Source organism: Cryobacterium sp. 10C3, assembly GCF_034314285.1.
Lineage (GTDB): Bacteria > Actinomycetota > Actinomycetes > Actinomycetales > Microbacteriaceae > Cryobacterium > Cryobacterium glucosi.
In genome coordinates, this window is the sequence record NZ_JAVIWF010000002.1 from 1320846 (window position 1) to 1378516 (window position 57671).

A 57671-nucleotide genomic window follows, 5' to 3' on the forward strand; every position below is an offset into this window, starting at 1 on the left:
GCAGCCCTGACCGCTGCGGCGGCGATGGTCCTCCTGCGCGTGCTCACGGTCTCCCAGGCGCACCGCTCGATCTCCTGGACGACCCTCATCCTCGTCGGCGGGATGATTCCGCTGTCGACCGCCATCCAGGTCTCCGGCGCTGCCGACGTCATCGCGAACGGGCTCGTCGCCGCAGTGGGCACCTCGAGCCCCTATCTGCTGCTCTTCGGTATCGCCGTCGTCACGAGCGTGCTCGGGCAGCTGATCAGCAACATGGCCACAGCACTCATCCTTGGTCCGATCGCCATCGCGATCGCAACCGAAACGGGGATCTCACCGCTCCCCTGCTGATGGGCGTCACGGTCGCAGCGGCAGCATCGTTCCTCACCCCGGTCGCGACCCCGGCGAACACCATGGTGATGGGGCCTGGAGCGTACCGCTTCGGCGACTACTGGAAGCTCGGGCTGCCCCTCCTGCTGCTCTTCGTCGCCGTTGCCACCTTCCTGGTTCCAGTCTTCTGGCCTTTCCACCCCTGACCTGACCCGACCACAACACCACGAACACCACCCCGGCTAAACCACTCGAGAGGAACACCATGGCATTCGGACGACGTTCACGCGGACTCGCGGCAAGTGCGGCACGCACTGCCGTCATCGTCGGAACAGCAACCGCGACGAGCAATGCCGTTCACGGCTCCGCCGCACGCAAGCAGGCGGCCGCTGCTGCAGCCGCCCCGGCCGTCGCTGCGCCCATCGCTGCGACGGCGCCTGTCGCCGTCCCGCCAGCGGCACCCCAGGAGGACATCATCAGCAAGATCGAGCGCCTCGCTGCGCTGCACACTGCCGGCGCCCTCACCGATGCGGAATTCGCCCTGCTCAAGGCCCAGGCGATCGCGTAGACCGCGCATGTCCCTCGGCACATACAAACTCATCCCGGAATCGTTCACCCGGACGCCATCCCAGACTCCGGCCTCCGCTGTCGGAATCCTCGTCGTCTCCGAGGTGCCGGTCGGTCTTGACGCCGTCGGATTCCTCATCGGCCCGGATGGCCCCCTTCCCCTGACGCTGGGTGCCGAACGGGCCACCCTCGTCTCTGCCGGCTTCACCGGCAGCATCGGGCAGACCCTGCTTCTCCCCCAACCGAACGGTCCGATCTTCATCGTCGTCGGTGCCGGACCCGCGGATGCCCAGGATGCGGATCTCCTGCGCGACGTCGCGGCCACCTTCGCGCGGGCGGCCCAGCGCTATCCCCGGATCGCACTCGCGATCGGCGACACCTTCCCCCTCGACGCTGCGACCGTCGGCCAGGCGGTCGTCGAAGGGGTCCTGCTCGCCCGCTACCGATACGTCGAGCTGCAGCCTTCCTCCGACCATTGCGCGCTCGTCACCCTCGACATCGTCCTCGACACCCCGAGTACCGGCTCCGGGGTCGCGGATCAGGCTCGCGTGGGGGTCCGTGTCGGCGAGATCACCGCACGCGCCACAAATCTCGCCCGGGACCTGGCCAACACTCCGCCGAGTCACCTCACCGCCACCGATCTCGGCACCATCGCGATCGGCCTCGGCCTCGAACACGGGCTGGCCGTCGATGTCTTCGACAAGCAGCAGATCATCGAGCTGGGCTGTGGCGGTCTCCTCGGCGTGAATGCCGGAAGCGTCGAAGAGCCACGGATCATCAAGGTGACGTACTCTCCCCCGCCAACGGTCGGTGCGGCGCCAACGGACGGTGAGGCGCCTCCCGCCCACCTCGCGCTGGTCGGCAAGGGCATCATGTACGACTCCGGCGGGATCTCGCTGAAGCCCTCCCACCCGATGCACCTGCTGATGAAGATGGACATGGCCGGCGCCGCCGCCGTCCTGGCCATGATGACGGCACTCCGCGCCCTGGACTGCGCGTCCGCGGTGACCGCCTTCCTGATGTGCACGGACAACATGCCGGGCGGCTCCGCCATGAAGCTCGGCGACGTCCTCACCATCCGAGGCGGAACCACCGTCGAGATCAAGAACACCGACGCGGAAGGCCGCCTCGTCATGTCCGATGCCCTGGTCCTGGCCGGCGAGGAGAATCCGGACGCGATCATCGACGTCGCTACGCTCACCGGGGCCGCGCTGATGGCCCTGGGCACGCACACGGCCGCCGTCTTCGGAAACAACCAGGCCCTCGTCGACCGCGCCATCGCCGCGTCTCGCGCTACGGCGGAGTCGATCTGGCAACTGCCGCTCGAACACCGCTACCGACCCCAGTTGAAGTCCGACGTCGCCGACCTGTCGAACATGGGCGGCAAGTACGCCGGGGCGACGGCCGCCGCCCTGTTCCTCGCCGAGTTCGTCAAGGACGTGCCCTGGGCTCACCTCGACATCGCGGGTACCATGCAGTCGGAAACAGACGAGCTGTGGAATACCAAGGGGGCGACGGGGTTCGGCACCCGGCTGCTGATCGACCTCGCACTGAACTTCACGGCGGACAGCATCGCGCCGACCCGGAACACCCGCTGAGGCACCCGGATGCAGGATCTCGAAACCGTCGCTCTCGTCCTGATCATGGTGCACGTGATCGTCGGCTTCACGGCCACCGTGCTCGTGTCGGCGAACCGGTCGCCCGCGAGCGCGATCGCCTGGGTACTCACGATCGTCTTCATCCCCTACCTCGGAGCCGTCGCGTTCCTGCTCGTGGGGTTCGGACGGCTCCCCGCCCCTCGGCGGGACAAGCAACGCGAGGTCAACGAACTCATCCTGTCCCGGACGGAAGGGTTCCACCAGGTCAGCCACCGCGAACAGTGGCCGCAGTGGCTGCCGTCCGCGGTCCAGCTCAATGTCAACCTCGGTGCGCTGCCCATGGTCGGCGGCAACCGAGCCGCCTTGCTTCCGGACTACGAAGGATCCCTTGCTGCCATGACGGCGGCCGTCGACACCGCGACGGAGTACGTGCACGTCCAGTTCTACATCCTCGTGCTCGACAGCGTCACGGAGCCGTTCTTCGACGCGCTGCGCCGGGCGATCGCGCGGGGTGTCACCGTCCGGGTGCTCTCAGACCATCTCTCCGGGTTCCTCCTGCCCCGGCGGGCCGAGACACTCGCCGCCCTGTCGGACATGGGCGCCGAATGGCACGCCATGCTCCCGCTCCGGCCGTTGCGCGGGCACTGGCAACGACCCGACCTGCGCAACCACCGCAAACTCGTCGTCGTCGACGGTCGGATCGGGTTCACCGGTTCGCAGAACCTGATCGACCCGACCTACCTGAAGAAGAAGAATCTCGCGAGAGGCCTGCGCTGGCACGAGCTCATGGTGCGGCTCGACGGGCCGGTCGTCCGGGAGCTCGACGCCGTCTTCGTCACCGACTGGTACAGCGAGACAGATGCCCTGCTCCCGCTCGACACGACCCCGCTGCTGCTCGAGCCCCGGGTGGAGCGCCTGGACGCGCAAGTCGTCCCGAGCGGGCCGAGTTTCGAGAACGACAACAACCTGAAGCTCTACGCCCTGCTGATCCACAAGGCCGAACGCCGGGTGAGTATCACGAGCCCGTATTTCGTGCCGGAGGAGTCCACGCTCCTCGCGATCATCACCGCGGCGTCGCGCGGACTCGACGTCGAGCTGTTCGTCTCCGCTGTCGGAGACCAGGCCCTCGTCTACCACGCCCAGCGGTCGTACTACGAGGCATTGCTGCGCGCAGGCGTCTCCATCTACCTGTACCGAGCCCCGACGGTGCTGCATGCCAAGCACTTCACGATCGATGATGACATCGCCGTGATCGGATCGAGCAACATGGACATCCGCTCATTCCGTCTCAACATGGAGATTTCGGTGCTCGTCCACGGACGGGACTTCACAACCGGCATGCGGCTCGTCGAAGACGGCTACCGGGCCAACAGCGTCAGGCTCGAACTAGCCGACTGGCTCGCACGGCCGGTCACCCAGAAAATCGGTGACAGCCTGGCGCGACTCACCTCCTCACTGCAGTGAGCAATCCGCTACGCGGTAAGCGAAATGTAACCGAATCGACTCCTTATCGAGGCTCGGCCGTGTTTGTATAGGACCAAGTTCAATTGGTATCGCTTGGTATCAGTCTGGAGGAGGAAAAAATGTCCCAGATCGCAGCACATGGTGCCATCGAAAACCAGAGCGCCACGCACCAGCTCACGGCCGCCGACAGGTGTGACGCGTGTGGCGCGCAGGCGTACATTCGCGTCAGCGTCAACAACAGCGAACTGATGTTCTGCGCCCACCACGGTCGCAAGCACCAGGAAAAACTCTCCGCCATCGCGGACAGCTGGCACGACGAGTCCAGCAGGCTCCTCGAAGACCAGCGTTCGTAACGCGACAGGCAGTACGACCGGAAACGGCGTCGACGCGACTGAGGTCGCGGCGGCGCCGTTTTCTTGTCCGCTGTGCCTCTAGGAGTCCGCGTCGAGGCTGAGGGTGGAGACCACGACGGCCGTCGCGGCCTCCGCGATCGCATCGGCGGCAGCTGCGCGCTCCGAACGCACATAGACGCCGCCTGCCCGCGTGACCGCTGCGGAGAGGATATGGTCCGCCAGACCCGGATTGCGGGCGAGGACCGGACCGTGCAGGTGCGTGCCGAGGAAGCTCCCCATTCGGAGACCCTCCGTCTTCGCCCCGTTGCCCACGCCGCTGAGCACCCGGCCGAGAACGGATGCCTCCGCTCCGACGTAGCTGCGGGCGTGGTTCTCGAAGCCCACGAGCCGGCCGAACGCTGATTCGACGACAAGGTCGCCCGTCGCACGCTCCGCGAGCGGGACAGCACGCCCCGCGACGAGACCGAGACCTTCGACGACGCTGCCGTCCGCGAGTTCGACTCCCCAGCTCAGGAGTTCCCAGCCGGTTCCGACCGCGAGCACGGGAACGCCCGCCGTTGTCCACGCGCGCAGAGCATTGACCAGGGGGCCAGGAGATCGCGCGTCGCCAGGAGGTCGGAGTCGTTTCCGGAACCGATCACGATCGCGTCGACCTTGCTCGGGAGTTCCTCGAGCGACCTGACCGGCACGATGGTCGCGTCGAAGCCGGCCCAGCGGGCGCGCTGTGCGAGCACGCGTGCGTTGGCGGCGTCCCCGTTGGTGTCGAGGAGTTCGGGAAGCACGGACAGTATCGTGAGTGCGCGCATGGCTCAACCCTCCCGGTTCGAGGCGAGGCCGAGGTGTGCGCGGGTGCGCCGCATCGAATCCGCCGAGAAGATGATGGTCTTGATGCCGTGCTCCGGATCCGGCAGGGCCAGGAAGTCGTCGAGTGCCCGGCCGAGGTCTGGCTCGATCCGGTCGACGACAACCCCGTCGTATGCGAGCTGCAGTGCAATGTCGTGGGCCTTCGATCCAGACACGATCAGCACCCGGCCGAGGCCGGAGGTGTCGACCGGCCAGAAGTATGACGGATCGCGGACATCGGACCCGATAGCGACCAGGACCTGGTCGAGGCCGGGTTCGAGGCTGTCGACGTTGAGCTGGAAGCTCGCCGGGTTCTGCACGAGCACGAACTCGACGCGGCGGCCGCGGACGGTGACGATCTCGCCCCTGCCGAAGACGGGCGGGATCGCGGATACGGCGGCGCAGGCCGTTGCCGCGTCGAAGCGGTCCCCGAGAGCGGCCCGGGCGGCCGCGATCGCGGTGAGTGCGTCCACGGCGTAGTGCACGCCGCGCGCAGGCAAGCCGAGGTCGAAGGACCGGCCGTCGAGCAGGACCGAAGCCGAGCGACCGGAGACGCGCGTGAGCAGGATGCCGCCGACCGGCGGCATCCGCTCGGACGCGGTCACGCTGTAGCCGAGACCGCGCGGGTTCTCCGCGAGGATCTCCGCCGTCACACCGTAGCGGGCCACGGCGGCCGGGCCGTCGAGGTGGTCGACGAGGCCGAGGAGGGACGCGTCGTCTGCGTTGATGACGACGGTCCCGCTCGCACGGTTCGCGATCCTGGCCAGCATGGCCACGACCATGTCGGAGTCGTGGAAACGGTCGATCTGGTCGACCATGACGTTCGTCAGTGCCACGACCCGGGGGTTGAGCGTCGCCGAGATGAGGGCGCCGTGCCCCTCATCCATTTCGAGCACGGCCATGTCACCGTGGATCCGACCGGTGAGGCTGACCTCCTCGAGCAGGGCGGAGGTGAGTCCCTGGCTGATGTTGGCGGTCGACTGGTTCGTGAACACCGTGACGCCGTGCGCACGGAGGGCCGCGACGAGCATCTTGGTGGTCGTGGACTTGCCGCTCGAGCCGGACACGATCACGAGACCGTCTGGAAAGCCGTTCAGAACGCTCGCGAGGAACCCCGGAGCGATCTTGTTGACGACGAGGCCGGGAACCGCGGATCCCCCGCCCGGCTTTCGCCAGCGCGCGAGTACCCGCACAGTTCGGCCGACCAGGATTGCCGGTGCATAGCGCACGGGATTCTATTCGAGGTAGTCGCGTAGTGACTGCGACCGCGACGGGTGACGCAGCTTGGCCATCGTCTTGGATTCGATCTGGCGGATGCGCTCGCGGGTCACTCCGAAGGTGTCACCGATCTGGTCGAGCGTCTTGGGCATGCCGTCGCCGAGGCCGAAGCGCATCCGGATCACGCCGGCTTCGCGCTCGGAGAGCGAGTCGAGCAGGCTCTCGAGCTGCTTCTGCAGCATGGTGAATCCGACGGCGTCCGCGGGGACGACGGCCTCGGTGTCCTCGATGAGGTCACCGAATTCGCTGTCGCCGTCTTCGCCGAGCGGGGTGTGCAGGGAGATCGGTTCGCGGCACGTACTTCTGCACCTCGACGACCTTTTCCGGGGTCATGTCGAGTTCGCGGCTCAGTTCTTCCGGCGTGGGTTCGCGACCGAGGTCCTGGAGCATCTGGCGCTGCACGCGGGCGAGCTTGTTGATGACCTCGACCATGTGCACGGGAATGCGGATGGTACGGGCCTGGTCGGCCATGGCGCGTGTGATCGCCTGGCGGATCCACCACGTGGCGTATGTGGAGAACTTGAAGCCCTTGGTGTAGTCGAACTTCTCGACGGCGCGGATCAGTCCAAGGTTGCCTTCCTGGATCAGGTCGAGGAACTGCATTCCACGGCCCGTGTAGCGCTTGGCGAGCGAGACGACGAGGCGCAGGTTCGCACCCAGAAGGTGGCTCTTGGCGCGCGCGCCGTCCTTGGCGACCCAGAGGAGTTCGCGCCCGAGCGCACTCTTCTTTTCCGCGTCGGTCATCTGGGACATCTTGTCCTCTGCGAACAGCCCGGCCTCGATGCGCATGGCGAGCTCGACCTCTTCGGCCGCGTTCAACAGGGCGACCTTGCCGATCTGCTTCAGGTAGTCCTTGACGGGGTCTGCCGTTGCGCCGGTGATGGCGCTCGAGTAGACGGGGACCTCGTCCTCGTCGTCGACGAGGGACAGGACGAGCGCGCCGCTCGGGAGGGGCTCCGTCGGCGTCTTCTTGCCGTGGTCGTCGTCGTTGTGGTCGTCTTCGACCTCATCGTGACCGTTCAGGTCGTCGTGGTCGTCCGCGCCGGCCTTGGACTTCGCGCCGGCCCGCTTGCGCGGCGTGCGGTGCTCGTCATCGTCGTCGTCATCGTCGTCGTTGCCTGAACCGGCAGCAGCGACGGCGGCGGCATCGGATGCAGCTGCCGCTGCGGCTGCCTTCGCGACGGCGGCCTTGGTGGGGGCGCGCTTGATGGCGGGGGCCTTCGCCGCTGCCTTGCGGGCCGGGGCCTTGGCGGGGGCCTTCTTCGCGGCATCCGTCTCGGCAACGGTGGTCTCTTCGGTTGGCTCGGTCTTTGTGCGGGTTGCCATTCGAACACCTCTCATGCCGTCGGGTGTGCACCGGCGGCGCTGCCCGCAGGTGCGGTGAACCGGGGGAAACGGTCCGTGCGCCAAGCCGGGCAGATATGGATTTTGGGCAGTACTAGGACCCATGTCAAGTCCCGGGCTGCGCACCATCAACTGGTAACGGTGCACCCAGGACCAGAACGGGCCCTATTGACAATTATTGCATGCTTTGTGTATATAACGAGCCAGTTCACGGCCTCTCGAACACGCTCAGCGCGAACGCGGACGCCGCCAGGCCCGCGCCACGGCGATCCAGAGGGGCGCCACCTCGACGCCCTCGTCGCGGGACAACAGGAATCGGGTGCGGCGCCGGGCGCGGAGCAGGAACACGACGCCGATCCCGACGACCAGGAACTGCACGAGGAAGGCGACCCGGAAGGATTCCAGGGAGTACAGGTTGCTCGGCGCTCCCCCGGCGACTCGCCAGCCATTCTGAAGGTCGAGCAGGACCCCGATCAGGTACACCATCACGAAACTCGCCGTGAAGCCGCCGACGTTCACGACGCCGTTGGCCGAGCCGTGGCTGCGTTTCGGATTGAAGCTGCGAGCGAAGTCGAACCCGATCAGGGAGCCAGGGCCGCCGATTCCGAGGGTGACGAGGAGTAGGATGATGAGCCAGAACGGTGGCGTTCCCGGCCAGGCGAGGACGACGGTCCAGGCCGCCGCCATCAGGATGACAACGGCGAGCACGATGTTGCTGCGGCGCTGGGGGTAGCGTGCGGTGAGGATGCCCAGGATGGGGCCGAAAACCATGCCGGCCGCGACGAGCACCATCAGCATCGAGGCGGCAAGAGCGGGGTCGTAGCCGAGGCCGTAGACCATGAAGGGGAAACCCCAGAGCATGCTGAAAACGGTTCCTGGCGACTGCGTCACGTAGTGCGACCAGAATCCGAGCTGCGTTCCCGGCCTGCGGAAGCTCTTCTTGAGCAGCACGAGCGCCTCCCGCAGGCTCGTCGGCCGAGCCTCGTCCGTCGATCCCACCGGCCGGTCCTCGATCACGACGATCACGACGACGAGCGCGACGACGGCGACGGATGCCGCGGACAGGAACGCGGGCGTCCAGCCGAAGGTGTGCAGCACCCAGGCGAGCGGAACGGCGGAGAGGACCTGGCCGAGCTGGCCGATGTTGCCGAGCCACTGCGAAAGCTGGGGCACAAGGGGGCCGTCGAACCAGGATCCGATCAGGCGGATCATGGAGATGAAGATGGCGGCGTCTCCCGCACCGACGAGCATCCGACCGGCGACGGCGGCGGTGATGTCGGTGGAAAACGCGAGGGTGACCTGTCCGCCGATCATCAGCGTTGTCCCGACGATCACGAGGATCCGGGGTCCGAACCGGTCGATGAGCACCCCGACAGGCACCTGCGCCGCTGCGTAGACCACGAGCTGCACGACGGCGAGGCTGGAGAGCAGCGCGGCGGTGCCGCCGAAGCGCTCAGACGCCGCGACTCCGGCGACGCCGAGCGACGTGCGCTGCAGGACTGCCGATAGGTACGCGAACGACCCGATGGAGAAGATGAGCCAGGAGCGACGGGAGTTCATTGCTCCCAATCTATCCGGTCCGGGCCGTTCCTCGGCTCAGGCGCCCGTGCCGTCGTCGCGGCTGCGGCGGGTCGCGAGGAAGTTCTCGAGTTCTGCTGCGATCTCGTCGGCGCTGGGAAGCTCGCCATCTTCATCGGTCAGGGGCGACCGCACGCTGCTGCCCTCCATGTAGGTGTCGTAGCGTTCCTCGAGGGTGCCAACGAGCTTCGCGAGCTCCGGGTTCTCGCGCACCTGTTCGTCGATCCGATTGATGAAATCGCGATTCTGCTCGCGGAGCTGGTCCGTCGGGAAGATCAGGCCGGTTGCCGCGCTCGTGCTCTCGAGGGCGGACAGCGCTGCAGCCGGGAATTCGGTGTCTGCGAGGTAGTGCGGGACGAGCAGCACGAACCCGACGACCGCGGCGCCGCTCTCGTGCAGGCGCAACTCCACGAGGTGCAGGACATTGGACGGAACCTGGGTGTGCGGACGCCAGACGGACATGCCCTCGATCAGGTCTGAGCGGGTGCCGCTCACGGTGACGCCGATCGGGCGGGTATGCGGAACCGGCATCGGGATCGAGTGCACCCACGTCGTCGCTGCGACGCGGAAACGCTTGCCGATCTCGAGGACGGCGGCGGTGAACTGCTCCCAGCGGAAGTCCGGTTCGAAACCGCACAGCAGCAGGAACGGCTGGCCGATCTCGTCGTGCGCGAGGTAGAGCCGAAGCACCGGCGGCTGGTAGCCGGTGAGGTGGTCGCGATCGAAGTAGATGATCGGCCGCCTGGCCCGGTAGTCGAGGAGGACATCCGCGTCGAAGGACGCGATCAGCGTGTGGGTGAGGTTTCCGAGCAGGTATTCGGTGAACTGCGCCACCGCTCCCCCGGCGTCTGCGAACCCGGTCAGGCCCGCGACGAGGTTCAGGCCCTCGGGCACGGATGCCGATTCAGCCGTCAGCTCGTAGATGTCACCAGGATCGCGCATGCCGTTAACACTAGGCCGCGTCCTCGCGGCCGGGTGGGAATCCGCGGGTCCCCGCATAGTGCCGTAAGCGAACAGGCCACGCAGGCATCACCGGCCGAACGGGCCGCACAGGGGCGGCCAGTAGCATCGAAGGATGACCGCTCCCGTTCTCTCCGTGTCCGCACAACCCGCCATCGAATCAACCGCCGACGTCCTGATCGTGGGCGCGCTCCAGTCCGCAGACTCCGCGGTGCTCTTCGCCGACCCGGCGTTCACGGCCCTGTCCACCGTCCTCGCCGACCTCGGCGTCACGGGCGCACGGGACCAGGTGGTCCGCATTCCGGCATCCGTCGGCGGCGCGCGCACGATCGCAATCGTCGGACTCGGCAAGGACGCCGGTGTCGACGCCCTGCGCGCGGCCGCCGGTTCCGCCGTCCGCCAGCTGACCGGCGTCGAGAGCGTCGCCTTCGCGTTCCCGCTCGCGAGCACCGCCGAGCTCACCGCCGTCGTAGAGGGCGCCGCGCTCGGAGCCTATTCGTACACGGAGTACCGCCAGGCGTCCCTCGCCGGCACCCGGCTTCCCGCCGGCCGCGTCACCGTGCACAGTGCGCTCGACGGAACGGACGCCGTCGCCCACGCCCTCGTCGTGTCGGAGGCCGTCGCCCTCGTCAAGGACCTCGTGAACATGCCGGCGTCCGATCTGTACCCCGAGGCACTCGCCGACCGCGCAGTCGCCGCCGCCGCAGACCTGCCCGTCACGGTCAGGGTCTGGGACGAGGCCGAACTCGCCGCCGACGGTTTCGGCGGCATCGCCGGCGTCGGCCAGGGTTCCACCCGTCCGCCGCGCCTGGTCAAGGTCAGCTACGCGCCCGAAACCGCGAGCCGTCACATCGCCCTCGTCGGCAAGGGCATCACCTTTGACACCGGCGGACTCTCCCTCAAGCCGGCCGGCTCCATGGTCGGCATGAAATACGACATGACCGGCGCTGCAACGGTGCTCGCTGTCGTGCTCGCCGCGGCCCGCCTCTCCCTCGACGTGCGCATCACTGCGTGGCTCTGCATCGCGGAGAACATGCCGTCCGGCAATGCGATCCGCCCGAACGACGTCCTTCGCATCCGCGGCGGCCGCACGGTCGAGGTGCTCAACACGGATGCCGAGGGTCGTCTCGTCCTCGCCGACGGGCTTGTCGCAGCGGGTGAGGAAGAACCCGACGCGATCATCGATGTCGCCACCCTGACGGGAGCCGCCATCGTCGCCCTCGGCAACCGCTACTACGGCGTCATGGGTGAAGACGCCCTCGTCGCCCGCGTGCTCGCCGCCGGTGCCGGTGTCGGTGAACAGCTGTGGGCGATGCCGCTCCCCGACGAGCTCCGCGCCACGCTGAACTCCGACGTCGCCGACATAGCGAACGCCAAGATGGGCTCGAGTGCCGGCGGAATGCTCCTCGCCGCCGTCTTCCTGCGCGAGTTCATCGGGACCCGCGGGACCGGGGACGATGCCGCGACCATCCCCTGGGCGCACCTCGACATCGCCGGACCTGCGCACAACACCGGAGGCGGCTGGGGCTTCACGAACGCGGGTCCCACCGGCGTTTCGGTGCGCGCTTTGCTGCGTCTGGCCGAGGACTTTTCGCGCCCGTAGTACAGTCGAGGTGGCATGGGGAAGAAAGCGCCCGGCTCACGGGTGTCATCGATTCCCGTCCCGCAGACTTTTTGTGCTTTTCCGCTTGTGAGTACGCGCTTGTGTCCAGCGCCCGTATGTGAATAAAAGGGAGTCCCTGAGTGTCGGAACAGAATTTTGACCTTGTCGTTCTCGGTGGAGGAAGCGGTGGCTACGCAGCAGCGTTGCGCGCCGTCCAGCTCGGCCTGACCGTCGGCCTGATCGAGAAGGGAAAACTCGGCGGCACCTGCCTGCACGTCGGGTGTATCCCGACGAAGGCCCTGCTGCACTCGGCCGAGGTGGCCGATGTCAGCAGGGAAGCCGCGAAGTACGGCGTGAAGACCCAGTTCGAGGGCATCGACATGGCGACCGTCACGGCCTTCCGTGAGGGAATCGTCGCATCCAAGTACAAGGGCCTCCAGGGCCTGATCAAGGCACGCGGCATCACCGTCATCCAGGGCGAAGGCCGCCTCGTGGCGCCGAACACCGTCCAGGTCGGCGACGACCGCATCGTCGGCAAGAACGTCGTCCTCGCCACCGGCTCGTACTCGCGATCCCTCCCGGGCCTCGAGATCGGCGGCCGCGTCATATCGAGTGAGCAGGCCCTCGAGTTGAACTTCGTCCCGAACAAGGTCGCCGTGCTCGGCGGCGGCGTCATCGGAGTCGAATTCGCGAGCGTCTGGAAGTCCTTCGGTGCAGACGTCACCATCATCGAGGCGCTGCCGCACCTCGTCCCGAACGAAGAGGAATCGGTCTCCAAGCAGCTTGAGCGCGCCTTCCGCAAGCGCGGGATCGAGTACTCGCTCGGCATCCGTTTCCAGAGCGTGACCCAGCACGAGAACGGCGTTGTCGTCACCCTCGAGAACGGCTCGACCGTCGAGGCCGAGATCCTGCTCGTCGCCGTCGGACGCGGACCGGTCACGGCCGGACTCGGCTTCGACGAGGTCGGCGTGGCGATGGATCGCGGCTTCGTCCTCACGGACGAACGCCTCGCGACGAACATCCCCGGCGTCTACGCCGTCGGCGACATCGTTCCCGGCCTGCAGCTCGCGCACCGCGGCTTCCAGCAGGGCATCTTCGTCGCCGAGGAGATCGCCGGCCTCAACCCGATCATCGTCGAAGACCTGAACATCCCGAAGGTCACATACTGCGACCCCGAGATCGCGTCCGTCGGCTACTCCGAGGCGAAGGCCTCCGAGAAGTTCGGCGCAGACCAGGTTTCGTCCTACGAGTACAACCTCGGCGGCAACGGCAAGAGCTCGATCCTCGGCACGAGCGGTTCGATCAAGGTCGTCCGGGTCAACGACGGCCCGATCGTCGGCATCCACATGATCGGCGCGCGCGTCGGCGAGCTCATCGGCGAAGGCCAGCTCGTCGTGAACTGGGAGGCGTACCCGGAGGACATCGCCCCGTTCCTGCACGCGCACCCGACCCAGAACGAAGCGCTCGGCGAGGCATTCCTGGCCCTGGCCGGGAAGCCCCTCCACGCGATGTAGCCGTTTCCCGGCTACCGACCGTCTATAAGCTAAGTACAGATCACATAATGGTTTTGAAGGAGACAAACGCATGAGCGAATCCGTTAGCCTTCCGGCACTCGGTGAGAGTGTCACAGAGGGTACGGTTACCCGCTGGCTGAAGAACGTGGGCGACCGCGTCGAGGTCGACGAGCCCCTGTTGGAAGTATCGACCGACAAGGTGGACACGGAGATCCCGTCCCCCGTTGCCGGCATCATCGAAGCGATCCTGGTTCAGGAGGACGAAACCGTCGAGGTGGGTACCGCCCTGGTCCTGATCGGTGACGGTTCGGCCGCCGCCGCTCCCGCACCGGTCGCAGCTCCCGTGGTCGAGGCCCCGGTCGCGGCTCCCGTGGTCGAGGCGCCTGCAGCCACCGCTCCCGTCGCAGCCCCGGTCTACGCACCCGCCCCGGTCGCAGCACCCGTCGCACCGCCCGTCGCCCAGCCGGTCTACGCCCCGGTCCCCGTCGCAGCACCGGCACCGGTCTTTGCGCCGGTTCCCGTTGCGGCTCCGGCAGCGGTCGCAGCGCCTGCGCCCGTCGCGGCACCCGTCGTGGCAGAGCCCGCCGTCTCCCGTGGCTCCCACGCAGGCACCTCCGGCTACGTGACCCCGATCGTCCGCAAGCTCGCGAACGAGGCCGGCGTCGACCTGTCCAGCGTCACCGGAACCGGTGTCGGCGGACGTATCCGCAAGCAGGACATCACGGCAGCCATCCCGGCCGCCGGCGCCGCGGCATCCGCCCCGGCATTCGAGGTCTCGCCGCTGCGCGGCACCTCCAAGCCGATGTCCCGGCTCCGCAAGGTCGTCGCCGAGCGCGCCGTCATCTCGATGCAGTCGTCGGCCCAGCTGACGACCGTCGTCGAGGTCGACGTCACGCGCGTCGCGATCTTCCGCGACAAGGTCAAGGCATCCTTCTTCGAGAAGACCGGCAACAAGCTGTCCTTCCTGCCGTTCTTCGCCCTTGCCGCCGCAGAAGCACTCCAGGCGAACCCGATCATCAACGCCACGATCGACGGCGACACGATCGTGTACCCGGCTCAGGAGAACATCAGCATCGCCGTAGACACCGAGCGCGGTCTGCTCACCCCGGTCGTGCGTAACGCCGCGGAACTCGACCTGGCCGGATTCGCGGCCCAGATCGCCGACCTCGCCCAGCGCACGCGGGACAACAAGCTCAAGCCCGACGAGCTGTCCGGTGGCACCTTCACGCTGACCAACACCGGTTCGCGCGGGGCACTGTTCGACACCCCCGTCGTGTTCCTGCCGCAGAGCGCGATCCTCGGAACGGGCGTCGTCTACAAGAAGCCGCTCGTCGTGTCGAGCGGTGGCCTCGACGCCATCGCGATCCGCTCCTCGGTCTACCTGGCGTTGTCCTACGACCACCGCATCATCGATGGCGCGGATGCCTCACGCTTCCTCGTCACGATGAAGCAGCGTCTCGAGGCGGGCGACTTCGAAGCCAACCTCGGCATCTGAGTCGGCCAGTCGGCATGTCCGGCTAGCCGGCACGTTCTGCTAGCCGGCACGTTCTGCTAGCCGGCACGTTCTGCTAGCCGGCACCGAAGAACTCGCGTAATCGCCAACCGGCCTCGCCCTTGACCACAAGGACGGAGGCCGGTTTGTCGTTTCCGGGTGCCGCTCCGCCGACGGACAGGGCCACGAGCGCGAGATTCCCGATCCGGTTGACGACCGTCGGTAGGGAACCGTCGACGGTCGGGGCGCTGCTGTCGTGTGGATATCCCGTCGCGCTGCCCGTCGCACCGTCCGACGCGTGCCCGATCAGGGCGCTGGCCCCTGCCAGTGCCGGAGAGTCCGGTTGGGACACTTCCGCAAGGCACTCCCGATCCGCCGTGACGAGACACAGGGCCCGTATGCGGAGCAGCGCAGCGGTGGCAGCGGCGGGGTCCTCGCCCCGCAGGACGACCTGGTCAGCAGTGGTCGGACCCGTGGCGAGCCCTCCCCCGCTCCCGAGTGCAGACCGCGGAGGAACAGCGCCGACCGAAGACGGGTGCGCACCCGAGCTGAGTGCCGGTGGGGCGAGCGCTGTCCAGGCGCCGACGACGAGGATGACGGCGACGGACGCTCCGGCCAGGATCAGGCCTCGGCGCCGCCAGCGGGCGGGGTCGTCCGCGGCCGTCCACGTGCCCCGGCGCGTCGACGGCCGGGGACTTCGCTCAGGACCCGGTCTCGTTCCAGGTCCGAAGGAGTGCGCCGCCCGGCCGCGGTGCGCCCGCGGCGCAGGCACCACGCGCCGGATTCCCGTCAGCCGTCCTCCGATGGTCCCGGCGACCTGAACCGCCCAGGCCCGCAGAAGCGGCCAGACGCGCGCGTCCAGCGCGGCCTCGAGGCTCGCCAGCGGACCCTGGCCGGGGGAACGCCCCCGGATGTCCGTCGACGTCCCGTGTCCCGGGGCGACGTCGTGCCCGCCGAACCGGACCGGTGCCGCGGGAGACCATTCGAACAGCGCCCGCTCGAGTCCGGCAAGCGCCTCCCGGTACGTGCCAGAGCGCCAGGCCGCGAACAGGGCGTCGGCCGGCGGCTGCCCGCGCTTCGCGACCCGGTCGAGAACGGCCTGCACAACATCACCGCAGGCGCACCTGGCCTCGCCCTGCAGTTCGTCGCGGTCCTGCCCCGGCGGCGGCAGGTCCCGCAAACCGCCCAGGCCCCCGACGACCGGTCGGCCCGCACCGTCGAACCGGATCACACCCGGGCTGATCCCCGGATGCAGCCAGCCCCCGTCGTAGAGCCGCGCAACGGCCGCGAGCACCGGCGCCAGGATCGTGACCGCCTCCCCCGGGTCCAGCAATCGCTCGCAGGCCAGGACCGCCCCGAGCGCCCCGCCACGGTCCTCGGCCAGGACGAGGCAGACCCGGCCGTCCGGCAACGTCGCAACGTCCAGCAACCGGCCCACCCCGCCGTCCGGGATGCTCTCGAGGGCGCGCACCTCCCTGTCGATCGCCGCGCCGCCGGTGCCTGCGCCCACCGCGTGCACCTCACGGAACACCTTGAGAACGACGACCTCCCTCTGGCCGTCGATCCCGCCTTCGGCAGAGGCACCGAGGTAGACGTCGGACAGGTCACCAGAGCCGATGCGCCTCAGCACCCGGTATCCGGCGACGTTTCCGACGGCATCCGCTGGCTGCGCTTCGGAGTCCCCCACCACGGCAGGGGACTCCGCAGCAGGCGTCCTACTCCGCCGACTTCCCGCACGTCTCGTCACGCGGCGATCTTCGCCCGCTGAGAGCCGGCGGCAAGCCCACTCAGGACAGGCTGTGCACACTCCGGCCGATCCGGTAGCTGGTGAGGACGGGCTGACCTAGACTGGCCCAATGCTCGACTTTCTCGTCGCGGGGCTAAGCGCCAACTCCGTGCCGTATCTCGTGGGCCTTGAGCTCCAGCGCACCGTCCATCGTGCCGTTGTTTCCGGGGAACGCCCGGACACCGTCATCTTCCTCGAACACCCCGCCGTGTACACCGCGGGTAGACGCACGTCCGACGACGAGCGGCCGACGGACGGAACTCCCGTCATCGACACCGACCGGGGCGGCAAGATCACCTGGCACGGTCCCGGCCAGCTCGTCGGCTACCCCATCCTCCGCCTCGCCGAACCCATCGACGTCGTCGGGTACGTCCGACGCCTCGAAGGCATCCTCATCGATGTCCTCGCCGGGTTCGGAGTCGACGCTTGTCGCGTCACCGGACGGTCCGGGGTCTGGGTCGGCCGTCCCGGCTTCGAGGACAAGATCGCCGCCATTGGAATCCGGGTCGCCGAAGGCGTGACCATGCACGGCTTCGCGCTCAATTGCAACAACTCCCTCGAACCCTACGACCACATCATCGCCTGTGGCATCCGCGACGCCGGCATCACCACGATCTCCCGCGTCCTCGGCCGGGAGGTGACACCGGAGCAACTGGTGGAACCGATCCGGGCCCGTTTCGCCGCGGAACTGGTGGCTGCCGCGTGAGCGCCGTGCCAGAGGGCCGCAAGATGCTGCGGCTCGAGATCCGCAACATGGAATCCCCCATCGAACGCAAACCCGCCTGGATCAAGACGGTCGCCAAGATGGGACCGGAATACCGGAAGCTCCAGGACCTCGTCAAGGGCGAGAACCTGCACACCGTGTGCCAGGAAGCCGGTTGCCCGAACATCTTCGAATGCTGGGAGGACCGCGAGGCGACCTTCCTCATCGGTGGCTCGCAGTGCACCCGGCGCTGCGACTTCTGCCAGATCGACACGGGCAAGCCTGCGGAGTACGACACCGACGAACCGAGACGGGTCGCGGAATCCGTCGTCGCGATGAACCTTCGGTACGCCACGGTGACCGGCGTCGCCCGTGACGACCTTCCCGACGAGGGTGCCTGGCTGTACGCCGAGACGATCCGGCAGATCCACGCGCAGAGCCCCGGTACGGGAGTGGAGATCCTCGTCCCGGACTTCTCCGGCAACCCCGACCTGCTCGGCGAGGTGTTCTCGGCAAAGCCGGAGGTCTTCGCGCACAACGTCGAGACGGTCCCGCGCATCTTCAAACGCATCCGCCCGGCCTTCCGTTACGACCGTTCCCTCGACGTGATCACCCAGGGCCGCGACGCCGGCCTCATCACCAAGTCGAACCTGATCCTCGGCATGGGCGAGGAGCGAGCCGAGGTCAGCCAGGCGCTCCAGGACCTCCACGACGCCGGAACCGACATCATCACCATCACCCAGTACCTGCGGCCGAGCGCCCGGCACCTCCCCGTCGCCCGGTGGGTGCGGCCGGAGGAGTTCGTCGAGCTGAATGCCGAAGCGGAAGCCATCGGATTCCTCGGGGTGCTCTCCGGTCCGCTCGTGCGCTCCTCCTACCGGGCAGGACGCCTCTGGGCGCAGTCGATGCTCGCGACGAACCGCGAGGTGCCCGCCGAGCTCCGCCACCTGGCGGATGCCTCCTCGGCTTCGCCCAGGCCGTCGCCCGCCCAGGCGGCATCGTCGCTGACTCGACCGAAAATCGGTCATCGGAGATTCTGGCGACTCGGTAAACTCGACATCATGGCACGCAGCAAGGACAAGACTCCCAAACCCCACAAGGAACCCGGCCGCATCAAGCAGATGTGGCAGGTGTTCCAGATGACCCGGCGGTACGATTCCAAAATCGTTCCGCTCCTCCTCGTGGGCTTCTTCGTGCCGCTCGTGGCGTCGATCATCGTCGCGATCGTTGCGACGGACGGAAACGTTCTCACGCTGGTCCTCTGGATCATCGCCGGACTCCTCGCCGGGGTGCTCGCGGTGCTGATCATCCTCGGCCGTCGTGCCGAGAAGGCCGCCTATTCCCAGATCGAAGGCCAGCCCGGCGCCGTCGGCGCCGTGCTGCGCAGCTCCCTCAAGGGCGGCTGGGTCGGCAGCGAGATGCCCATCGCCGTCAACGGCAAGACCCAGGACGCGGTCTACCGTGCGGTCGGTCGCGGCGGCGTCGTCCTGATCAGCGAGGGCCCGCGCACCCGGACCGCGCGCATGCTCGAGGAGGAACGCCGCACGGTCACCCGTCTCGGCGGTCACGTGCCCGTCACAGTCCTCTCCGTCGGTCCGGACTCCGACGCCGTGCCGTTGCACAAGCTCGCGAGCCGTCTGCGCAAGATCAAGCCGAGCCTGACCAAGGCAGAGGTGCTCGCCGTCAACAACCGGCTGAGCTCGATCACGAAGAAGCTTCCGATCCCGAAGGGTGTCGATCCCACCAAGGCCCGCCCCCAGCGCGGCAACTAGGCGCGTCCACCCATCCATTCCGCACGTCAAGAACCCCTCGTCGTCACGACGAGGGGTTCTTGCGTCTGCCTGTCGGCGCGCGGCTCAGCCGCGGACGAGGACGGTTCCGGCGACCTTGTCGTGGAAGCCGCGCTGGTCGGAGTCCCAGACCAGTGCGGGGAATGCCAGGCCGAGAAGCACGGAACGCACAATCGGCCGCCACGGACCGACCCAGCCGCCCGCGAGGGGATCACCCGGAGTCCGACGAGGCGGTGGCCGATGCTGCCGCCGATCGTCGGGATGAACACGACCTGGAGCAGGACATAGGTCCCGGTCACGACAAAACCGTTGTAGTCGAGGAACGTATAGCGGAACACCGTGAATGCCAGCGCCATCGCGAGGGCATAGTCGATCAGGAGTCCCAGCATCCGTCGCCCGGCGCGGCCGATGGACAGTGGGCCGGCGTCGGGAAGCCCGAGTCGCTCCCCCGGCCATCTGCTCGGCGGGAGCTGTCCGAAGGTGGTCGGTTGCGAGGCAGAGGGAGGCACGGGATGATCCTAGCCAAGGGCCCCGCCTGTAACATGTGAGAAACAAAGTCGTCACAGTTGAGTAATGCTGCCGTAATACTCTCTGGGTAGCCGCCGTGCGCGACTTTCTGTCATTAACGCCCTCGTCGTTTGGAGTAAAACCGCATGTTCCGCGATTCGTCAGAAGTGCTCAAGTTCATCAAGGACATGGACATCAAGTTTCTTGACATTCGCTTCACCGATCTTCCTGGTGTGCAGCAGCACTTCAACATCCCCGCGTCGACCGTCGATGAGGAATTCTTCACGGTCGGGCAGATGTTCGACGGTTCGTCGATCCGCGGCTTCGCGTCCATCCACGAGTCGGACATGCAGCTCATCCCGGACGTGACGACGGCATACGTCGATGCCTTCCGCGCCGAACGCACGCTCATTATGCTTTTCGACATCTACAACCCGCGTAACGGTGAGATCTACTCCAAGGATCCCCGCCAGGTCGCGAAGAAGGCCGAGAAGTACCTCGAGTCGACCGGCATCGCCGACACCGCGTTCTTCGCCCCCGAAGCCGAGTTCTACATCTTCGACGACGTGCGTTATGAAGTGAACCAGTACTCGAGCTTCTACGCCGTGGACTCCAGCGAAGGCGCCTGGAACTCCGGCAAGAAGGAAGAGGGCGGCAACCTCGCCAACAAGACCCCGTACAAGGGCGGATACTTCCCCGTCAGCCCCGTCGACCAGCACGTCGACATGCGTGACGACATCTGCCTCAAGCTCATCGACGCAGGCCTGATCCTCGAGCGCAGCCACCACGAGGTCGGCACCGGCGGACAGGGCGAGATCAACTACCGCTTCGACACCATGGTCCACGCGGCGGACGACCTGCTCAAGTTCAAGTACATCGTGAAGAACACGGCGCACGAGTGGGGCAAGACGGCGACGTTCATGCCCAAGCCGCTCTTCGGCGACAACGGTTCCGGTATGCACACCCACCAGTCCCTCTGGTCCGGCGGCAAGCCGTTGTTCTACGACGAGGCCGGCTACGGCGGACTCTCCGACATCGCCCGCTGGTACATCGGCGGCCTGCTCAAGCACGCCCCGGCCGTCCTCGCGTTCACCAACCCCTCGGTGAACTCGTACCACCGCCTCGTCCCCGGCTTCGAAGCCCCGGTCAACCTGGTCTACTCTGCCGGTAACCGCTCGGCCTCGATCCGCATCCCGATCACGGGCACCAACCCGAAGGCCAAGCGCATCGAGTTCCGCGCGCCCGACGCCTCCGGCAACCCGTACCTCGCCTTCGCTGCCCAGCTGATGGCCGGCCTCGACGGGATCAAGAACCGGATCGAGCCGCACGAGCCGGTCGACAAGGACCTCTACGAGCTCCCGCCCGAAGAAGCCAAGAACATCCCGCAGGTTCCCGCTTCCCTCGAGGAGGCGCTGCTGGCCCTCGAAGCCGACCACGACTTCCTCCTCGCCGGCAACGTGTTCACGCCCGAACTGATCGAGACCTGGGTCAGCTTCAAGCGCGAGCAGGAAATCAAGCCGCTCGCGCAGCGTCCGCACCCGTTCGAGTATGAACTGTACTACGGGGTCTAAACCGCACCGAGCCTGACCATAACGGGTCGTACCTCTCGGGGTACGGCCCGTTCGTCGTTCCCCGGTCAGCCGGCGAACGGGCCCGCGTGTTCGACGGGGCCGTAGAAGCGACGCTCGAACACGGCGCGGGCGCGCCGGGTGACGGCGAGGTAGTCGTCTTCGAGCCGGTTGGCGGAGCCCGGCGGGTATTCGAGGATCCGGGCGATGCCCTCGAGCTGGATGCGGTCGGTCGGGAGGGTGTCCGCAGTCCGGTTCATCCACAGGGTCATCGCGGACCGGCAGCGGGAGGTGAAGATCCACGCCGCCCGGAGGGTCTCGGCATCCGAGTCGCTCACGAGCCCGGCCCTGGCGGCGGCGTGCAGTGCACCGAGGGTCGAGTGCGTGCGCAGCTCGGGGATCGCCGCGGCGTGCTGCAACTGCAACAGCTGGACGAACCACTCGACGTCGCTGAGCGATCCGCGGCCGAGCTTGAGGTGCCGGTTCGGGTCTGCGCCCTGCGGTAACCGTTCCTTCTCGACGCGGGCCTTCATCCGTTTGATCTCCCGGACAGCCTGGTCGTCGATCGCGAGCGGGAAACGAACCGAGTCCGCGAGGGTCTCGAAGTCGGCAAGCAGCCGGGCATCGCCGGCGACGCCCCTGCCCCGCAGCAGCGCCTGCGCCTCCCAGGTCAGCGACCAGCGCCGGTAGTACGCCTCGTACGAGTCGAGGGATCGGGCGACGGGCCCGTTCTTGCCCTCCGGGCGCAGACCGAGGTCGAGGTCGAGCGGCAGGCGGCTGTCCTCGGTGAGGCGTTTGAGTTCCCTCGCGATGAACATCGCCCGGGCATGCGCGGCCTCGCCGCTAAGTTTTCCGGCCCGGAACACGTACATCACGTCGGCGTCGGACCCGAAGCCCAGCTCGGCTCCCCGAACCGGCCCATGCCGATCACGGCGAACTCGATGCCGTCCGCGTCGCCGTCGGGCTCGCCCCGGAGGCCGGTGCCGCGGATCGCCGCGGTGACGCCCTCGATCACGGTCGCGGTGACGTCGGTCAGGCCCGTCGCGAGCTGGTCGATGCTGATCCTGCCGAGGATGGACGAGAAGGCCAGGCGCAGGATCTCGCGGCGCCGCGCCGTACGGAGGACGGATGCCGCTGCTTCCGGCGTCTGGTGGCGTGCCAGGACCGCGCGGGACTCTGCGCGCAGCACGGCGAGGGGCCGCGGACGCAGGTCGTTCTCGTTCTCGAGCCATGCGACCGACTCCGGAATGGTTTCGAGGAGTTCGCCGACGAACCGGGACGAGGACAGCACCCGGGTCAGCCGTTCGGCGGCGCCGGAGGAGTCACGAAGCATCCGCAGGAACCAGTAGGTCGACCCGAGGCTGTCGCTGAGGCGCCGAAAGGCCAACAGGCCGTAGTCGGGGTCGGCACCCTCGGAGAACCACTGCAGGAGGACGGGAAGGAGGTGGCGCTGGATCGTCGCCCGACGGGAAACGCCCCCGGTGAGCGCGGCGATGTGGGCGAAGGCGCCCTTGGTGTCGCGGAAACCGATCGCCGCGAGCCTGGCCTCGGCCTGCGCGCTCGTGAGAACGAGCTCACCATCGGGCAGCGCGGCAACGGCGGAGAGCAAAGGCCGGTAGAAGAGGCGCTCGTGCAGTCCACGCACCCGGTGTTTGGTGTCCGCCCAGCGCGTGCTGAGCTGGGCGGCTCCCGAGGCGAGTCCGGTCGCCCGGGCGAGGATGCGCAGGCTCGCCTCGTCGCGCGGCACGAGGTGGGTACGTCGCAGGCGGTAGAGCTGCAGGCGGTGTTCCATCAACCGGAGGATCCGGTAGTCCTGCGAGAATTCCGCCGCTTCCGCGCGACCAACGTAGCCGGACTCGGCGAGGGCCGCGAGTGCGGGGAGGGTGCCGGCCTGTCGCACGTCTTCGTCGGCCTGGCCGTGAACGAGCTGGAGGAGCTGCACGGTGAACTCGATGTCGCGCAGCCCGCCGGGGCCGAGCTTGAGCTGGACATCGACCTCGTCGTCGGGGATGTTGTCGGTCACCCGTTCCCGCATCCGCTGCACAGACTCGACGAAGTTCTCCCGGCTGGCGCTCGTCCACACCTTCGGACCGACCGCGGCGAGGTACCGTTCACCGAGCCCGGCATGGCCGGCGAGCGGCCTCGCCTTGAGCAGGGCCTGGAATTCCCAGCTCTTCGCCCACCGCTCGTAATACGCGATGTGTGAGTCGAGGGAACGCACGAGCGCCCCCGACTTTCCCTCTGGACGCAGGTTCGGGTCGACCTCCCAGAGTTCGGGTTCGAGCGTCGGCTGGTTGAGGCCGCGCATCAGCAGGATCGCAAGCCTGGTTGCGATGTCGACCGCACGACCGGACTCGAGCCCGGTTTCGGGGTCTGCTTCCGCGACGAAGATGACGTCGACGTCGCTGACGTAGTTGAGCTCCCTCGCCCCGGCCTTGCCCATGCCGATCACGGCGAGCCGGGTGGAGCGCACCTGGTCGACGGGGAAGACGCCAGGGGCGGCAACGGGGGCAGCCACCATCGTTCGCGCGACGGCGAGGGACCCCTCCAGCGCGGCGGCGGCGAGATCGGACAGCGCCCTGGCGACACCGTCAAGGCCGGCGACGGGGTCAGCCTGTTCGAGATCGAAAGCGGCGACCTCCGCGAGCCTCCGCCGGTACCGCACCCGGAGCGCAACCCAGCCGGCGTCGTCGACGAGGGCAGCGAAGCCGTCGACGGCCCCGACCGAGGCGAGCAGATCCCTGGTGAGTTCCTCGGGGCCGGGAAGGGACCGTGAGCGGGTGGCCAGGACGCCGAGCTCCTCCGGGTGCCGCAGGAAGAAATCGGTCAGGCCGCGGGACGCGCCGAGCACGAGCAGGAGGCGCAGCGGAGCGCCCGGGCAGGCCAGGAGGGCCAGGAGCTCCGCCGGTGCCTGCCGCAGCAGGGCGATCAGGCCGGAGAGTGCTGCGTCCGGGCTCGCCGTGCGGGCGAGCAACGGCAAGAGTTCTGCCGAATCGGGCCCGCCCCTGGTGACGACCTCGTCGAGGCACGCCCGGACCTCACCGAGTTCAGCGAAGCCGACCCTCGCAAGTTCGGTGAGGGTCAGCGCCTCTCGCGCCATCGTGCGCTACAACATCTCGAGGTTCTTTTGCAGCTCGAATGGAGTGACCTGAGAGCGGTACTCCTTCCACTCCTGCCGTTTGTTGAGCAGCACGTAGTTGAACACGTGCTCGCCCAGGGTCTCGGCGACGAGTTCGGATTCCTCCATGAACTGGATGGCGTGGTCGAGGCTCGCAGGCAGCTGGCGGTAACCGAGTGCGCGGCGCTCGGTGTCGCTGAGCCCCCAGACGTTGTCCTCGGCTTCCGGAGGCAGCTCGTAGCCCTCTTCGATGCCCTTGAGGCCGGCAGCGAGCATGAGCGAGTATGCGAGGTACGGGTTCGCTGCGGAGTCGATCGCCCGGTATTCGATGCGGGAGCTGTTGCCCTTGTTCGGCTTGTACAGCGGCACGCGGATCAGCGCGGACCGGTTGTTGTGGCCCCAGCAGACGAAGCTCGGCGCCTCATCCCCGCCCCAGAGCCGCTTGTACGAGTTCACGAACTGGTTCGTGACTGCGGTGATCTCCGGTGCGTGCTTGAGCAGGCCCGCGATGAACTGACGCCCGGTGCGGGACAGCTGGTACTGCGCGCCCGCCTCGTAGAAGGCGTTCGTCTCGCCCTCGAAGAGGGACAGGTGGGTGTGCATGCCCGAGCCAGGCTGGTCGGACATCGGCTTCGGCATGAACGTCGCGTAGACGCCCTGCTCGATAGCGACCTCCTTGATGACGGTGCGGAAAGTCATGATGTTGTCGGCCGTCGAGAGGGCGTCCGCATACCGGAGGTCGATCTCGTTCTGGCCGGGGCCGGCCTCGTGGTGGCTGAACTCCACCGAAATGCCGAGCTCCTCGAGCATCCGCACGGAACGGCGCCGGAAGTCGTGGGCGGTTCCGCCGGGGACGTTGTCGAAGTATCCGGCGGAGTCGACGGGCACCGGCCCGTCCTTGCCGAACTTCGACGACTTCAGGAGGTAGAACTCGATTTCAGGATGCGTGTAGAACGTGAAGCCGCGATCCGCCGCTTTCGCAAGCGTGCGCTTGAGCACGTTGCGCGGGTCGGCAACCGCGGGCTGACCGTCGGGGGTCGTGATATCGCAGAACATGCGTGCGGTCGGGTCGACTTCGCCCCGCCACGGCAGAATCTGGAACGTTGTGGGATCCGGATGTGCGAGGACATCCGCTTCGAAGGACCGGGTCAGGCCCTCGATGGCCGAGCCGTCAAAACCGAGACCCTCTGCGAATGCGCCCTCGACCTCGGCCGGTGCGATCGCCACCGATTTCAGGGTGCCGACGACGTCCGTGAACCAGAGACGAATGAACTTGATGCCCCGTTCCTCGATGGTACGAAGAACGAAGTCGCGCTGCTTGTCCATCCACGCCCTTTCTTGTTGATCACTAGGTTACTGGCTGTCGTGACCTCGCGTGCGAAAACGGCCCCGGCGGGCGGAATCGGCCGCTGGCTACACTGGAGGCATGCCAGAGTCGACCGCGTCAGATGCTCCCCGTTCCGTCAATGACCTGAATCCCTTCGTTCCCGCCCCCGCAGGACCCAAGCGGGTGCGGACCCGCCATTTCTCGAACGCGAAACAGCATGGAATCCCGATTACCGGCCTGACCAGCTACGACATGCTCACGGCGCAGATTTTCGACCAGGCCGGGATCGATTTCCTCCTGGTCGGAGACTCGGCGGGGAACAATGTCTTCGGCTACGAGACCACTCTTCCCGTCACCGTCGACGAGCTGATCCCGCTCACCCGTGCAGTCGCCCGCGCCGTCACCCGCGCCCTTGTCGTCGCTGACATGCCCTTCGGCTCCTACGAGACCGGCCAGACGGAGGCCCTCCACACCGCGGTGCGGTTCATGAAGGAAGCACAGGCCCACGCGGTCAAGCTCGAGGGCGGGGTGCGCAGCCACAAGCAGATCAAGAGAATCGTGACGAGCGGTATCCCCGTGATGGCCCACATCGGTTTCACACCGCAGAGCGAACACGGTCTCGGCGGCCACATCATCCAGGGCCGCGGCGACGCCGCGGAGAAACTCCTCGAAGACGCCCTCGCCGTGCAGGACGCCGGCGCGTTCGCCGTCGTCCTCGAGATGGTTCCGGCGACCGTGGCCGCGGAGGTCACCAGCAAGCTCGAGATCCCGACGATCGGTGTCGGGGCAGGACCAGACGTCGACGGCCAGCTGCTGGTCTGGACAGACTTCGCCGGCATGACCGAGGGCCGCGTGCCGCGTTTCGTGCGGCAGTACGCCAACGTGCGCAGCGTCCTCACGGATGCCGTGCACCAGTTCAAGTCAGACGTCGAGAGCGGCGTGTACCCCGGGCCGGAACACAGCTACGAATAGCTGTCAGCGGTCCTCCGCAGCGTCCTCCGCCGACCATTTCGCGCTGTTCGCGCGGAGCTTCTCCAGTGCGTGGGCTGCCTCGTCGCGGGTGGGGAACGGCCCGACCCGATCGACGGCGAGAGAGACCATTCCCTCCTCGACGGCGCCCGTGCGCAGGTTGTACCAGAACTGGTGCTCAGTATCTTCGGCCATAAGCTAGATCCTATGCCTAAGGATTCCGCCGGTCACCTCTTGCCAGGCCCGGTATCCCCCATCCGTCCCGTCCCCGCCAGGATCCCCCGTCCGGAATACGTCGGCCACGCCGCACCGGCGCGATTCACCGGTTCCGACGTCTACCCCGCCGCGAAGATCGAACTGATCCGTGAGGCCGGCCGGATCGCCGCGGAGGCGATCGAAGCCGTCGGCCGGGGCATCCGCCCGGGCGTGACCACGGAAGAACTCGACCGGATCGGACACCAATTCCTGATCGAGCATGACGCGTACCCCTCCACGCTCGGCTACCGGGGCTATCCCAAGTCGCTGTGCAGCTCGGTCAACGAGGTCATCTGCCACGGCATCCCCGACACGACGGTCCTCGAAGACGGAGACATCGTCAACATCGACATCACCGCCTTCAAGAACGGCGTCCACGGGGACACCAACGTCACGTTCATCGTCGGGGAGGCGAGCGAAGCGGTGACGCTCCTCGTCGAACGCACGAAGGAGGCCCTCGCCCGCGGTATCAAGGCCGTCGCCCCCGGGCGTCAGGTCAACGTGATCGGCCGGACCATCGAGTCATACGCCAAGCGGTTCGGCTACGGCGTCGTTCGGGACTTCACCGGCCACGGGGTCGGCGAGGCCTTCCACTCCGGCCTGATCGTCCCCCACTACGACTCTGCCCCGCAGTACGACACCGTGATGGAGGTCGGCATGGTCTTCACGATCGAGCCGATGCTCACACTCGGCGGCACGGACTGGGACATGTGGGCGGATGACTGGACCGTGACGACCAGGGACAAGAGCATCACCGCCCAGTTCGAGCACACCCTTGTCGTGACCGAACGCGGCGCAGAGGTCTTGACCCTCCCCTAGACGGTAGGTTTTCTACTATGAGTTCTCAGACGGCCATCGGCATCGACATCGGCGGGACCGGCATCAAGGGGGCACTCGTCGATCTTGCGACGGGCGCGCTGCTGACCGACCGCGTCAAGCTCCCCACGCCCAAGGGCGGGCGCCCTGCCGACATCGTCGAGACGACCCGCGTCATCCTCGAAAGGGTCAGTGCCATTGCTGGCGTGACGGATGTCCCCGTCGGCATCTGCTTCCCCGCGATCGTCAGGCACGGACGGACGATGTCGGCCGCCAACGTGTCCAAGAAATGGATCGGCCTCGAGGCCGCGGCCCTGTTCGCAAGGAGCCTCGGCGCACCCATCACGTTCGTGAACGACGCGGATGCCGCGGGGTACGCCGAATCCCAGTTCGGTGCCGCGCAGGGGGTGGAGGGCGTGGTGATCCTGACCACCCTCGGCACCGGCATCGGCACGGCGCTCCTGAACGACGGGGTGCTCGTTCCCAACACCGAACTCGGTCACCTGCAGATCGACGGAGTCGACTACGAGACCCGCGCCTCGTACTCCGCGCGGGAACGGGAGAATCTCTCCTGGTCGGCCTGGGCGGCACGCCTGCAGAAGTACTACTCCACGCTCGAGGCGCTCTTCTCCCCCGACCTGTTCGTCGTCGGCGGCGGCGTCTCCAAGCACCACGACGATTTCCTGCCCCTGCTCGCGCTGCACACGCCGATCGTCCCGGCCGTGCACAAGAACAACGCCGGCATTCTCGGGGCTGCGGCCCTCGCCGTGAAAGACCTGGACTAGACCAGGACCGGTCTCGTCCCGTGGTCGGGTGACGGCACCCCGTGGGGGAAGCGGCCCCAACGGGGAAAAGGGGAATGGGCCGGCTGGTACGCCGGGTTCTGTCCCGGTTTTCACCGGGGACGGCCATCTATCTCGGGACTACGTTGCCGCAGCCCTCTAGCGGTCTACCCGGAAACTCGGCGAGCCGCCTTAACGTTTCCTGTGTGACCTTGCTCCGGACGAGGTTTACCGAGCCGACCAGGTCACCCTGGCCTCTGGTGGTCTCTTACACCACCGTTTCACCCTTACCACCGAAAAACGGTGGCGGTCTACTTTCTGTGGCACTGTCTCGCGGGTTACCCCGGGTGGGTGTTACCCACCGCCCTGCTCTGTGGAGCCCGGACGTTCCTCGGCAGCCGCTCCCCCGAAGGGAACCGGCTGACGCGGCCGTCTTGCCGACCCATTCTTCCTCCCAGACTACAGGATCAGATTCCGGACTCCTCCGTGCGCACAAGGATCGCACCACAATCCGGGCAGAACAGCACCTCGTCGGCCAGACGACCGCACGGACTCGAGGTCGCTTCCGGTGAGGGTGATGGTGCATCCGCTGCAGGTGCGCTGGCGCAACAGCGCGGCAGCGTTCCCGTGGCCGCTCACGAAGAGCTTCTCGTAAAGGCTCGCGAGATCCGGCGCGATCGTCCCTGCGATCACGGCCCGGTCGCGGCGGAGTTCCTCGAGCTGGCGGTGCAGGGTGGCGAGGTCGGCGTCGCGTGAGGTCTCGGTCTCCTCGACTCGGGCGGCCAGCGCGTCCCGTTCCGCTTCGACGACCGCAACAGCGGATTCACGTTCCTCGAGGCGCTCCATCACGGCGATCTCGATCTCTTCGAGGGCGAGCAGCCGTTTGCGGAGTGCGGCGAGTTCGGTGTCGAGCGCCTGGACGTCCTTGACCGAACTCGTCGTCTGCAGGCGTTCGTCGTCGCGCTTGATGCGCTTCTCGACGACCTCGACGTCGGACTCGATCCGGTTCAGTTCGAGACGAACGTCCTCGACTTCTCCGTGGAGAGTCGTGAGGTTCATCCGGGTCTTGTCCGCGGTTCCGGCGAGTGCGGTGAGTTCGGCGTGCTGGGCGAGCGCCCTGGTCTGGTGGTCGACCTGCTGGAGCCTGATGTCGAGAGCCTGGAGCCGGAGCAGTTCCTTCTGCTCGATGGGGGATGCCTTCACTTGAGTCCTGACCTTCACGGGTATTGAGTTCGACCGGCCCGGTGGCCGGATACTGTCGGTGGGGTTGTGCAGGTTACTGCACGATGACGAAGTCCCACGGGTCCGTGCGCAGATCGCTCACGTCCACCCGTAGTCCCGGAAAAGCGTTCCGCAACGCGTCGGCGGCGGTGTCGAGCCACAACCACTCGCTCGCCCAGTGTGACACGTCGATCAGCGCCGGTGTGTTTCCGTCGAGCAGCGCCTGTTCCCTCGCCTCGGAGGCCGGGTGATGACGGAGGTCGGCGGTGATGTAGACATCCGCGGCCAGCACGGACGGAACGCTGAGCAGGGAGTCCCCCGCTCCACCGCAGAGCGCGACAGAGCGAACCGGTGCGGTGTACTCCCCGAGACGCGGATCCCGGAGGCTGTCGCGGGCAGGATCGTCGCGAGGCGCCGGGCGAGCTGGCCGAGTGTGGTCGGAGTCCCGAGCAGCCCGACCCGCCCGATACCGGTCCCTGGCACGGTTCCCGCGGTGATCGGCTGGGCGTCCACGAGTCCGAGTCGCGACGCGAGGACGTCGGAGACACCGTCGACGACGACATCCGCGTTCGTGTGCGCGGCGAGGAGTGCGCAGTCCGACCGGATCAACCTGGCCAGGAGGGCACCCTTGTACCGGTCCTCTGCGATGGACGTGACTCCGCGAAGAAGGAGCGGATGGTGGACGAGAAGGAGGTCGGCACCGACCTCGATCGCCTCATCGACGGTCGCGGAGACGGCGTCGACCGCGAGGAGGACGGAATCGACCCGGTTCGACGGGTCGCCGCTCACGAGTCCGGGTGCATCCCACGTCTCCGCACCCGACAACGGCCAGAGCTCGTGGACGGTCCGGGTGATCTCTGCGAGCGAATAGGACACCCCGTCAGCCTACCCGTGCGCTACCCCGGCCATTCTCAGGGCGCCGACTCGCAGGCGCCGGTCTCACGACACCCACCCGGCGACCCGTGGACTCACCCCGCGGACGCCGGGGTCCTGGCGTTCTCCTGCCTGCGGATCGCCGGAATGCCCGCGAGGAGGGGTGTCGCGAGGCCCAGGGCGAAGACGATCAGGACGCCGGGGTTCGTCGCCGCGAATTCCCCGCCGGGGTCGATGCCGAGTGGTTCAAAGAGGTATCCCTGCCAGGCCGACCAGCCCTCCCCAGGGACGAGGAGTCCCCAGCCGACCACGCTGAAGACGACGAAGGCGGCCAGATTGACCCAGCGCACGTCCGCATACGCTCCACCGCGCTTCAGGAGGCTGCGGGTGTCGTACCGATTGGCGCGCACGAACGTCTCGGCGGAGAACAGCCCCGACCAGGCCGCGACCGGGATCGCGAGGGTCAGTGGCACGGTGAGGAACGCCGCCCGGACACCCAACCCACCGGACGGCAGGAGGAGCAGTGCCGCGCCCATCGCCGTGAGAGCGACTCCCGCGGCCCGAGGGAGCCCGGAGGACAGCGCCGCGGCCGCCAGGCCGCCCGAGTACAACGTCAGGATCAGTGCGGAGAGCACGGTGACCGTTCCGAGCAGAAGCAACGGCCATTCGAGACCGGCGGGCAGGAGCGCGGCGAGCGTTCCGACCGGGTCGACGGCGAGGTCTGCTCCCCGCTGGCCCTGGGACGAGACGAGCAGTGCCCCCCAGGAGGCGAGGACGAGGGCAGGTACCCCGACCCCCGCGAGGAGCCAGAGAACCGCATTCGATCCGGAACCGGACCTGCCCTGATAGCGTGCAAGGTCTGCGCCGCTCGACGCCCAGGCGAGTCCCAGGTAGGCGAACACGAGGGTGACCCCGCCGAACACCGTGAAACCGCTTCCATCCGGAACAGTGAGCGCCGAGCCCACGTCGACGAGTCCGGCCGAGAGCACCATCACCGCGATCACCAGGGCGGCACCTGCGACGGCGAGCACGGCCTGAACGGAGCGGATGAGCGCATAGCCGAAGAGCGCGACCACGGTCGCCACGATCAGGACCGCCAGCGCGGGGAGCGGAACGGACCCGTCCCTGGTTCCACCTGCCAGCGTCGGCGGCCTCGTTGCTGCGGTCACGGCCCGGCCCAGGATGGCGAGGAGCAGTGCGCCCCAGGCCATCCGGACAAGCAGGGCGAACACGGTGGGAACGACGTTTCCGATCACGCCGAACGTTGCCCGCGACAGCATGACCATCGACTGCCCGTTGCGCCGACCGGCCAGGGTTCCCAGGCCGAGCGGGATCAGTGAGAGCACGATGCCGAGCACGGTGACGAGTACGACCTGGCGGATGCTGAGTCCGAGGTAGGCGAGGCGCGCACCGACCGCGACGCTGACGACGGATGCCATGACCGCGAACCAGAGACGGAAGACCCGGCTTCCGCGTCCGACCCGGTTCACCACCGGGGTCGGAGCCTGTGCGTAACGCTCGATCACGAGCCGCGGCTCCTCGGCGAGAGCGGCATCGACGAGGACGATTTCGTCGTCGCTGACCCGTGGACTCGCCACGGGCGCGGCCACCCCCGTCGGTACGTCGTCGGCGTCGTCGGGCAGGTCGTCGTCGACTCCGAAGCCGACGATCTCGGTCGCGGCCGTCCTCGGCGCGCTCCCGTCCAGTGGCGTGATGCCCAGTTCGATCACGGCCGGTGACTCCACCGTGAGCGCGTCGTCGTCAGCCGGGGAGGCGGGTTCGGGCGGAACGGGGCCGTCCTGCCCCCTCGGGTACCTGTCGGACATGCCCCGAGTGTAGCCAGATGCCCGAAATCGCGGCAGGTCTACCAGCCGAGGGTGCCCGGCTCCCCCTTGAACGGCCCGACGACCCGCGAGGTGATCCAACCGCCATAGAAGGATCCGGCCTGCGCGTGGACGACTTCACCGTCGACAGTGCAAAGATCCATCCGCCCCGGATACAGTGCGATCCGGCCCGCGAGCGATTCGAACCCAGGCTCGGGCTCAGGGTAGGTCCAGGCAGCGCCAACGGCACGAGCAGTGCCGGACACGACGGTCAGGTATGACGCGGTTCCCTTGTATTCGCACACCGATCGGCCGTCCGCCGGCACGAGAGAACCGGGGCGGAAGGCATCGCGGGGAAGGTAATACGCCGGCGGGTGGCTCGTCTCGAGCACGCGGACCGCGTTTTCGGTGCGCGCGATCTCGAGCCCACCGAAGCGGATCACCACTTCCTCGGAGACGGGCTCGACCCTGGGCGGGCGCGGGTAGTCCCACACCGATTCCTGGCCGGGACCGGGGACGACCCTGTCCCTGTGTGCGGATGTCATCGGGCCATAGTAGCCCGGCGGTCCGGCGGCGGGCTGGCAGTGCACCCCGGGCGTACACTGCGGGCATGACGGAGAACGTGATCGTTGCGATTGACGGCGGGCCGGCCAGTGCTGCAGCCCTGGATTGGGCGATCACCCGAGCGGTCGACCGCTCGTCCGCCGAATCGGACGCACAACCGATCGAGCTCGAACTCACGACCGTCGTCGAGCTGGGTTGGTCGCCGCACGACGTCGCCCTCAGCTTCCAGCCTGCCTACGAACGCGCGCTGGCCGCGGCGACCCATGAAGTGGAACGCCGGGCTCCGGGGTGCCGCAGGACGAGCTACATCCGACACGGTGTCCCCGTCGACGAGCTCGTCAGGGCATCCGCTTCTGCGGACCTGATGGTGATCGGCTCGAACAAGACCGGGCTCCTGACCGGCGCCGTCTACGGGACGCTCCCCTCCGCCTCGCGGCGCACGCGCACTGCCCGGTCGTCGTCGTTCCGGCGACGTGGCGACCGCGGATCGGCCCTGTCGTCGTCGGGTTCGACGACGACCCCGCCGGCACGGAAGCCCTCGACTGGGCTGCCGACGAAGCGGTCAGGCTCGGGCGCGGACTCCGGATCGTGCACTCCTGGTCGATTCCGATGACGGTTGCGATCGACCTCGGCGCGACGGTGCCGTTCGAAGCGCTCCGCGAAGCCAATGCCGAAGCGCTCGCGATCACGGCCCAACGGGTGCGGGACGCCCGTCCAGGACTCGACGTCGTCGAGATCCTCGACACCGGGCCGGCCGCCCCTGCACTCGTCGATGCGTCCGCCGAGGCTGAACTGCTCGTGGTCGGCACGCACGGACGCGGCTCGGTCGGGAGCCTCATCCTGGGCTCGGTGAGCCACGACGTGCTGCTCAACCTGCCCTGCCCGATCGTGGTCATTCCGCGCCGAATCGACGGGACGTCGTCAAGCGGTCAGACGGGACGTCCTCAGTAGTCGAATTCGTCGAACTGGGGAGCATCGAGACCGTCGCCGGTCCAAGCACCCTGGGGCACCGCCATCGGAGCGAGCGCCTTCCTGCGCAGGCCCGCGGTGATGTCGGTATCGACGAGTTCGCGGAAACCTGTCGGGGACGTGACGCTCGTCAACTGGCTCGCCGCGCCGATCAGGAACTGGGCCCTCCCGACCTGACCGCTGTCGCCGATGACGGGAATGTCGACAACTTCGACCTGGCCTCGGGTACTCAGTCTCTCGGCATACTGCATGACAGCATCGGCAAGGTCACTCCCGGTTACGACGGATCCCCCTGCGTGGAATATGCGCTTCATCGTCTTCCCTCACTGGCTCAGTGAACTGTCCATGTGCAGCCAGGGTCCGGGGCGCAACCCCAGTATATGCAGAACCGGTTCAGAGGCGAAGGGTGCGATCGACGACGGCCGCGGATACTTCGGCGAGCGGCCTGTTGTGGCTCCTGGCGTAGTCACGGAGCATCGTGAACGCCTCGCTCATGTCGACGTCGTGCATGAACGCGATGACGCCCTTGGCCTGTTCGATCACGACGCGGCTGTTGAGCGCGTGCTGGAGCTGTGCGCGAGCGATGTCGCTCTCGCGGATCGCGCGTTCCTGCAGGATTCCGATCGTCGCCGTGTCCGCGAGGGCCTGAACGGTGCGCAGGTCCTCGGCGCCAAGGCCGCCGAGACGGTCCCAGAAAAGATTGAGTGAGCCGATGGTCGTCGCCCGCAGGTGCAGGGGAACGGCGTGCATCGAGAGGAATCCCTGTTCGAGTGCACCCGCACGGAAGAGGGGCCATTTCGGGGCGACGACGTCGAGGTCGGGAATGGCGACAGCGGCACCGGTCGTCACGCACTCGACGCAGGGACCGGCGCCCGCTCGCAGCTGGAGGATTTCGACCAGCCGGGTGCGCTCGTTGGTGGAGGCCACGACCTCGAAGTCTCCGTGACCGGCCGAGAGGATGATACCCACCGCGGACGCTCCGAAGAGGAGCGCGCACCGCTCGACGAGAGTCTGCAGGAGGTCGACGACGTCGTAGCCGACGACGAGCGTGTCGGCCAGCGTGACGAACGTCTCGACGAGCTGACCCTCCCGGGATTGTGTGACCATGTTGTAATCCTAAGGTGCGATAACCGTGGAGAAATCAATTTTCCGGGCGACCACATCGTGTGCGACGGACCGCACCGATCGTCCGTTTGAGAAAGCGTAACCACGGAGGAGCAGCAATGCATCCGTGGCGGAGAGATTCAGCTGGGCAAGGATCATCCCCGTGGCCTGGTGGATCACGCGGCGCGAGAATCCCTCGGCTTCCGGTTGCGTCGGGTCGGCAGGGTTCGGTCCGTCGGCATCCAGTCGCTCCGGATCCTGTTCCACGGAGACGTGGTCTCGAAGCGCCCGGCGCAACACGACCCGGGCGACGATATCCGCGAGTTCCGTTGCGTCGGCGACAGCCTCCGGCGGCAACGGGCCGGCAACGGACGAGTAGAGGTCGACGGCGCCGATCTCGAGCGTTCCGATGACGAGAGGGAAGGCGAACAGTCCCCCGACCTCCGCGTCGTCGAGTGCCGCGCGAAACATCGGCCAGGCCGGATTCTGCTCGAGGCGGATGTCCGGCGAGAGGACCGGGCGCCGGGTCGCGAGCGCCCGCCAGCACGGTCCCTCGCCGAGATCGAATTGCAGTTCGTCGATCCGGGCGGCGAACGCGTCGCTCGCGCTGATCGTCTCGGTCCCGAAGGGCGCGCCGAGGGTGGAGATCGCTGCTCCATCGATGGGGAGCACTCTCAGGAACGGGGCGCAGAGCTCCGTGCCGGAGTCGTCCCAGGCTTCGAGTTCCCGGGCGGCAGTATCGAATGCCGCACGGCTAACGGGGGACACGGGCCGGGTCCTGTGCCCCGGGGGCATGCCTGCTCCGGCCGACCGGGACATCCACTCGCAGATCACTCCACAGGAGAGCCACTGGCACACACGACCTTTCGGCTCCCGGAGGAGCGACCGGTTCACACGGGAGTCCCGGCAGGACTCACCGAATTACCCCAAGCCTAACCCGTGAGACCAGATCCCGGTCAACCGGGGAATCACTCTCGGACACCCCGAGGTGCTGACCTACTGGTGGGCCCTACCGGGCTCGAACCGATGACATCCACGGTGTAAACGTGGCGCTCTACCAACTGAGCTAAAGGCCCCTGCGTATCGACTTCCGCCGGGGTTGAACCGACACCACTATACCGGTGGGAGCGGCGATCGGGTCACGCGGGCTGGAGTTCGCCGATCGCGGCACGGTATGCGTCGAGCGAACGCGCCTCGCCGGGAGCCGTGATGAAGCTCGCACGGATGATGCCGTCCGGGTCGATCAGGAAGGTTGCGCGGTTCGAGAAACCCTTCTCCTCGAGGAAGACGCCGTATTCCTTGGCGACGGCTCCATGCGGCCAGAAGTCGGCGAGGAGGTTGAATCCGTAGTTCTCCTGCTCTCCCCAGGCGCGCAGCGCGTGCCGGGAATCCACCGAAATACCCAGGAGTTCAACACCACTGTTCTCGAACAGGCTCAGGTTGTCGCGCAGGGTGCACAACTCGCCACTGCAGATTCCCGAGAACGCGAGAGGGAAGAAGACCAATGCCACCGACTTGTCACCGCGATACTGGCTGAGCTGGATGTGCTCGCCGTACTGGTTGACCAATTCGAAGTCGGGTGCCTGGGTGTCATTCTCCAGAGCCATAGTGCGTCCTTTCCTGCGTCAGCCACCAGTGGCAAGCGCCGGAACAGCCTAGCCCCGGGGATGGGGGAAACCTAGACAATTCTTTCGCTGACAGCGTTCGTCGCGTACCGGCCGCGCGTGCGCGGCACACAGCTGGAATCTGTAGGCTGGCGTGGTGCCAGCGGTCCACAGGGACCGCTTTGCGGCACGCCTAACCAGGCACGGTCGCGTATCACACGACCTGCCCGATAGAAGAGGTCGACTGTGACTGTCAACGACCAGGACCCATACTCGGTGAACAGCACGGATGCGGATCCGGAAGAGACGAAAGAGTGGTCCGAATCTCTGGACGCACTCGTGGCCGCCCAGGGACACGAACGCGGCCGCGAGATCATGCTGAGCCTGCTCAAACGATCCAAGGAACTGCACCTGGGCGTCCCCATGGTGCCCACCACCGACTACATCAACACGATCGCGGCCGGCAACGAGCCGGACTTCCCCGGCGATGAAGACATCGAGCGCCGCTACCGCGCCTGGATCCGCTGGAACGCAGCCGTGCTCGTGCACCGCGCACAGCGACCCGGGATCTCCGTCGGCGGACACATCTCGACATACGCCTCATCCGCCGCCCTCTATGAGGTCGGCTTCAACCACTTCTTCCGCGGCCAGGACCACCCGGGTGGCGGAGACCAGATCTTCATCCAGGGCCACGCCTCCCCGGCACCTACGCCCGGGCATTCCTCGAGGGCCGCCTGACCGCGAACCAGCTCGACGGCTTCCGCCAGGAGAAGTCGCACGCGCCGCAGGGACTGTCGTCCTACCCGCACCCGCGCCTGATGCCGGAGTTCTGGCAGTTCCCGACGGTGTCGATGGGCCTCGGTCCGATCAACGCCATCTACCAGGCGCAGACCAACCGGTACCTCACCAACCGCGGAATCAAGGACGCCAGCGACCAGCAGGTCTGGGCGTTCCTCGGCGACGGTGAGATGGACGAGGTCGAAAGCCGCGGCCAACTCCAGGTCGCCGCGAACGAGGGTCTCGACAACCTCAACTTCATCATCAACTGCAACCTGCAGCGCCTCGATGGACCCGTCCGCGGAAACGGAAAGATCATCCAGGAGCTCGAGAGCTTCTTCCGCGGTGCCGGCTGGAACGTCATCAAGGTCGTCTGGGGCCGCGAGTGGGACGACCTCCTGTCCCGCGACGTCGACGGCGCCCTGCTCAACCTGATGAACGTCACCCCCGACGGCGACTACCAGACGTACAAGGCCGAGAGCGGCGCATACGTTCGCGAGAACTTCTTCGGCCGCGACCCGCGCGCCCTGAAGCTCGTCGAAGGCTACACCGACGACGAGATCTGGAACCTCAAGCGTGGCGGCCACGACTACCGCAAGGTCTACGCGGCGTTCAAGGCCGCGTCGGAGCACAAGGGCCAGCCGACCGTCATCCTCGCGAAGACCGTCAAGGGCTACGCCCTCGGCCCGAGCTTCGAGGGCCGCAACGCGACCCACCAGATGAAGAAGTTCACCCTCGAGAACCTGAAGACCTTCCGTGACAGCACCCACATGCCGATCACGGATGCCCAGCTCGAGGAGAACCCCTACCTCCCGCCGTACTACCGTCCGGACGAGAACGACGAGGCGATCCAGTACCTGCACGAACGCCGCCGCGCCCTCGGCGGCTACGTGCCGGAACGCCGGAGCAAGTACACCCAGGTCAACCTCCCGCAGGACTCGACGTACGCGCCGACCCTGAAAGGCTCCGGCACGCAGGAGATCGCCACGACGATGGCGTTCGTCCGTCTGCTCAAGGAGCTCCTGCGCGCCAAGGACTTCGGAAACCGCATCGTCCCGATCATCCCCGACGAGGCCCGCACCTTCGGAATCGACGCGTTCTTCCCGAACGCCAAGATCTACAACCCGAACGGCCAGCAGTACACGTCCGTCGACCACGCCCAGCTGCTCGCGTACAAGGAGAGCCCGCAGGGCCAGATCCTGCACGTCGGCATCAACGAGGCCGGCGCGATGGCCGCGTTCACGAACGTCGGGACCACCTACGCCACCCAGGGTGAGCCGCTCATCCCGATCTACGTGTTCTACTCGATGTTCGGATTCCAGCGCACCGGCGACGCCATGTGGGCCGCCGGCGACCAGATGGCCCGCGGCTTCATGATCGGAGCCACCGCGGGTCGCACGACCCTGACCGGTGAGGGACTGCAGCACGCCGACGGCCACTCGCCGCTCCTCGCATCCACCAACCCTGCCGTCGTGTCCTACGACCCGGCGTACGGGTACGAGATCGCGCACATCGTGCGTTCCGGTCTCGAGCGGATGTACGGCGGCCTGCACGACGACCCGAACGTCATGTACTACATCACCGTGTACAACGAGCCGGCCGTGCAGCCGGCCGAGCCCGACGAGGTCGACGTCGACGGCATCGTGCACGGCATCCACCGGATCAACCACTCGCAGGTCACCGGACCGAAGGCGCAGCTCCTGGCCTCCGGTGTCGCCGTGCCGTGGGCGCTCGAGGCGCAGGCCCTGCTCGCCTCCGACTGGGGAGTCTCGGCCGATGTCTGGTCCGTCACGTCCTGGGCCGAACTGCGCCGCGACGGCATGCGGGCGGAGGAGCACAACTTCCTCAACCCCGACCAGGGCCCGCAGGTGCCGTACGTCACGAAGAAGCTCGCCGGAGCCGCCGGCCCGTTCATCGCGGTCAGCGACTTCATGCACGCCGTGCCCGACCAGATCCGCCAGTTCATCCCCGGCGATTTCGCCACCCTCGGCGCGGACGGCTTCGGCTTCTCGGACACCCGCCCTGCCGCCCGTCGGTTCTTCAAGATCGACGGACCGTCCATGGTCGTCCGCACCCTCGAGATGCTCGCCCGTCGCGGCGAGATCGACAGGGCGGTCGTCGGCCAGGCCATCGAGAAGTACCAGCTGCACGACGTGACCGCGGGCACAACGGGCTCCGCCGGGGGCGAGAGCTAACCCGACTGTGGCCCCGGCACCGAAGACGAAGGAGCAGACGCTCGCCTGGTTGCGCACCATCTCAGGGGAGCTGTCCACGGCGACCCTGAAACGACTCGAGGACACGCTGCCCTGGTACGGCGATATGCCGCCAGGACGGCGGTCCTCGGTCGGGCTGGTGGCCCAGGCGGGCATCACGTCCTTCATCGCGTGGTTCGACGACCCGAAATCCACTCCGTGGATCGCGGCCGACGTCTTCGGTGCCGCGCCGCGGGAGCTGTTGCGCTCGGTGAGCCTGCAGCAGACCCTCCAGCTCATCCGGGTCTCCGTCGAGGTCGTCGAGGAACGCGTCAAGGACGGCGGCGAGATCCTCCGCGAGGCGATCCTGCTCTACTCCCGCGAGATCGCCTTCGGAGCTGCGGATGTCTACGCGCGCGCCGCCGAGGCACGCGGGCTCTGGGACGTGCGGCTCGAGGCCCTCGTGGTCGACTCGATCCTCAGCGGCGAGTACGACGACGAACTGCCGAGCCGGATCGCCGCACTCGGCTGGCACGGCCACGGCGAGGTCTGCGTGCTCGTCGGCACCACCCCGAAGATGCTCGATGTCGACCAGCTGCGCCGCTCCGCGCGGCACATGGCCGCCGACGTGCTGATCGGGGTGCAGGGAAACCGGCTTGTTCTCGTGATCGGTCGCGCGCACCCCGCCTCAGCGGACTCCGAGGACACCGTCGGGACGGCATCCGCCCTGACGTTCATGGAGATCGCGGTGCAACTGGAACCGAGCTTCGGTGCCGGGCACCTCGTGCTCGGACACGAAGTGCCCAACCTCGTCGACGCCTCCAAGAGCGCGAAGGCGGCCCTGGCCGGTTTCGCCGTAGCCAGGTCGTGGCGGAACGCGCCGCGCCCTGTCCAGGCGGACGACCTGCTCCCGGAGCGTGCGCTCGCAGGCGACCCGCTCGCCCGCGCCACCCTCATCCACCGCATCTACCGGCCGCTCCAGGCGCACTCGACCGAACTGCTCACGACGCTGTGGTGCTACCTCGACAACGGCCGCTCGCTTGAAGCGACGGCCAGGGAACTCTTTGTTCACCCCAACACCGTGCGCTACCGCCTGAAGCGCGTCTCCGAGGTCATCGGCTACGACGCGACGGGCGCCCGTGAGGCGCTCATCCTGCAGTCCGCGCTCATCCTCGGCTCGATCAGCGACCACGACGGCTCCACCCGCCGACGCTGACACCCCTCGTTTGACCTGTTTCTGCGGGAAGACACAAACGTTTTCCGGATACTTGGTCGATCATCGACACTCCGCGGCGAATTGAGCTTGGGAGACTAGGGGAATGATTGTTGTCGTCTGTCCCGGACAGGGCTCGCAAACCCCTGGTTTCCTCGTTCCCTGGCTTGAAGACCCCGCCTTCGCCGCCGGACTCGACGCGATGTCCGCCGCGAGCGGACTCGACCTTGTCACCCATGGCACGGTCAGTGACGCCGACACCATCCGTGACACGGCCGTCGCCCAGCCACTGATCGTTGCGTCCGGAATCCTCACCATGCGGGCGCTCTTCGCCGGCGGTCGCCGCGACCGCATCGCGGGGATCGCGGGGCACTCAGTCGGCGAGATCACCGCCGCAGCCGGGGCCGGCATCCTGAACGACGCCGATGCCCTCGGGTTCGTGCGCGAACGCGGCGCGGCGATGGCAGAGGCCGCAGCCCTCGAACCGTCCGGGATGAGCGCCGTGCTCGGCGGCGACGAAGCCGAACTTCTCACGCTCCTCACCGAACTCGGCCTCGAACCGGCCAACTTCAACGGCGGCGGCCAGGTCGTCGTAGCCGGTGCGATCGACGCACTCGCCCGTCTCTCCGCCGCTCCGCCTGCCCGTTCGCGTGTCATCCCCCTTCAGGTCGCCGGTGCATTCCACACCCGGTATATGCAGCCTGCCGTCGCCTCGCTCGCCGCGGTCGCCGCGCGTCTCACCCCCTCGAACCCGACCCTGCCGATCTGGACGAACCGGGACGGCAGCCAGGTCGCCGACGGCGCGCGGTTCGTCGGATATCTCGTCGACCAGGTCTCCTCGCCGGTACGGTGGGACATGTGCATGCAGTCTTTCGAGGCCGCTGGCGTCACCGGAATCATCGAGATCGCGCCAGCCGGCGCCCTCGTCGGCCTTGCGAAGCGTGCACTCAAAGGCGTACCCAGCGTCGCGATCAAGACCCCGGACGATTTGCCCGCCGCGTTTGCACTGATCGACCAGCAGTAAGCCCGACGGAAAGAGACCATGACCAAGCCCACACTCCAGCAGTCGCACGGCCCCGCGTTCACGCGCATCCTGTCGGTCGGTGCCGCCCGCGGTGACCTGACCGTTCCCAACGACGACCTGGTCGGTCCGATCGACTCGTCCGACGAGTGGATCCAGCAGCGTACCGGCATCATCAGCCGCGTCAGGGCCAGCAAGGACGTCCAGGCCGTCGACCTCGCCGTCGTTGCCGCCACCGAGGCCATCGAGAAGTCCGGCATCGACCCGACCCTGATCGACGCCGTCATCGTCGCCACCATCAGCAACGGCCGCCAGACCCCGTCGATGGCCGCCGTCCTCGCCGACAAGGTCGGCGCCAACCCGGCCGCTGCCTACGACATCAACGCCGCCTGTGCCGGTTACGCATATGCCGTGGCCCAGGCCGACGCCCTCATCCGCACCGGTGTCGCTCACTACGCGCTCGTCGTCGGGGCCGAAAAGCTCTCCGACCTCGTTGACCCGACCGACCGCAGCATCTCGTTCCTCCTCGGCGACGGCGCAGGCGCCGTCGTGATCGGTCCGAGCGACTACCCCGGTATCTCGAGCACCGTCTGGGGGTCCGACGGTTCCAAGGCCGGCGCGATCCAGATGAATCACACCCTGCAGGAATACCACCGCGGTGAATCCGAGTGGCCCACGCTCCGCCAGGAGGGCCAGACAGTCTTCCGCTGGGCGGTCTGGGACATGGCCAAGGTCGCCAAGCAGGCCCTCGAGGCCGCCGGCGTGACCAGTGCCGACCTCGCGGCCTTCATCCCGCACCAGGCCAACATGCGCATCATCGACGAGTTCGCGAAGCTGCTCAAGCTCCCCGAGTCCGTCGTCATCGCGCGCGATATCGCCACAACGGGGAACACCTCGTCGGCGTCGATCCCGATCGCCACGCACACCCTGCTTGCCGAACACCCTGAGCTCAGTGGCGGTCTCGCCCTGCAGATCGGCTTCGGAGCCGGACTGGTGTTCGGCGCGCAGGTCGTCGTGCTCCCGTAGTTTTCCCGTACCGCCTCTAAACTGAATCTCGGTCATACGAGACACCCCAAGGAGAAAAAAATGGCATTGTCCACCGAAGAAGTACTGTCCGGCCTCGCTGAGCTCATCAATGATGAGACCGGCATTGCGGCTGACACGGTTGAGATGGGTAAGTCGTTCACCGACGACCTCGACATCGATTCCATCTCGATGATGACCATTGTCGTCAACGCAGAAGAGAAGTTCGACGTGAAGATCCCCGACGAAGAGGTCAAGAACCTTAAGACCGTCGGCGACGCCGTCGACTTCATCGTCAAGGCCCAGGACTAAAACTAACGAGCCCAGGCCGGCCGGCATCGCCGACCGGCCTGGTCTGTGGGCTCCGCCCGCCGTTTTGATGTACCACGGAGAGTTGCATATGACCAAGAAGATCGTTATCACCGGAATCGGTGCGACCTCCCCTCTCGGAGGCACTGCCGCCGAGACCTGGGCTGCGCTGTTGAACGGCGAGTCCGGCGCCACCACCCTCGAGCAGGAATGGGTCGCACGCACCCAGCTGCCGATCACCTTCGCCGCGCAGGCGCGGGTCCCCGCCAGCGAGGTCCTCGCCAGGCACGAGATCAAGCGTCTCGACCCCTCGAGCCAGTTCGCGCTGATCGCCGGCCGCGAGGCCTGGGCGGATGCCGGATCTCCCGAGGTCGAAGCCGACCGGCTCGCCGTCGACTGGGCCACCGGCATCGGCGGCGTGTGGACCCTCCTCGACGCCTGGGACACCCTGCGCGAACGCGGCCCACGCCGCGTGCTGCCGATGACCGTCCCGATGCTGATGCCGAACGGTCCCGCCGCGGCAATCGGCATGGACCTGCACGCCCGCGCCGGTATCACGACCGTCGTCTCCGCCTGCGCGTCGAGCACCGAGTCCCTCGTCAACGCCTATGACCGGCTGCAGGCCGGCCGCGCGGACGTCGTCATCGCCGGTGGCTCGGAAGCCGCGATCCACCCACTGCCGATCGCGTCGTTCGCGGCGATGCAGGCGTTGTCCAAGCGGAACGACGACCCGGCCCATGCCTCACGCCCGTACGACGTGTCACGCGACGGCTTCGTGCTCGGCGAGGGTGCAGCAGCACTCGTCGTCGAAACCGAAGAACACGCCAAGGCCCGCGGTGCGCACATCTACGCCGAACTGCTCGGCGGTGCCGTCACGAGTGACGCGTACCACATCACGGCTCCCGACCCCGAGGGATCGGCGGCCGCCCGGGCTATGGTCACCGCCATCCGCAACGCGGGTGCCGATCTCAGTGATGTCGCCCACATCAATGCGCATGCGACAAGCACGCCAGTCGGGGACATCGCTGAGTACAACGCACTCCGTCGCGTGTTCGGCGACCTGCTCGAGGGCATCCCCGTTTCCGCGACGAAGGCATCCACCGGGCACCTGCTCGGTGGTGCAGGTGCGATCGAGGCGTTCTTCACCGTGATGGCGCTCTCGACGCGGACCGCCCCGCCGACGATCAACCTCGTCGAGCAGGACCCGGCCATTCCGCTCGACGTCGTGACCTCACCGCGCACCCTGCCCGGCGGCAACCTGCTCGCGATCAGCAACTCGTTCGGATTCGGCGGCCACAACGCCGTCGTGGCCTTCCGCTCGGTCTAGTCGACAAGCTCGGTCCCTTCGGACGTCTATCAGCAACAGGCTCGACCCCCCGGGGTCGGGCCTGTTCTCGTTTCCGCCTTTTCTCGTTTCCGCCAGGTGTCTCTTTCCCCGGCCTTGTGCGAATCAGGACTGTCAGCCGACCTTGTGCAGCCAGACCACGGAATTGAAGTCGCTCGCGTGCCTGAAGGGTTCGAGTTCGTCGTCCCAGGCCTGCCCGAGGGCGAGGCGCAGTTCGCGATGCAGTTCGACGGCGTTCGCGCCGGCGGATTCCATGGCGTAGCGAATCCGGTCTTCCGGGATCACGATGTTCCCGACGGTGTCGGTCTGTGCGAAGAAAATGCCGAGCTCCGGCGTGTGCAGCCACCGCCCGCCATCGACGCCGAACCCGGCGTCCTCGGTCACTTCGAAGCGCAAGTGGTCCCATCCGAGCAGCGCGGATGCGAGGCACGCGCCGGTCCCTGGTGCGCCCTCCCAGTGGTATTCGGCGCGCTGGGAACCCGTGAGCACCGGCTGATCGGACCAGTCGAAGTTGACGGCCTCGCCGAGGGCGCGACCGACCGCCCACTCCACATGCGGGCTGAGTGCCCGTGGCGACGAATGCACCAAAAGCACCCCTCGCGCAGTTGGTGGCCGGCGCGCAGGTATTGCTGTCATCGATTTTCTCCGTTCTGTGAGATGCGTCTTCCCCAACGACCTCAGAACTGCGGATTCAATACGATGCAAGCGAGTGTGAACTTGTCGCTACGACGGAATTGCTGCCGTCTCCTTGGATTATGCCTCAGCCGCCTGTGGGTATTCAAGGAAGATCGGGTTATTTGATCCCACCAGTTCAACCGGTTCCCGCGCGTTTTCCCGTGGACCGGTTCGCTATACTCGGTATAGCTATCTCTCGCTTCGGAGGCCCGGTGTCGGTACGCAGTTGTCTGCTTGTGATCCTGTCGATCGGTCCGGCATACGGATTCCAGCTTCACGCTGAACTCAGTTCCCGTACGGCCGGTCGCCGGAACGTGAACGCCGGCCAGGTCTACGGCACTCTCGAGCGACTCGTGAAACAGGGAGTCGTGGAATCGGCAGGGACCACTGACGACGGACTCCCCCTGTACCGGGCGACCTCGTCCGGATTGAGCGAAGCATCTGCCTGGCTGACCGCGACGGAGAGCGCCGTCGGCGAGGAGTGGAACGACCTCGTCGACCGGGTGCTGCTCGCGTCGTCACTCCCTGATACGGACGTTCTCGGCATCATCGCCCGCTATCGCACGCACTGGGAGTCCGACCTTGCGGACTCCGGTCCCGGCGCAGGAAGCGACAACACCGTCGCCGGGGCGCACGGCGGGGAGCTCCGGCCGGGCGCCGGGCAGGACCTGCTCGGCGCGGGGGCGCGGCATGCCCTCGCGACCGCGGCACTGGCCTGGCTCGAGAGCACGGAGCGCACGCTGGCCGCCGCCCCAGGCGAGTTCGGGCACGGTCTCAATCTTCAGAAGCCACGGCGCGGCCGGCGGCCGGCGGTGGCGGCATAGCTCGATCACGGCGTCCAGTCCGGAAGAAGTATGAGACGCAGCCCGTGGACGATGCAGCCCGTGGACGACTTCGCCGAAAGTCGAGACGATCGGTTCAGTCGTGCAGCGGCGTGCCGTCCGCGGTCAGGACCATGCGCTCGCCGGCCTCGATCGGGATGGTGAGTCGGTTCTGGGCAGGTGCGATCGGGCAGTTGAAGTTGTAGCTGAAGGCGCACGGCGGCAGGTAGGCCCGGTTGAAGTCGAGGCGAATCGTTCCGTCGCCCTCCGGTGAGACGCGCAGGAATCGGCCGACGCTGTAGGTGCTGACCCCGTTGGTCGCGTCGGCGAACACGAGGAGCAGGCTCGGCCCGTCCTCGAAGGCAACGAGGTTGTAGTCGATGCCATCCCTGGTGAAGGTGATCTCGCCGGGCAGGGCGCGCTGGCGGGTCCGTCCCTCATCCTGCAGGTGTGCGATGCTGACCTCACCCCGCCCGGGGATCGGCGTGAACGTCGCCTCGACCACCCAGTCCGGATCGTAGGGGAATGCATCGATCCGGCCGAAATCGCGGATTCCCTCGGAGGCGGCGTCCCAGACCCGGAGGGCATACCCGCCGTCTTCGCCGGCGATCACCGTTCCCGTGAGCGTGTCGCTGAAGCGGATGCTCGAGGGCTGCATCGCGTCGAGTCCGGCCACGAGCACCGATCCATCGACCACGTCACCGTCGACGGTGATCCCCTCGCTCGCTGCCGCTGTCAGCGCGAGCCCGGACACCCCAGCGGGGAGCGGCGCCCATAACCCGGGGACGCCCCAGACCGGCTGGCCGACCGCGGGGTCACCGGTGATCCACTGGGTGTTCACGAGGGCGAGGTTGCCGCGCGGGCCGACGACCGCGCGGGAGCGTGCGTCCCGGAATTCGGCGAGCCGTGCGAGTGCGGCGTCCGTCCGGTCCTGGTCTGTGCTGCCCTGGGCGTCGTTGCCTTGGAATGCGCCGCCCTGGTCTGCGCTGCCCTGCTCTACCTGCTGTGTCATGCCTGCGCCATCCCGTCGTGTGAGTGTCTTCAGTGCAACGGGCACGGGCCCGGGTTTATTGCCGCGGCGGGCGCTATTTCGCGTCGCCGTAGTTGTCGACGGTGGCGACGGTCAGCAGGAAGTCGACAGGGAAGGTGCCGAACAGGTGCCTCCCCGCCGTGGCCGCGGCATCTTCGATAATGGTCGCGACCCTGGCCGCCAGATGCTCCGGGGTATGCACGATGACCTCGTCGTGGAGGAAGAACACCAGGTGCGGGATATCGGCGAACACGACACCGCCCCGACCGGAACGGGACCCGGAAGAAGACCCGGAAGGAGCCCGGGAAGGAGACCGGGGCTCCAACCCGGATCCGGCATCTGCGCCGACGTCCGACGCCAGTTTCCGGAGTTCCCGCCGGATTTCCGCCATCCAGCACAACGCCCACTCGGCCGCACTCCCCTGCACCACGAAGTTGCGCGTGAAACGACCCCAGTCCCTGGCCTGGGTGCGCGCCCTCCGCTCATCGGCATCGCCGGCTCCCTCCGACGAAGCCAGAGACTGCGCGGCATACCACTCTTCTCCGGGAGGCGGCGAGGACCGGCCCAGCCTGGTCGTGACCTGGTCGCCGCGCTCGCCTGCGCGCGCGGCTGTCTCGGTCAACGCGAGTGCCCGCGGATACGCCCGCGCGAGCCGGGGCAGCAACCGCCCGCTCTCCCCCGTCGTCGCACCGTACATCGCGCCGAGCATGGCCACCTTGGCGTGGGCGCGGGTCTCGACGACGCCGCTCGCGACGATGCCGGCGTAGAGGTCCGTGCCACGGCCGGCATCCGCCATGGCCGTGTCGCTCGAGAGCGCCGCGAGGATGCGCGGTTCCAGCTGGGCGGCATCCGCGACGACGAGCTTCCAGCCCGAGTCCGCGACAACAGCACCGCGCACCTGCTTGGGCAGTTGCAGGGCTCCCCCGCCGCGGGTCGCCCACCGGCCGGTCACGACGCCGCCCGGCAGGTACTCCGGGTGGAAGCGACCGTCGACGATCCAGGTGTCCATCCAGTACCAGCCGTTGGCGCTCAGCAGCCGGGCGAGCTTCTTGTACTCGAGCAGGGGCTCGATCACGGGATGGTCGAGCTCCTTGAGTTCCCAGGCCCGGGTCGAGGTCACGGCGAGTCCGGCCCGGCGCAGGGCGCGGGTGAGCTCGGGCGGGGAGTCCGGGTTGACGAGGGGGTCTCCGAGTGCCAGGCGGATGCGTCCGACCAGTTTTTCGAGGAGCGCCGGCCGGATCCCGGGGCCGACCCTCGGACCGAGGACCCTGGTCAGCAGCTCGTCGTGCACGTCGGTGCGCCAGGGCAGTCCGGCGAAGCGCATCTCGGCGGCGATGAGCGCGCCGGCGGACTCCGCGGCGAGCAGCAGGCGCAGCCGCCCCGGCTCCTCGCTCTCGGCGACGGCCGTGAGCTGGCGCCGGAACTCGGCACCGGCGTCCGTGAAGCCCGCGTCCGCTTCTCCGGCGGGATCGATGTCCTCTCCGAGCAGTTCGAAAAGCGTGGCTCCGGGATCGCGGGTTTCCGCGACGATGGCGAGGGCGGCATCCCACCGGCTCGGTGCCGCCGTTGCGAGGTCGCTCGCGGCGGTGAGGACGGAGTGGCGCAGGATCGCGTGGCAGAGCCGCAGGTCGTGGGCACGTTCGACGCGGACGCCGGCCTCGAGCAGGACCGGGTAGATGCTCGCGGTGTCCTCCCAGACCCAGCGCGGCGACCCGGGTTCCTCCTGGAGCACATACCCGGGGAAGTCGTCCGCCGACACCGGGCGGGCGGCACCGAGAGTCACACCCCCGGCGTTCAGCACCTCGACGAGGAACTCCCCGTTCCCCCTTCGACCGACCAGTATGTACACGCTTTCCATTCTGCCAGCGCGCACCGACGACCCTCGCTGCGACGAGCGACCGCGCACATTGCACGGGAGCGCGCACCAGCGCAGAGAAACCGTTAGGTTCCGCCGGTGCGCCGTATGGATACCGTGAGGACCCCATTCTCCGCCCCGAATCCAGCGTATTCCTATGGAGTACCCCGGTTCCGACCCCGGGATACCCGCGCCTGCACCGGCGCGGTCACCGTGTGGATGGAGTTCTCCTGTGCCCGACCTCGTGCTTGACATCGTCTACGTTCTCGGCGTGATCGCCGTGTTCGCCCTGATCGGCCTCGTGGCCAAGGGAGTCGAGAAACTGTGATCGTCTTCGATCTGCTCGGCGCCCTCCTCGCCGTCGCGGCCCTGGCCTACCTCGTGCTCGCGCTCGTGAAGCCGGAAAGGTTCTGATGGACCTCTGGTGTCGCCGTTCTCCAGGCGCTCAACCCTTGCGCTTGTCCTCGCCCTCATCTATCGCCCCCTGGGCGACTACATGGCGGCGTTCTACCAGTCGTCGCGTGACAACCGGGTCGAGCGCGGCTTCTATCGCCTGGTCGGGGTCAATCCCCGGTCGCAGCAGACCTGGCAGTCCTACCTGCGCAGCGTGCTCGCCTTTTCCCTCATCGGCGTGCTTTTCGTCTACGTCATTCAGCGAGCCCAGGCGGTACTGCCCTATTCCCTGGGCTTTCCGGCCATCCCGTCGGGCCTGTCGTTCAACACGGCCGTCTCATTCGTGACCAACACGAACTGGCAGTCCTATTCACCCGACGTGACCATGGGCTATTCGGTGCAGATGCTCGGCCTCGCCGTGCAGAACTTCGTATCCGCCGCGGTCGGCATCGCCGTTGCGATCGCCCTGGTGCGCGGTTTCGCTCAGCGCCGGACCGGCACGATCGGCAATTTCTGGGTCGACCTGACCCGCGGGGTACTGCGCCTGCTGCTCCCTGTGGCGATTCTCGCCGCGCTCGTTCTCCTCGCCGGCGGCGTCATCCAGAACCTCACCGGCTTCACGGACGTCACCACGATCACGGGCGCCACCCAGTCCATACCGGGCGGGCCGGTGGCCTCGCAGGAGGCGATCAAGATGTTCGGCACGAACGGCGGCGGATTCTTCAACGCGAACTCGGCGCATCCGTTCGAGAACCCGACAGCCTGGACGAGCATGTTCCAGATCGTTCTCATGCTCGCGATCCCGTTCAGCCTGCCCCGCACCTTCGGCACGATCGTCGGCGACAAACGACAGGGCTATGCCATTCTCGGAGCGATGGCCGCCATCTTCGTGGTCTCCCTCACCGCGCTCACCCTCTTCGAGCTCGGCGGTGCCGGAACGGCCCCACTCGCAGCGGGTGGCGCCATGGAGGGCAAGGAACAGCGCTTCGGCATTATCGGGTCCGCCCTCTTCGGGACGGCGTCGACCCTCACCTCGACCGGTGCCGTGAACTCGATGCACGACTCCTTCACGGCCCTCGGGGGCCTGATGCCGATGCTCAACATGATGCTCGGCGAGGTCGCCCCGGGCGGCACGGGGTCCGGGCTCTACGGAATGCTCATCCTCGCCGTGATCACGGTCTTCATCGCCGGCCTGCTCGTCGGCCGCACTCCCGAATACCTCGGCAAGAAGATCGGCCCGCGCGAGATCAAGATCGCCAGCCTCTACATCCTGGTGACCCCGACCCTCGTCCTCGCCGGAACGGCCCTGAGTTTCGCGATCCCCGCCGTGCGAGCGGATGTCGAGGGCACCTCCATCTGGAACCCCGGGCTGCACGGTCTCTCCGAAGTGCTCTACGCCTTCACCTCCGCGGCCAACAACAATGGTTCCGCCTTTGCGGGACTGACCGCCAACACGCCGTGGTTCAACACGGCGCTGGGCGTTGCCATGCTCCTCGGCCGTTTCCTGCCGATCGTCCTCGTGCTCGCCCTCGCCGGAGCCCTCTCCGCCCAGGACACCGTTCCTGCGACGCGCGGCACCCTGCCGACCCACCGCATGCAGTTCGTCGGGCTGCTCGTCGGCGTGACGGTCATCATCACGGCGCTCACGTACTTCCCGGTGCTCGCGCTGGGTCCGCTCGCGGAAGGGCTGCAGTAGCCATGACCACCGCCTCCGGCACCCAGGCTCCCCCGTTCCTCTCCTTGTCACCACTCACGCCGGACTCCCCGACGGAAGGGCAGCAGTAATCATGTCGACAGTCACCGAAGCATCCACTTCTCCACGGGGCGAGGGCCGAGCGCCCGCTGGAGAACATCCGCGGAAACGCGCATCGAGCGCGATCAACCTTGCCCAGCTCGTCGCTGCACTCCCGATGGCGGCGCGCAAGCTCGACCCCGGCTGATGTGGCGGAACCCCGTCATGTTCATCGTCGAGGTCGGTGCCGCGCTCATCCACGCTGCTCGCGATCGTCGAACCCTTCCTCGGCGGACCGGCCCGTTCGGGCGGCGGCGACGTACCGGCGAGTTTCACCGTCGGCATCGCATTCTGGCTCTGGCTCACCGTGATCTTCGCGAACCTCGCGGAAGCCGTCGCCGAGGGCCGCGGCAAGGCGCAGGCCGACAGCCTCCGCCAGACCCGAACGAGCACGATCGCCAACCTCGTTGCCGGCTACGACGAGGCAGCGGATGCCGCGGCCGAACGGGCCACCGTCTCCGCCGTCTCCTCCGCCGACCTGACACTGGGCGATACCGTGATCGTGACCGCCGGGGAGCTCGTCCCCGGAGACGGCGACATCGTCTGGGGCATCGCGTCGATCGACGAGTCCGCGATCACCGGTGAATCCGCACCCGTCGTTCGTGAGTCCGGCGGCGACCGGAGCGCCGTCACCGGCGGCACCCGGGTGCTCTCCGACCGGATCGTCGTCCGCATCACGAGCAAGCCGGGCGAGACCTTCGTCGACCGCATGATCGCCCTTGTCGAGGGCGCCTCCCGGCAGAAGACCCCGAACGAGCTCGCGCTCAACATCCTGCTCGCGAGCCTGTCGATCGTGTTCCTCGTCGTCACCCTCACCCTCAACCCCATCGCGGGATACTCCGCCGCCGCCGTGAGCCTGCCCGTCCTCGTCGCCCTGCTCGTCTGCCTGATCCCGACCACGATCGGCGCCCTGCTCTCCGCGATCGGCATCGCAGGAATGGACCGGCTCGTGCAGCGCAACGTGCTGGCCATGTCGGGACGCGCAGTCGAGGCGGCGGGCGACGTTACGATCCTGCTCCTCGACAAAACCGGCACGATCACGTACGGCAACCGGCAGGCACGGGAGTTCACCCCGCTCGCCGGGGTCGATAGAGGCGAACTCATCAACGCAGCAGCACTGTCCTCCCTGAGCGACCCGACCCCAGAGGGCAAATCGATCGTCGACCTCGCCATCGAAACCGGGTTCGGGAATCCGGGAACCCTCGACGCCGTCGTGGTGCCCTTCACGGCGCAGACCCGGATGAGCGGGATCGACCTGCCCGACGGCTCCTTCGTGCGCAAGGGCGCCGGCTCCGCCGTGCTCGCCTGGGTGAGCGAAACCACGAACGTCGAGTCGACGATCCTCGACGACCTGAACGCGACCGTCGAACGGATCTCAGAACTGGGCGGCACCCCCTCGTCGTGGCCGAGGGCAGCGCTGCGGGCAACACGGCGGACAACTCGGCGGTCCCTGGATCCGGGGCGCGGCGGATCCTGGGAGTGGTGTACCTCAAGGACATCGTCAAGGAGGGAATCGCCGAACGATTCGCCGAACTGCGCAGCATGGGCATCCGCACGATCATGGTGACCGGCGACAACCCGCTGACCGCCAAGACGATCGCAGCGGAAGCCGGCGTCGACGACTTCCTCGCCGAGGCCACCCCAGAGGACAAGCTCGCCCTCATCCGGCGTGAGCAGGAGGGCGGCAATCTCGTCGCCATGACGGGCGACGGAACGAACGACGCACCGGCACTCGCCCAGGCCGACGTCGGGGTCGCGATGAACACCGGCACCAGCGCCGCGAAGGAGGCCGGCAATATGGTCGACCTCGACTCTGACCCGACGAAGCTCATCGATATCGTCCGAATCGGCAAACAGCTTCTGATCACCCGCGGCGCCCTCACCACCTTCTCGATCGCCAACGACATCGCCAAGTACTTCGCGATCATCCCGGCCATGTTCGCAGGGGTCTTCCCCGGCCTCGCCGTGCTGAACGTGATGCAGCTGCACTCGCCAGCCTCGGCGATCCTGTCCGCCATCATCTTCAACGCGATCATCATCGTCGTACTGATCCCGCTCGCGCTTCGCGGAGTCACCTACCGTCCGGCCGCCGCCGCGAGCGTGCTCAGCCGCAACCTGCTGATCTACGGCCTGGGTGGTGTGATCGCACCGTTCCTCGGGATCAAGCTCGTCGACCTCTTCGTCGCACTGCTCCCCGGTTTCTGACCCGCCGGACCTCTCCCCAACCTCACTTCCACGGAAACGGACAACGTCACCATGAGTTCCCCTCGCAGCTCGGCCCGCCAGTACGGCGTCGCCCTTCGCGCCATGCTCGTCTTCACCGTCATCCTCGGTGTCGCCTATCCCCTCGCGATCATGGCCTTCGGGCAGGTCGCCCTGCCGAACCAGGCCAACGGTTCCCTCATCCAGGGGGTTCTGGAGCGATCGGCTCCTCGCTGATCGGCCAGTCATTCACGGATGCCCAGGGAGCGGCCCTTCCGGAGTGGTTCCAGTCCCGGCCATCCGCAGCGGGCGACGGCTACGATGCGGCGGCCTCCGGCGGCAGTAACCTCGGTCCGGAGAACGCGGACCTGATCGCCGCGATCGCCGACCGGACGTCCGCAATCGAGGGATCCGACGGCGTGACCGCCGCCCAGATCCCCGCTGACGCGCTCACGGCATCCGCGTCGGGTCTTGATCCCCAGATCAGCTGCGGAGTACGCCCGGATCCAGGTGAACAGGGTCTCGGCGGCCCGCGGCCTTCCGGTCGCGACGGTCAGCGCCCTGGTCGAGTCTAGGATTCAGGGACGGGACCTTGGTTTCCTCGGCGAACCCACCGTCAACGTGCTCCAACTGAACCTCGCCCTCGCGGCGCTGCCCGGCCAGGGCTGAAAGGCGTGACATGAAACGCGGTCGACTGCGGGTGCTGCTCGGTGCCGCACCGGGCGTCGGCAAGACCTACGCCATGCTCGAAGAGGGCAGGCGGCTGCACGCAGAGGGCAAGGACGTCGTCGTCGCGGTCGTGGAAACCCACGACCGCCCTGCGACGGCCGCGATGCTCGAAGGACTCGAGGTCGTGCCGCGCCTCGTCCGGCGGCACCGCGGGATCGAACTCACCGACCTCGACCTGGAGGCTGTCCTCGATCGCGCACCCGCGATCGCACTCGTCGACGAGCTCGCCCACACCAACGCCCCCGGACTCGCCCACGACAAACGGTGGCAGGACGTCCAGTCCATCCTCGACGCGGGCATCGACGTCATCTCGACGGTCAACATCCAGCACATCGAGTCGCTCAACGACGTCGTGCAGCAGATCACGGGTGTCCCCCAGCGCGAAACCCTCCCGGACAGCGTGCTGCGTGCCGCGGATCAGGTCGAGGTGATCGATCTCGCCCCGCAGTCCCTGCGCGACCGGCTCGCCGAGGGCCACGTCTATCCCGCCGCCAGGATCGACGCCGCCCTGTCGAATTACTTCCGACTCGGCAATCTCACCGCCCTGCGCGAGCTCGCTTTACTCTGGCTCGCCGACGAGGTCGACACGGCACTCAAGAACTACCGGGCCGAACACGGCATCGACAGCAAGTGGGAAGCCCGCGAACGTGTCGTCGTCGCGCTCACCGGCGGGCCGGAGGGCGAGACGCTGCTGCGCCGCGGGGCACGGATCGCTGGGCGCGCAGCCGGGGGCGAGCTCCTCGCCGTGCACGTGATCAGCCAGGACGGACTCCGCTCCGCACACCCCGGCGCGCTCGCGGCCCAGCGGGCCCTCGTTGAGAAACTCGGCGGCAGTTACCACCAGCTCGTCGGCGACGACGTCCCGACCGCCCTCGTCGAATTCGCCAGGGCCTCGAATGCGACCCAGCTCGTGATCGGTGTGAGCAGGCGTACCCGGCTCAAGGCGGCCTTCAGCGGGCCGGGAATCGGCACGACGGTCGTCAGGGAGTCCGGAGACATCGACGTGCACGTCGTCACGCACTCCGCCGCGGGCGAGCGGATGCGCCTCCCCCGGATCGGCGGTGCACTGAGCCTCCGCAGACGGCTGGCCGGCCTCGGCCTCGCCGTCGTCGGCGGTCCGCTGCTCACCGCGCTCCTCGTGGCGACCCACAGCGAGGAATCGATCACGAGCGAGGTGCTCAGCTATCAACTCCTCGTCATCGTCGTCGCCCTCGTCGGCGGACTCTGGCCTGCCCTGTTCGCCGCGCTGCTCTCCGGGCTCACCCTCGACTACTTCTTCGTGAACCCGCTCTACACCGTCACGATCGCCGAACCCGCACACGCCCTCGCGCTCGTCCTGTACCTGGCCAACGCGGGCGTCGTCAGCTACGTCGTCGACCTCGCCGCCCGACGAAGCCGCAGCGCCCAGCGCGCCGCGGGTGAGTCAGAACTCCTCGCCACCGTTGCCGGCAGCGTGCTCCGCGGCGAGGACGCCGTTCCCGCGCTCGTCGCCAGGACCCGCGAGGCCTTCAACCTCACCGGGGTGCGCCTGTTCGCGGGCGGGACGTTGCTGTACTCCGACGGCTCGCCCGCTCAGGCCGGCCCGGACACCCCCTCGCAACGGTCCCCGTCGGGACCCGGGGCACCCTCGAGCTCTCCGGACGCGACCTCGCAGCGTCCGAGCGACGACTGCTCGGCGTGATCGCGACCCAGCTCGACGCCGCGCTCGAACACAGCGACCTCGCAGAGACGGCCAGTGCGATCGGACCGCTCGCCGAGGCCGACCGGATGCGCAGCGCCCTTCTCGCCGCCGTCGGTCACGACCTGCGGCGGCCGCTCTCCGCTGCGACAGCCGCTATCAGCGGGTTGCGCTCGGCCGAACTCACGCTGTCGCCCGCCGACAGGGAGGAGCTCTTCGAGACGGCCGAAGAGAGTCTCGAGTCGCTGGCCGGCCTCGTCACGAACCTCCTCGACGTCAGCCGGGTGCAGGCCGGTGCCCTCGCGGTCTCCCTGGGCCCCGTCGACGCTGCGGACGTCGTGCTCCCCGCACTCGATGAGCTCGGCGTCGGGCCGGACACGGTTGAACTCGAACTCCCTCCCGGGCTGCCGCCGATGCTCGCCGATGCCGGGCTCCTGCAGCGGGTCGTCGTGAACGTGCTGGCCAACGGCATCCGCTTCTCGCCGACGGGCGGGCGCGTGCTCGTCTCGGCGAGCGAATTCGGCGGCGTCGTCGAACTGCGGATCATGGACCGCGGGCCCGGCATTCCCGCCGACCGGCGCGATGAGGTCTTCCTTCCGTTCCAGCGCCTCGGCGACACCGACAACCTGACCGGCCTCGGCCTCGGCCTCGCACTCGCGAAGGGATTCACCGAGGGCATGGGCGGTCGGCTCGAGGCGGAGGACACCCCGGGCGGCGGGCTGACGATGGTCATCGCCCTGCCCGCATTCGACCCCGCAGCGCCGGCGGGCCACACAGCCGGCACGGCCGCAGCCACGGGCACTGGCACTGGCACTGGCACTGGCACTGGCACTGATGAGGAGACCTGAGTGAAGATCCTGATCGCAGACGACGACCCGCAGATCCTGCGTGCGCTGCGGGTCACCCTCGGCGCGCGCGGCTACGACGTCGTGACCGCCAGGGACGGCGCTGAGGCCCTCGCCGCGGCAGCGCATGAGCATCCCGACCTCGTGATGCTCGACCTCGGGATGCCGCACCTCGACGGGATCGAGGTCATCGCCGGCCTGCGCGGCTGGACCCAGGTGCCGATCCTCGTCGTCTCAGGGCGCAGCGGCGCCGCCGACAAGGTCGACGCTCTCGACGCGGGAGCGGACGACTACGTCACGAAGCCGTTCTCCATCGACGAACTGCTCGCCAGGATCCGCGCGCTCACCCGGAGGCTCGGCCCGGTCGACTCCGGTGCCGAACCGGTGATCATGCTCGGCACGATCGCCGTCGACCTCTCGGCACGGAGCGTCGTGCGCACGGGCACGGGTTCCGGGGGCGCTCCCGGAAAACCCGAGGCCATCCGGCTCACCCCCACCGAGTGGCGCATCCTCGAGTTCCTGCTGCGCAACCCGGGGAAGCTCGTCTCCCGGCAGTCGCTGCTGACGGACATCTGGGGTCCGCACCACACGACGGACTCCGGCTACCTGCGCCTCTACCTCGCCCAGCTGCGCAAGAAGCTCGAACCCGACCCGGCGCATCCGCGCTATCTGCTCACGGAGGCCGGAATGGGCTACCGCTTCACCCCCGATCCGTAGCCCCTGCCGGTCTGCTGCCGGCCCTGCCTGCTGCCCGGCCCCTGCCTGATCCCCGCACCCGGCCCACCCGGACCGGGAGGGCCGGGTGGGCGGCGAGAGTCAGTCTGTCGTGTCGTCGAGGGAGTCGCTCGCGGCGTGGCCACCCGTCAGCGGGATGCGCACGAGTTTGCCGACCGGGGTCGGCGCTCCGTTCGCGTCCGGACTGATCGCATCCGTCGTGAGGTAGAGCGCACCGTGGCGCAACTCGATCGCGGCCGGCTGCGACACCGCCACGAGCGCACTCGGCGTGTCCGAACCGGAATCGAGCACCGACACCTGGCCGGTGCCGTCCGGACCCCCGAACAGCTCGGCGACGTAGATCGTGCCGTCGTC

The 57671-nt window shown here is 67.7% G+C and carries 46 protein-coding genes, 1 tRNA gene, 1 other RNA gene and 9 pseudogenes (2 of these 57 cut by a window edge); 32 read left to right on the forward strand and 25 right to left on the reverse strand.

Translation table 11 applies throughout. The annotated features are described in order from the left end of the window. The 6 genes from RGU41_RS06945 to RGU41_RS06970 form a co-directional block, all read left to right on the forward strand. Window positions 1-330, forward strand: partial view of an SLC13 family permease gene (locus RGU41_RS06945; RefSeq protein WP_322135852.1) — the 3' portion only. It extends 300 nt beyond the left edge of the window; only the last 330 of its 630 coding nucleotides appear in the window; the start codon falls outside the window, past its left edge; its stop codon occupies window positions 328-330. Beyond that, a complete protein-coding gene (locus tag RGU41_RS06950) occupies window positions 330-515 on the forward strand; it encodes an anion permease (protein ID WP_322135853.1) in 186 nt (61 codons plus the stop codon). Before RGU41_RS06945 ends, RGU41_RS06950 begins: the two co-directional genes overlap by 1 nt. A 59-nt stretch (window positions 516-574) precedes the next feature. Further along, window positions 575-877 (forward strand): SHOCT domain-containing protein, encoded by a 303-nt coding sequence (locus RGU41_RS06955; RefSeq protein ID WP_134558414.1) that lies wholly within the window; start codon window positions 575-577, stop codon window positions 875-877. Between the two features lie 7 nt (window positions 878-884). Then, the gene (locus RGU41_RS06960; protein WP_322135854.1) at window positions 885-2474 is read left to right on the forward strand and encodes a leucyl aminopeptidase; all 1590 of its coding nucleotides are present in this window, start codon (window positions 885-887) and stop codon (window positions 2472-2474) included. Between the two features lie 9 nt (window positions 2475-2483). Next, entirely contained in the window at window positions 2484-3938 is a 1455-nt protein-coding gene (gene cls / locus RGU41_RS06965) for a cardiolipin synthase (RefSeq protein ID WP_322135855.1), read from the forward strand. A gap of 119 nt (window positions 3939-4057) precedes the next feature. Continuing rightward, window positions 4058-4291, forward strand: a complete 234-nt coding sequence (locus RGU41_RS06970; RefSeq protein ID WP_134446517.1) for a hypothetical protein — start codon at window positions 4058-4060, stop codon at window positions 4289-4291. A gap of 78 nt (window positions 4292-4369) precedes the next feature. On the opposite strand, the gene RGU41_RS06975 is transcribed toward RGU41_RS06970, so the two are convergent. From RGU41_RS06975 to RGU41_RS07005, 6 genes and pseudogenes are all read right to left on the reverse strand, one after another. Continuing rightward, the gene (locus RGU41_RS06975) at window positions 4370-4834 is read right to left on the reverse strand and encodes a hypothetical protein (RefSeq protein WP_322135856.1); all 465 of its coding nucleotides are present in this window, start codon (window positions 4832-4834) and stop codon (window positions 4370-4372) included. After that, on the reverse strand, window positions 4801-5097 hold the full coding sequence (locus RGU41_RS06980; RefSeq protein WP_322135857.1) for a hypothetical protein: 297 nt from the start codon (window positions 5095-5097) through the stop codon (window positions 4801-4803). Before RGU41_RS06980 ends, RGU41_RS06975 begins: the two co-directional genes overlap by 34 nt. A gap of 3 nt (window positions 5098-5100) precedes the next feature. Further along, window positions 5101-6363, reverse strand: coding sequence for a MurT ligase domain-containing protein (locus RGU41_RS06985; protein WP_322135858.1), 1263 nt, complete (start codon window positions 6361-6363; stop codon window positions 5101-5103). A gap of 6 nt (window positions 6364-6369) precedes the next feature. Further along, window positions 6370-7738 (reverse strand): annotated as a pseudogene (locus tag RGU41_RS06995) (RNA polymerase sigma factor). 246 nt (window positions 7739-7984) lie between these two features. Continuing rightward, window positions 7985-9316, reverse strand: a complete 1332-nt coding sequence (locus RGU41_RS07000) for an MFS transporter (protein WP_322135861.1) — start codon at window positions 9314-9316, stop codon at window positions 7985-7987. 36 nt (window positions 9317-9352) lie between these two features. Continuing rightward, the gene (locus RGU41_RS07005; RefSeq protein ID WP_322135862.1) at window positions 9353-10276 is read right to left on the reverse strand and encodes a PAC2 family protein; all 924 of its coding nucleotides are present in this window, start codon (window positions 10274-10276) and stop codon (window positions 9353-9355) included. A gap of 133 nt (window positions 10277-10409) precedes the next feature. Between RGU41_RS07005 and RGU41_RS07010 the strand changes: the two genes are divergently transcribed. From RGU41_RS07010 to RGU41_RS07020, 3 genes are all read left to right on the forward strand, one after another. Then, window positions 10410-11897 carry a leucyl aminopeptidase gene (locus RGU41_RS07010; RefSeq protein ID WP_322135863.1) on the forward strand — a complete coding sequence of 496 codons (1488 nt, stop codon included), beginning with the start codon at window positions 10410-10412 and terminating at the stop codon, window positions 11895-11897. A gap of 140 nt (window positions 11898-12037) precedes the next feature. Beyond that, a complete protein-coding gene (gene lpdA / locus RGU41_RS07015; protein ID WP_322135864.1) occupies window positions 12038-13411 on the forward strand; it encodes a dihydrolipoyl dehydrogenase in 1374 nt (457 codons plus the stop codon). A gap of 70 nt (window positions 13412-13481) precedes the next feature. Beyond that, a complete protein-coding gene (locus tag RGU41_RS07020; protein ID WP_322135865.1) occupies window positions 13482-14906 on the forward strand; it encodes a 2-oxo acid dehydrogenase subunit E2 in 1425 nt (474 codons plus the stop codon). A 73-nt stretch (window positions 14907-14979) separates the two neighbouring features. On the opposite strand, the gene RGU41_RS07025 is transcribed toward RGU41_RS07020, so the two are convergent. Beyond that, on the reverse strand, window positions 14980-16590 hold the full coding sequence (locus RGU41_RS07025) for a hypothetical protein (RefSeq protein ID WP_322135866.1): 1611 nt from the start codon (window positions 16588-16590) through the stop codon (window positions 14980-14982). A gap of 169 nt (window positions 16591-16759) precedes the next feature. Between RGU41_RS07025 and lipB the strand changes: the two genes are divergently transcribed. From lipB to RGU41_RS07040, 3 genes and pseudogenes are all read left to right on the forward strand, one after another. Then, on the forward strand, window positions 16760-17395 hold the full coding sequence (gene lipB / locus RGU41_RS07030) for a lipoyl(octanoyl) transferase LipB (protein WP_322135867.1): 636 nt from the start codon (window positions 16760-16762) through the stop codon (window positions 17393-17395). Next, window positions 17392-18443: pseudogene (gene lipA, locus RGU41_RS07035) on the forward strand (lipoyl synthase). Before lipB ends, lipA begins: the two are co-directional and overlap by 4 nt. Window positions 18444-18453: 10 nt before the next feature. Next, the gene (locus RGU41_RS07040) at window positions 18454-19164 is read left to right on the forward strand and encodes a DUF4191 domain-containing protein (RefSeq protein ID WP_134446506.1); all 711 of its coding nucleotides are present in this window, start codon (window positions 18454-18456) and stop codon (window positions 19162-19164) included. A gap of 84 nt (window positions 19165-19248) precedes the next feature. On the opposite strand, the pseudogene RGU41_RS07045 reads toward RGU41_RS07040, so the two are convergent. After that, window positions 19249-19691, reverse strand: a pseudogene (locus RGU41_RS07045) (RDD family protein). A gap of 144 nt (window positions 19692-19835) precedes the next feature. Between RGU41_RS07045 and glnA (RGU41_RS07050) the strand changes: the two are divergent. Then, a complete protein-coding gene (gene glnA, locus RGU41_RS07050; RefSeq protein WP_322135868.1) occupies window positions 19836-21260 on the forward strand; it encodes a type I glutamate--ammonia ligase in 1425 nt (474 codons plus the stop codon). 65 nt (window positions 21261-21325) lie between these two features. Here the strand turns inward: glnA (RGU41_RS07050) and RGU41_RS07055 are convergent. After that, window positions 21326-24357: pseudogene (locus tag RGU41_RS07055) on the reverse strand (bifunctional [glutamine synthetase] adenylyltransferase/[glutamine synthetase]-adenylyl-L-tyrosine phosphorylase). A 6-nt stretch (window positions 24358-24363) separates the two neighbouring features. Continuing rightward, a complete protein-coding gene (gene glnA / locus RGU41_RS07060) occupies window positions 24364-25701 on the reverse strand; it encodes a type I glutamate--ammonia ligase (protein WP_134446491.1) in 1338 nt (445 codons plus the stop codon). A gap of 100 nt (window positions 25702-25801) precedes the next feature. Here glnA (RGU41_RS07060) and panB point away from each other — a divergent pair, with 100 nt between their 5' ends. Next, window positions 25802-26674 carry a 3-methyl-2-oxobutanoate hydroxymethyltransferase gene (gene panB, locus RGU41_RS07065; protein ID WP_134446490.1) on the forward strand — a complete coding sequence of 291 codons (873 nt, stop codon included), beginning with the start codon at window positions 25802-25804 and terminating at the stop codon, window positions 26672-26674. Between the two features lie 3 nt (window positions 26675-26677). Here panB and RGU41_RS07070 read toward each other — a convergent pair whose 3' ends face one another. Beyond that, complete coding sequence (locus RGU41_RS07070; RefSeq protein ID WP_134558423.1) at window positions 26678-26866, reverse strand: SPOR domain-containing protein; 189 nt, start codon at window positions 26864-26866, stop codon at window positions 26678-26680. Between the two features lie 12 nt (window positions 26867-26878). Between RGU41_RS07070 and map the strand changes: the two genes are divergently transcribed. Further along, the gene (map, locus tag RGU41_RS07075) at window positions 26879-27745 is read left to right on the forward strand and encodes a type I methionyl aminopeptidase (protein WP_134446488.1); all 867 of its coding nucleotides are present in this window, start codon (window positions 26879-26881) and stop codon (window positions 27743-27745) included. 17 nt (window positions 27746-27762) lie between these two features. Beyond that, complete coding sequence (gene ppgK / locus RGU41_RS07080) at window positions 27763-28527, forward strand: polyphosphate--glucose phosphotransferase (RefSeq protein WP_134446487.1); 765 nt, start codon at window positions 27763-27765, stop codon at window positions 28525-28527. Window positions 28528-28598: 71 nt separating this feature from the next. On the opposite strand, the gene rnpB is transcribed toward ppgK, so the two are convergent. The 5 genes and pseudogenes from rnpB to RGU41_RS07105 all read right to left on the reverse strand — a co-directional run bounded on the left by rnpB (window position 28599) and on the right by RGU41_RS07105 (window position 32986). Continuing rightward, an RNA gene (rnpB, locus tag RGU41_RS07085) (RNase P RNA component class A) lies at window positions 28599-28969 on the reverse strand. Window positions 28970-28983: 14 nt separating this feature from the next. After that, entirely contained in the window at window positions 28984-29727 is a 744-nt protein-coding gene (locus tag RGU41_RS07090) for a hypothetical protein (protein ID WP_322135869.1), read from the reverse strand. A 73-nt stretch (window positions 29728-29800) separates the two neighbouring features. Next, window positions 29801-30621: pseudogene (locus RGU41_RS07095) on the reverse strand (Nif3-like dinuclear metal center hexameric protein). A 92-nt stretch (window positions 30622-30713) separates the two neighbouring features. After that, window positions 30714-32444: a purine-cytosine permease family protein gene (locus tag RGU41_RS07100; RefSeq protein ID WP_134558426.1), complete on the reverse strand. Its 1731-nt coding sequence runs from the start codon at window positions 32442-32444 to the stop codon at window positions 30714-30716. Window positions 32445-32482: 38 nt separating this feature from the next. Further along, window positions 32483-32986 (reverse strand): DUF427 domain-containing protein, encoded by a 504-nt coding sequence (locus RGU41_RS07105; RefSeq protein WP_134446483.1) that lies wholly within the window; start codon window positions 32984-32986, stop codon window positions 32483-32485. A 65-nt stretch (window positions 32987-33051) separates the two neighbouring features. Between RGU41_RS07105 and RGU41_RS07110 the strand changes: the two are divergent. Together RGU41_RS07110 and RGU41_RS07115 are read left to right on the forward strand one after the other, a co-directional pair. After that, window positions 33052-33408 (forward strand): annotated as a pseudogene (locus RGU41_RS07110) (universal stress protein); the annotation flags it as partial. Beyond that, window positions 33294-33956 (forward strand): universal stress protein, encoded by a 663-nt coding sequence (locus RGU41_RS07115; RefSeq protein ID WP_322135870.1) that lies wholly within the window; start codon window positions 33294-33296, stop codon window positions 33954-33956. The pseudogene RGU41_RS07110 and the gene RGU41_RS07115, both read left to right, overlap by 115 nt. Here the strand turns inward: RGU41_RS07115 and RGU41_RS07120 are convergent. From RGU41_RS07120 to RGU41_RS07140, 5 genes are all read right to left on the reverse strand, one after another. Further along, window positions 33950-34225, reverse strand: a complete 276-nt coding sequence (locus RGU41_RS07120; RefSeq protein ID WP_322135871.1) for a hypothetical protein — start codon at window positions 34223-34225, stop codon at window positions 33950-33952. The genes RGU41_RS07115 and RGU41_RS07120 overlap by 7 nt on opposite strands. A 142-nt stretch (window positions 34226-34367) precedes the next feature. Then, window positions 34368-35081, reverse strand: coding sequence for a GAF and ANTAR domain-containing protein (locus RGU41_RS07125; RefSeq protein ID WP_134446480.1), 714 nt, complete (start codon window positions 35079-35081; stop codon window positions 34368-34370). 9 nt (window positions 35082-35090) lie between these two features. Then, a complete protein-coding gene (locus RGU41_RS07130; RefSeq protein ID WP_322135872.1) occupies window positions 35091-35846 on the reverse strand; it encodes a GAF and ANTAR domain-containing protein in 756 nt (251 codons plus the stop codon). 232 nt (window positions 35847-36078) lie between these two features. Next, window positions 36079-36154 (reverse strand) — tRNA-Val (locus RGU41_RS07135). Between the two features lie 63 nt (window positions 36155-36217). Next, window positions 36218-36685 (reverse strand): peroxiredoxin, encoded by a 468-nt coding sequence (locus tag RGU41_RS07140; protein ID WP_134446478.1) that lies wholly within the window; start codon window positions 36683-36685, stop codon window positions 36218-36220. Window positions 36686-36928: 243 nt separating this feature from the next. Between RGU41_RS07140 and aceE the strand changes: the two are divergent. From aceE to RGU41_RS07170, 6 genes and pseudogenes are all read left to right on the forward strand, one after another. Then, window positions 36929-39654 (forward strand): annotated as a pseudogene (aceE, locus tag RGU41_RS07145) (pyruvate dehydrogenase (acetyl-transferring), homodimeric type). Window positions 39655-39661: 7 nt separating this feature from the next. Continuing rightward, complete coding sequence (locus tag RGU41_RS07150; RefSeq protein ID WP_134446476.1) at window positions 39662-40867, forward strand: PucR family transcriptional regulator; 1206 nt, start codon at window positions 39662-39664, stop codon at window positions 40865-40867. A 103-nt stretch (window positions 40868-40970) separates the two neighbouring features. Beyond that, the gene (locus tag RGU41_RS07155; protein ID WP_134446475.1) at window positions 40971-41888 is read left to right on the forward strand and encodes an ACP S-malonyltransferase; all 918 of its coding nucleotides are present in this window, start codon (window positions 40971-40973) and stop codon (window positions 41886-41888) included. A gap of 18 nt (window positions 41889-41906) precedes the next feature. Next, the gene (locus RGU41_RS07160; protein WP_134446474.1) at window positions 41907-42911 is read left to right on the forward strand and encodes a beta-ketoacyl-ACP synthase III; all 1005 of its coding nucleotides are present in this window, start codon (window positions 41907-41909) and stop codon (window positions 42909-42911) included. Window positions 42912-42971: 60 nt separating this feature from the next. After that, window positions 42972-43220: an acyl carrier protein gene (locus RGU41_RS07165; RefSeq protein WP_134446473.1), complete on the forward strand. Its 249-nt coding sequence runs from the start codon at window positions 42972-42974 to the stop codon at window positions 43218-43220. Window positions 43221-43308: 88 nt separating this feature from the next. After that, window positions 43309-44544, forward strand: coding sequence for a beta-ketoacyl-[acyl-carrier-protein] synthase family protein (locus RGU41_RS07170; RefSeq protein WP_134558431.1), 1236 nt, complete (start codon window positions 43309-43311; stop codon window positions 44542-44544). 132 nt (window positions 44545-44676) lie between these two features. Here the strand turns inward: RGU41_RS07170 and RGU41_RS07175 are convergent, their stop codons facing one another. Then, window positions 44677-45198, reverse strand: a complete 522-nt coding sequence (locus tag RGU41_RS07175) for a DUF3145 domain-containing protein (RefSeq protein WP_134446471.1) — start codon at window positions 45196-45198, stop codon at window positions 44677-44679. 251 nt (window positions 45199-45449) lie between these two features. Here RGU41_RS07175 and RGU41_RS07180 point away from each other — a divergent pair, with 251 nt between their 5' ends. Next, window positions 45450-46061: a PadR family transcriptional regulator gene (locus tag RGU41_RS07180; protein ID WP_322135873.1), complete on the forward strand. Its 612-nt coding sequence runs from the start codon at window positions 45450-45452 to the stop codon at window positions 46059-46061. 94 nt (window positions 46062-46155) lie between these two features. On the opposite strand, the gene RGU41_RS07185 is transcribed toward RGU41_RS07180, so the two are convergent. Then, on the reverse strand, window positions 46156-47070 hold the full coding sequence (locus RGU41_RS07185; RefSeq protein ID WP_322135874.1) for a DUF1684 domain-containing protein: 915 nt from the start codon (window positions 47068-47070) through the stop codon (window positions 46156-46158). Between the two features lie 73 nt (window positions 47071-47143). Continuing rightward, on the reverse strand, window positions 47144-48946 hold the full coding sequence (locus RGU41_RS07190) for a bifunctional 3'-5' exonuclease/DNA polymerase (protein ID WP_322135875.1): 1803 nt from the start codon (window positions 48944-48946) through the stop codon (window positions 47144-47146). 321 nt (window positions 48947-49267) lie between these two features. On the opposite strand from RGU41_RS07190, the gene RGU41_RS07195 reads away from it, so the two are divergent. From RGU41_RS07195 to RGU41_RS07235, 7 genes and pseudogenes are all read left to right on the forward strand, one after another. Continuing rightward, a complete protein-coding gene (locus RGU41_RS07195) occupies window positions 49268-49357 on the forward strand; it encodes a potassium-transporting ATPase subunit F (protein ID WP_134446468.1) in 90 nt (29 codons plus the stop codon). A 10-nt stretch (window positions 49358-49367) separates the two neighbouring features. Continuing rightward, on the forward strand, window positions 49368-51032 hold the full coding sequence (gene kdpA, locus RGU41_RS07200; protein WP_416173143.1) for a potassium-transporting ATPase subunit KdpA: 1665 nt from the start codon (window positions 49368-49370) through the stop codon (window positions 51030-51032). Between the two features lie 91 nt (window positions 51033-51123). After that, a pseudogene (kdpB, locus tag RGU41_RS20780) lies at window positions 51124-53333 on the forward strand (potassium-transporting ATPase subunit KdpB). A 51-nt stretch (window positions 53334-53384) separates the two neighbouring features. Then, window positions 53385-53999, forward strand: a pseudogene (gene kdpC / locus RGU41_RS07220) (potassium-transporting ATPase subunit KdpC). 10 nt (window positions 54000-54009) lie between these two features. Next, the gene (locus tag RGU41_RS07225) at window positions 54010-55740 is read left to right on the forward strand and encodes a DUF4118 domain-containing protein (RefSeq protein WP_322135877.1); all 1731 of its coding nucleotides are present in this window, start codon (window positions 54010-54012) and stop codon (window positions 55738-55740) included. Then, window positions 55737-56585: a sensor histidine kinase gene (locus RGU41_RS07230; RefSeq protein WP_322135878.1), complete on the forward strand. Its 849-nt coding sequence runs from the start codon at window positions 55737-55739 to the stop codon at window positions 56583-56585. The genes RGU41_RS07225 and RGU41_RS07230 overlap by 4 nt, the downstream gene beginning before the upstream one ends. After that, window positions 56586-57299 carry a response regulator gene (locus RGU41_RS07235; protein ID WP_134446463.1) on the forward strand — a complete coding sequence of 238 codons (714 nt, stop codon included), beginning with the start codon at window positions 56586-56588 and terminating at the stop codon, window positions 57297-57299. It begins immediately after the preceding gene. Window positions 57300-57398: 99 nt separating this feature from the next. Here the strand turns inward: RGU41_RS07235 and RGU41_RS07240 are convergent, their stop codons facing one another. Next, on the reverse strand, window positions 57399-57671 hold the final stretch of the coding sequence (locus RGU41_RS07240) for a ScyD/ScyE family protein (RefSeq protein WP_134446462.1). The gene runs 993 nt beyond the window's last position; 273 of the gene's 1266 nt are visible here — the last part of the coding sequence; its start codon lies off the right edge, out of view; the stop codon is at window positions 57399-57401.

What these genes read in the sequence shown, in the direction of transcription:
- RGU41_RS06950 (WP_322135853.1), top strand. Translation starts at nt 330, where the DNA reads ATGGGCGTCACGGTCGCAGCGGCAGCATCGTTCCTCACCCCGGTCGCG.
- RGU41_RS06955 (WP_134558414.1), top strand. Translation starts at nt 575, where the DNA reads ATGGCATTCGGACGACGTTCACGCGGACTCGCGGCAAGTGCGGCACGC.
- RGU41_RS06960 (WP_322135854.1), top strand. Translation starts at nt 885, where the DNA reads ATGTCCCTCGGCACATACAAACTCATCCCGGAATCGTTCACCCGGACG.
- cls (WP_322135855.1), top strand. Translation starts at nt 2,484, where the DNA reads ATGCAGGATCTCGAAACCGTCGCTCTCGTCCTGATCATGGTGCACGTG.
- RGU41_RS06970 (WP_134446517.1), top strand. Translation starts at nt 4,058, where the DNA reads ATGTCCCAGATCGCAGCACATGGTGCCATCGAAAACCAGAGCGCCACG.
- RGU41_RS06980 (WP_322135857.1), bottom strand. Translation starts at nt 5,097, where the DNA reads ATGCGCGCACTCACGATACTGTCCGTGCTTCCCGAACTCCTCGACACC.
- RGU41_RS07000 (WP_322135861.1), bottom strand. Translation starts at nt 9,316, where the DNA reads ATGAACTCCCGTCGCTCCTGGCTCATCTTCTCCATCGGGTCGTTCGCG.
- RGU41_RS07005 (WP_322135862.1), bottom strand. Translation starts at nt 10,276, where the DNA reads ATGCGCGATCCTGGTGACATCTACGAGCTGACGGCTGAATCGGCATCC.
- RGU41_RS07010 (WP_322135863.1), top strand. Translation starts at nt 10,410, where the DNA reads ATGACCGCTCCCGTTCTCTCCGTGTCCGCACAACCCGCCATCGAATCA.
- RGU41_RS07020 (WP_322135865.1), top strand. Translation starts at nt 13,482, where the DNA reads ATGAGCGAATCCGTTAGCCTTCCGGCACTCGGTGAGAGTGTCACAGAG.
- lipB (WP_322135867.1), top strand. Translation starts at nt 16,760, where the DNA reads ATGCTCGACTTTCTCGTCGCGGGGCTAAGCGCCAACTCCGTGCCGTAT.
- RGU41_RS07040 (WP_134446506.1), top strand. Translation starts at nt 18,454, where the DNA reads ATGGCACGCAGCAAGGACAAGACTCCCAAACCCCACAAGGAACCCGGC.
- glnA (WP_322135868.1), top strand. Translation starts at nt 19,836, where the DNA reads ATGTTCCGCGATTCGTCAGAAGTGCTCAAGTTCATCAAGGACATGGAC.
- glnA (WP_134446491.1), bottom strand. Translation starts at nt 25,701, where the DNA reads ATGGACAAGCAGCGCGACTTCGTTCTTCGTACCATCGAGGAACGGGGC.
- panB (WP_134446490.1), top strand. Translation starts at nt 25,802, where the DNA reads ATGCCAGAGTCGACCGCGTCAGATGCTCCCCGTTCCGTCAATGACCTG.
- RGU41_RS07070 (WP_134558423.1), bottom strand. Translation starts at nt 26,866, where the DNA reads ATGGCCGAAGATACTGAGCACCAGTTCTGGTACAACCTGCGCACGGGC.
- map (WP_134446488.1), top strand. Translation starts at nt 26,879, where the DNA reads ATGCCTAAGGATTCCGCCGGTCACCTCTTGCCAGGCCCGGTATCCCCC.
- ppgK (WP_134446487.1), top strand. Translation starts at nt 27,763, where the DNA reads ATGAGTTCTCAGACGGCCATCGGCATCGACATCGGCGGGACCGGCATC.
- RGU41_RS07100 (WP_134558426.1), bottom strand. Translation starts at nt 32,444, where the DNA reads ATGTCCGACAGGTACCCGAGGGGGCAGGACGGCCCCGTTCCGCCCGAA.
- RGU41_RS07105 (WP_134446483.1), bottom strand. Translation starts at nt 32,986, where the DNA reads ATGACATCCGCACACAGGGACAGGGTCGTCCCCGGTCCCGGCCAGGAA.
- RGU41_RS07120 (WP_322135871.1), bottom strand. Translation starts at nt 34,225, where the DNA reads ATGCAGTATGCCGAGAGACTGAGTACCCGAGGCCAGGTCGAAGTTGTC.
- RGU41_RS07125 (WP_134446480.1), bottom strand. Translation starts at nt 35,081, where the DNA reads ATGGTCACACAATCCCGGGAGGGTCAGCTCGTCGAGACGTTCGTCACG.
- RGU41_RS07140 (WP_134446478.1), bottom strand. Translation starts at nt 36,685, where the DNA reads ATGGCTCTGGAGAATGACACCCAGGCACCCGACTTCGAATTGGTCAAC.
- RGU41_RS07155 (WP_134446475.1), top strand. Translation starts at nt 40,971, where the DNA reads ATGATTGTTGTCGTCTGTCCCGGACAGGGCTCGCAAACCCCTGGTTTC.
- RGU41_RS07160 (WP_134446474.1), top strand. Translation starts at nt 41,907, where the DNA reads ATGACCAAGCCCACACTCCAGCAGTCGCACGGCCCCGCGTTCACGCGC.
- RGU41_RS07165 (WP_134446473.1), top strand. Translation starts at nt 42,972, where the DNA reads ATGGCATTGTCCACCGAAGAAGTACTGTCCGGCCTCGCTGAGCTCATC.
- RGU41_RS07170 (WP_134558431.1), top strand. Translation starts at nt 43,309, where the DNA reads ATGACCAAGAAGATCGTTATCACCGGAATCGGTGCGACCTCCCCTCTC.
- RGU41_RS07175 (WP_134446471.1), bottom strand. Translation starts at nt 45,198, where the DNA reads ATGACAGCAATACCTGCGCGCCGGCCACCAACTGCGCGAGGGGTGCTT.
- RGU41_RS07185 (WP_322135874.1), bottom strand. Translation starts at nt 47,070, where the DNA reads ATGACACAGCAGGTAGAGCAGGGCAGCGCAGACCAGGGCGGCGCATTC.
- RGU41_RS07190 (WP_322135875.1), bottom strand. Translation starts at nt 48,946, where the DNA reads ATGGAAAGCGTGTACATACTGGTCGGTCGAAGGGGGAACGGGGAGTTC.
- RGU41_RS07225 (WP_322135877.1), top strand. Translation starts at nt 54,010, where the DNA reads ATGAAACGCGGTCGACTGCGGGTGCTGCTCGGTGCCGCACCGGGCGTC.